Raw genomic sequence first — 57,671 nt, forward strand, 5'->3', positions numbered from 1 at the left:
TGAACCCGCTGGTGTCTGGAGAAACCACATATCTTGAATGGGAAGATGATGAGGAATTAATCAGGCAGCTTTATGGACTGAGTCGCTAAATATTATCCCGATATTATCATGAAAGAAGGGCTTTATATGAGGGTTTGATGCCGATAATCGGGATGCACGATTTTGCGGGATAAGTTCTGTGGGAGGTCGGCTGACCCAATAAGGGTCAGCCGACCTCCCGATTAGCGGCCTTCATCGATACAAATGCTATGATCATAGGATTGATATTATAGGAACTATTAAATAAGTTTGATGTAAAAAAGATAGAAAGAGGCAAAGGAAAAATAATTAATTTATGTTGAAACATTTTGCGCTGTTTGGTGTATTAAACTATATACGGGAAATAATTGATTTTCTGAAAGGCAGCGATTGCCAATGCAAGTTTTGGAAGGAAAGATTATAAAGCAATGTAAGCAAAATAATCGTGAAGGATATAATGCGCTCTTTCAGAAATACGAGGGCTATATTTATACGATTTGCTATCATTATACACATTCGAAGGAGGATGCTCTTGATTTGCTTCAGGAGGTATTTATTGGAATCTACAAGGGGATGGCCAATTTTGAAGAAGGAAAGCCGCTTTTACCGTGGATTAAGAGGATTACGGTGAATACTTGTCTTAATTATTTGCGAGGGAAAAAAATTACTACAGTTTCTTTAGAACAGTCAGTCAATTGCGAGAACACTATGATGGAAACTGCGCTGGCCGATTCGGTTAATATCGAAAATACAGTCATGCTAGCTCAGACAAGAGAGGTATTGGAAGAGGCAATTGCCGCACTGCCGCCAAATATGAAAATGGCTGTTATATTGCGTCATATAAACGGAATGAGCTATGAAGAAATCAGCAAGGCTATGTCAGTTCCCATCGGTACAATAAAAACCTACTTATATCGCGGCAGAAGTATTCTTAGTGAAAAATTGCAGAAATATGGTGTATGGGAGGTGTAAGTAAGGATGAACTGTATTAGTGCAAGTCAACTGCAGGCGTATTTAGAGGGAACGTTACATCTTCTGGAAAAAAAAGTTATTGAAGAACACCTAAAAACCTGCAATGGTTGCAAAAGAGAACTTTTGGAGTTAAAACTTTTGCTATATGAGTTAGATGAAATAAAAAAAGCTAACCCCCCAATACCGGCGGAAATTGCAAAAGTTAGAGAAAAAGTACTTTTTGAGCTGTTTGCGGGCGATCAGGACACAATGAACCTGACTGAAATACTAAACTTGCAGAAAAAAAATTTTGCCAATGCCAGTACTTTTATAAAATTTATCCCCGGGGTAAAAAAAGGTCAAAGCTATCTAAAACAAGGGTTAAATAAAGCACCATCAGCCGTACTTGCTCTATCTTGCAGTGCGTTAAAAGGCGGTTTAAGAAAGCTGCAAACGAGGTTTTCTATATGATGATTGGGGCGATAAGTCTTATTATGCTGTTGGCTATGCTGCTTATTGCTCCAATAAAATACTGTATTATCGGACAAAGGCAGGAAAGGTCTTATGGCGAAATCAAAGTAAGCTGGCTTTGGGTTGTAGAGGTATGTTACAGCTATGACAGCCAAGCGGGTTTTAACAACTATATAAAGCTGCTATGTAAGAAGATTAGTTTTCTCAGACGCAAAAATAAAGCTGCTGCGGCCCCAAAAAAAAACTTTGATTTTAAATATTTATTGGATAAGGCATTTCTAAAAAAAGCCATCAAGTTTTTCAAAGATCTGGTAGACCACATAAAACCGCAAACTTTTGTGCTTACTGGTAAAATAGGGCTGGATAATCCGTTTAATACGGCTATGGCTATAGGTATGCTATCCCAGATAAATATGCCTGGTGTGACTATCGAACCAATCTTTGATGAGGAGATACTCGAAGGAAAACTGGAAATTAGAGGGGAAGTGGTAAGCGGTATAGTTCTTATCATGTTTATTAAATTCCTGATAACTCAACCTGTCAGAAATATAGTAATAAAGTTAATTAAAAACAAGGGGGAAAAGAGTTATGTCCACTAATTCTGAAAATTTTGTTAAGGAAAACCTCAATGCTATCTTCGCAAACTTTGAAAAGTTTATTTCAACTAAGACAGTTGTCGGCGAGCCTGTCAAAATCGGTGATACTACCTTGGTGCCGCTGATTGATGTGTGTTTCGGCGCCGGTACAGGCGGCGGGGATGGTACTGATGAAAAAGGCTGTAAAGGAATTGGCGGCGGTGGCGGTGGCGGCGCAAAAATATCTCCGGCTGCTGTATTGGTGATTAGAGGCGACAAAGTAGACATGCTGCCGGTTAAAAAAGGTGGCAGCTTTGAAAAATTGATTGATATGGTTCCTGAGATAGTCACGAAGTTTAACTGTGGTAACAATGCGGAAAGGAAAAACGATAGTATGGAAGAATAGCTTTTCTGCTTTATTTTTATAAATGAAAGGAAAGGTCGCACTTTTTGAGTACTGATGTACCAAGGGGTGCGATCTTCTTCAATCTTGGTCAATCGAAAGGACGGTTACAGGGAGAATCAAAGGGATGGTTATTGTGAGTTATTCCCGATTGCATCATTGAAACCGTCCCTTCGAGTCTTCAGGTATGTTGGCTATTGCTATATCGGTAGAGTTAAGCGGTTGTCGAGTAAAAAGATAGGTCTATTGTAGACAAATACGGTTATTGGTAGTAGAATAAGCATATAATAAGCATATATTACTGCTATAAGAGGTGTTTTGCATGATGAATATAAAGCCATCTGCTGCAATACGGAAAAATTATAATGAGATATCTGAGCTGTGCAAGCGTTCAGGAGAACCAGTTTACTTGACTAAAAACGGCGAGGGAGATCTCGTGGTCATGAATATTGAAGCGTTTGCGAGAAGAGAGAGCATGTTACGGCTAAGAGAAGACTTGATTGCCGCAGAGGAAGGTAGGTTGAAGGGAAAATCTGGTTATTCTATCGACAATGTAGCTGCTTTGATGAAAGCGGCTGTCCAGGAGGTCCTGGATGGACAACGAAAGTAATCAATATACAGTTATCGTTTCCGAAGGTGCGGCGCAAATGCTAGTGGCGCATGCCCGCTTTTTGGCACAGGTCAGCGAGAAGGCAGCTTTGCGACTTATTGAAGATTTTCAGGCGCAGGTAAAGACGTTGGAGCAGTTCCCGGAACGGAACCCCATGCTTATCGATCAGTCGATTCCGGCAGGAAAATATCGAAAACTTCTGTTGGAAAAAAGATATCTCATAATCTATCAGATTAAAGAGACTACCGTATACCTAGATGCAGTGGTAGATACCCGTCAGGATTATGGTTGGTTATTATAGTTGTAAGAATTGTAATCGTATTTCGAATTTAGTGTAAAATAGAAAAAATGGCAGGTATTTAACTACTTTTGGAGAAACATAAAATTTAAAATAATATAAATAGCGTGAATTTACGGTTTGGAAACTCTTTTTATTGCAGAATAAAATGACTGGTAGGAGGTCGGTATTCCGCTGGTTCTTATAGGAGTGTTGATAGAGGGAAGGGATTATCGGTGAATGTAATGTGTTCAGGTCCCAAGGAATGCAGCTTGTCTGTAGAGAGATGGGAAGAAATAATACAATGTAGACAAAAATATCTTCAAAATCCTGCTGCAACTCTGCGTAATTCTTCCTATATTAAACCGGAAGTAGCTGAATCTTGGATCAGGTGTCGTAATATGAAGGTAAACCCAACTTCTGCGACGATCACACTGCTTAAAAGTCCACAGGAACTTGAAAAAATTTTAACTGAAAGTCATTCGCTAATAGAAATTACTAAGCCTCTCATTAATACCTTCAAGGATATTGTAATTACTTCTGGGTATGTTCTGCAACTTTACGATAAGAGTGGGGTAACTTTATTGCAAGAAGGTGAATGGTCAATATTCCCTTCTGTTGTAAATCCTGATACCAGAAAATACGTAGTCTGGTCAGAAGAGACCATAGGCACTTCAGCTCATAGTTTAAGTATGCGTTATAAACATCCCATACAGCTGTGGGGACCGGAACATTATCATGAAGCTTTTCAAAATAGTATAGCTTCTGCTGCGCCCATCTTGGATCAAAAAGGAGAAGTTCTTGCATCCTTGGTTTTGATCCAACCATTGATGGAAATACTCCCCAAAAATAAGTGTGACCATTTACATAATTTATTTTCGCATACTCTTGGTTTGATAACTGCGATCGCTGTAGCTGTTGAGACTCAGGTCAAGCTAAAAAAAAGTTATGATAACCTTGAAATGGTTAATAAGCATCTGGAAGTAGTAAATAATCAGCTAACAGTCGCTAATAGCACGTTGGAAGGCACATTGGCCTCTGTTGACGAAGGTATAATTACTATTGATAGAACAGGTAAAATTCTTAATATTAATAATGAAGGCAAACGGATATTAAAACTAAGATTGGATGAACGGAAAAATATAAATATCTGTAACTTTCTGGGAAATAAATCACAACTAATGACTTTGGTCGAAAGTGGAAATAATGTAGTAAATATCGAGGAAACAATATGTACTGATAGGGGTGAAGAGACATATTTGGTAAATATATGGCCGGTATTAAACCAAAAATCTTCCACCATAGAAGGTGCCGTTCTAAGACTTAATTATGCTGAAAAAGTCAATGCACTAGTAACTAGTCGATTTGGGGCGACGGCCAGTTATAGCTTTAAAAATATTGTTGGTGCAAGTAATGTAATAAAAAAAACAATAGAACTTGGACGACGTTTTGCCGAGTCACCAGAAAATGTTTTAATAATTGGTGAAAGCGGTACAGGTAAAGAGCTTTTTGCTCAATCTATCCATAATGCCCGTTGTCCAGAAGGACCGTTTATGGCTGTAAATTGCGCAGCTATACCAAGAGAACTCATTGAAAGTGAATTGTTTGGGTATGAACGTGGTAGTTTTACTGGCGCTGAGCGTGGCGGTAGACCAGGAAAAATCGAATTAGCTAATGGAGGCACACTTTTCCTTGATGAGATTGGAGATATGCCATTTGAGCTTCAAGCTGTTCTTTTAAGGACTTTGGAAGACAGACAAGTCATGCGAGTAGGAGGTCAACGCTATAAAAAAGTCAATTTTAAGCTTATTGCCGCGACCCACAAAGACTTATACAAAAGAGTGCAGGAAAATTTGTTTCGCGAAGACCTTTATTTTCGCCTGTCAGTCTTAACAATAAATCTTCCGCCTTTACGCGAACGAGTTGAAGATATCGGTATTTTGAGCCAGTTTTTTATTGAGCGATATTGTAAAAAAATTGGACGTAGAGCCCCGAAGATAAGCCCTGTTGTACAAAAAATATTCACTGAATATCCTTGGCCCGGCAATATACGTCAATTGCAAAATACCTTAATTTATGCGGTTAGCACTACTCCTGGGGAAGTAATCACAATTGATAACTTACCTGCCAATATCATACAGGCAAGTAATCCTTTAAAATTTATTCAAAAAACAGATGCCCATGAAATGGAAGCTAAAGTAATGCAAATGAAAGATTACGAAAAATCAGCAATGGAATATGCCCTTCTACACGCAAATAGTAATATTGCTCAAGCGTCAGAACTATTAGGAATTAGCAAATCTAAATTTTATAAAAAAATTAAAGAATATCATATAAAAATAAAATAATTCATTTGTTTAGCTGCTCATAAAATGGTTAGTCTGTAGCTGCCTGATTGTCGTGTAAAACTCGAAGTCAACAAGGAACCAAACAGTCTCTTTCTTTTAGAAGGGGGCTGTTTTTTTATTTTATTGGCTTCAGTTAGTCGAGTGCATAAATTTTGCATTCTACAATAAACTAGCGCTATGTGTGTGGAAACGGAAGGCATACTTTATATGGCTTTTGTCTTTATCATGCAAGTCTTTATAATGGAAAAAAATCTAAAAAGTACATATTCTTTGTAAAAAATACAAACCGAAAGATCAGTTTAGCATCTATACCACTAAACTATTATTTCTTATTTGGCTAATTGTTACACAAAAATTGGTAGCAAACTTACTATTGAAATGTATTGCTTTACTACCAATTTATAGTTAGTTTGTCAGATAGTGAACCTATTCAGGCTGAATTCGCGGGTTTCAACTTTGGGTTTCGTTAAGAAATAAAACGACTAAAAGTGGGATAGAAAATGGACGGTATGATTTGCTTATTTTAAACATTTATTACATTAATAATTTTGTTGGCATGGTATTTGCACATATAGTATGTTTGTACAGGATAACACACTACTGAAAGGAGAGGTGGAACATGCTATATGTAACATAAGCAATTTATCGTATATTGGTATATGGCTATACACTAATTTATCAAGGAGGGGAAAATATGGCTGTTGTCAATACTGATGTTTATAAAGAAGAATATCAATGGCAAGAAGGTGAGTATACAGTAACCCGTAATACACAATGGTCTGCTCCTGGTTGCCATAATGGATGCGGAGTTCTTTTCTATACAAAAAACGGTAAAGTTGAAAAGATTGAGGGAGATCCTAATAACCCATATAATAATGGTCGGTTGTGTATGCGTTGCTTAAATTTGAAAGAAGCGCTTTATCATAAGGACCGTCTGAAATGGCCACTCAAACGAAAAGGCGCCCGTGGTGAAAATAAATGGGAGCGTATTTCGTGGGATGAGGCATTTGATTATGTTGCCGAAAATGTATGTAAAATTCAAAAAGAATATGGGCCAGAAGCAATAATAGGAATGGAGGGTACTGGACGCAATGTTATCTGGGAAGTACCTTATTTGACTTATGGCGCATTTGGGAGTCCCAATTTTACGTTAGGCTTTTTAAGTGGTGATTCTTGCTATTTGCCTCGTACGGCAGCAAACTATGTTCAAAATGGTGGCTTCAATATTGTCGACTGCTCTCAGACACACCCGCTTCGTTATCAAAATCCCGAATGGAAGGTTCCAGGATGTATCGTCGTTTGGGGAAATAATCCGATCATAAGTAATGGAGATAATTTCCTTGGTCACTGGATTGTTGACTGCATGAGGCTGGGTACTAAACTTATTGTAGTTGATCCTAGTTTAACTTGGCTTGCCTCTAGAGCGGATGTATGGCTGCGGGTTAGACCGGGAACAGATGCAGCGCTTGCCATGGCAATGATCAATATAATTATTCAAGAAAAACTGTATGATAAAGAATTTGTGGAAAAATGGACATTTGGCTTTGAAGAGTTGGCTGAAAGGGTTAAAGATTGGACATCGGAAAAAGTAGCGGAAATTACCTGGATTCCCCAAGACTTAATCGTACAGGCAGCTCGTTTGTATGCTACTACTAAACCTGCAGCTATTCAGTGGGGACTGGCTGTCGACCAAGCTGTTACAGGAATTTCTTGTGCACATGCAATTTCCGACTTGCGTGCCCTAACCGGTAATATTGATGTGCCTGGCGGCGACATTATGGTTCATAATGCCTATCATTTGGATAGACATTATAATTGCGGTATTGAGCATCTTGCACCAGGAATGGAAGAAAAGCGTCTTGGTTTTGATAGATCGCCTATGCATCAGAATCATATGGATGCTTCCGCACACGGCGATTCCGTGTTGGAAGCAATGGAATCCGGAAAACCTTATCCTGTCAAAATGCTCTGGCTGCAGAGTACAAATCCCATTTCGTGCATGGCATCTGAAGCGCCAAGAGTTTATGATGCTATGAAAAAGATGGATTTCAACGTTGTGGTGGATGTTTTTATGACTCCAACAGCAGTTGCCGCGGCTGATTTGGTTTTACCTTGTTCAATGAGTTGCGAACGCAATGGGGTACGTTCGTGGTGGACTCCTATCCGAGCTATTTCTAAGATTACTCAGTACGAAGAGTGCAAGACAGACATTGAAATAATTCTTGGAGTAGGTAAACGTCTCAATCCCAAAGCCTTCCCTTGGGAAACTGAAGAAGATATGATCAATTGGTATATGCAAACTGATGGTAAATGCGATTTTAGTTTTGCTGACCTAAAAAATAAGGTTTATGACTTTGATCCTTACTGTTATACATATAAAAAATACGAAAAGGGTCTTCTAAGAGAAGATGGTCAGCCAGGGTTTGAAACAACTACAGGAAAATTTGAATTTAAAATATCGCTATTTGAAATGTGGGATCTGGATGCTCTACCTTGGTATAAAGAACCTCCTGAAAGTCCGGTATCAACCCCTGAAGCATTTAAAGAGTACCCCTTGGTTCTTACTACCGGACACCGTTCCTGGGAGTTTTTCCATTCAGAACACCGCCAGCTTCCGACAATGCGTGAATTTCACCCTAATCCTTTAGTAGATATTCATCCTGAAACTGCGGCTCAGTTAGGAGTTAAAGAAGGCGACTGGGTCTGGATTGAAAATATGCGTGGCCGGTGTAAACAAATTGTAAAGTACAATGAGACACTCCATCCAAAAGTAGTTCGTGCCGAACACGCTTGGTGGTTCCCGGAAAAAGACCCCGCCGAACCAAGCTTATTTGGAGTATTTGATTCCAATATTAACAACCTTACTCAACAGTGCATCAATGGTCCGACAGGTTATGGGTCTCCATACAAAAATACTATTTGTAAAATTTATAAAGTCACTAAAGATAACGAACAGGTATTGCCGACAAAAATTATAACAGAACAGGGAGGTTTTGGATATGTCCGGAACGTGCAAAAATGATGCAAAAACTCGCAAGGGATTATTAATTGACTACGAGTTTTGTACTGGCTGCCATAGTTGTGAAGTTGCGTGTAAACAAGAACTGAACCTTCCCCATGGTCAGTTTGGGATCAAGCTTTGTCAAGACGGCCCACGAAAAATAAACGCAAATAAATGGGAATACAATTACATTCCTGTACCGACCTCACTTTGCAATTTATGCGAAGAACGGGTGGCCGCCGGTAAACTGCCCACCTGTGTTCATCATTGTCAGGCTGGTGTCATGTCATATGGAACAATAGAAGAACTGTCTGAACAAATGGCTAATAAAAGTAAGATGGTTATGTTTACCCCTGTTTAAAAAAATCGTTTTTTGATAATAAAAGCAGGCCTTGCTCATTCAAGGAGGGGGCCTGCTTAATTAAAAATTTTAATAAGTATTATCGAGATTATGTATTTTAATTACAAAATGTTTTTAATTTTAATGAAGGAGAATTGATCATATGTGTTTTAGACCATCAGGTGTTGTTAGACCAGTAAGATGCCCCAAATGCGGTACATTTAATTCGCCAAACAATAAATCGTGTAAAAAATGTGGATATAAACCAGAAGAAACCCAAAAAGATTCTGCGGATAATTCCGCAAAGACATCGATATAATGGGTTTTACTACTTAATAAACAGTAGTATTATTCATATGAATCAAAACCTGCGGGAATTGGTCACACAAGTTTAATCTGAGTCAACTTAGTTGGCGGCCTCCGGTGAAGAACTGACGTCCAGTGCACATCAATCGGCTGCTGCTGTTATGGTTTGCAATATTGTGATTGCGGCAAATACCATCTGAATTTGCTCCAAAACCCTTCATGCCTTAGATCTTACCCTTTGCGTAATACATGAACTGATGGACCTGCTGGAAAGCTGTGATGATTCTGATGGCTTTGTTGGTGGGGCTATTGAAGAAAACCTTGGTTTTATAAAAGAAGCAATAACCGGGTTTACAGCCAACAATCGCGTTGGTTGTAACCCGGTTTGCTATTTGGGATGGCCGCCAGATGTTTTGCTCCTAAGGCCAACGACAAACTACAGCCAAGTATATCTGTTTACAGTGTAACACAAAAAGAAGCAATCCCCTATGAGGTAGTCCGGGATTTTGATGCCATAGATGATGGAGACCCGACAGTACCGCCGCAGTTTAGTATTCATGGTTGCCTTCATACTAATTTGAAAAAACTATACTTGAACTTCGCTGGAAGAAATGTTAGAATCAAGTTTACTGATTCATGAATCGTTATATGTATAAGGAAGGGTTACACATGGCAACAATTAAAGAGGTCGCTGAGCTTGCGAAAGTGTCGGTAGGAACGGTATCCAATGTCCTGAATGGTAAAACTGAAAATATAGAGCTAACTGAGCGGGTGGAAAAGGCAATAAAGGCGTTGGGATACCGGCCTGACGCAAAAGCGCGCAGTTTAAAAAATACCAAGACCAATATTGTCGGGGTAATCATCCCCAATTTGGAACATCCGAGATTGGTATCGATGCTGCAGGCAATTGAGAAGAGTTTGCGAAACAAAGGATACAGTATCATTCTCAAACTCAGTGAAAGTAATCCGATTCTGGAACAACAAAGTATCGAATTTTTTCTGGAACAAAAAATAGATGGCATTATCGTTAGCTCCTGCATGGAAGAAAAGCACGACTACGAAAAACTGCTGGCGGAAAACATGCCGATCGTATTTCTGGACAACGAAATTGTCTCGGAACAAGAATTCGACTTGGTGACAATCGACTACCGTGATGCCTTTGCCAAAAGCCTGGCGAGGCTGAAAGAACTGGGTTACAGGCAGGCCGGTCTGATACTGGAAAGAGAACTGGAGACCAAAGATGGCTTGGTGCAATTATTTCAAGAACATCTGTTGGGCACAGATAACGTCAAAATTGTCGATTTTCATCAGGAAGGCGGATTCAAAGCCGCATACGAGCTGCTTTTCCATAATAGTGATTTGCGGGCATTTGTGACCAGCAACTATTTGCTGGCGAAAGGAGCGAGAAAAGCAGCGAAAATACTGGATAAAAAGGATGTAGCCATTGTTGCGTTCAAAGAGGAAAACTGGATAGAGGACGAAACTAGTTTTGTTGGTACAATTGCAGTATCCGGCAGTAAGATCGGGGAAGCTGTTGTCGAAAAGTTAATCGATGCGATGGAGCGGCCGGCCCTGCATGAAGCGATCACGACGAAACTGGAAGCCCGGTATGTTGAAACACAGCCTCTGGTTTTGGAGCGGGACGGCGTGATTCCTTCAGGCCGGACGGAAACGATTACCATGTGCATGTTTGATTCTCCCGCTGCCCATGCGCTAAAGATGTTGACTAAAATATATGAAAAGAGGGCCGGAATAAAAGTACAATTCCGGTTTATGGAATATTTTGATTTGGAAAACGAGCTTTATACGATGCTGCAACAGCAGAACCAGGCAATAGACGGGTTTATGATGGATTTAACCTGGGTTGAGGATTTTGTTGAGACAAACAGTGTGGCGAGAATCGACAATCTTATTTCGCCGCAAATACAATATTTCGATGATTTGATCCATGGATTGACTAATGAATATGGTGTATATAACAACCGGTTGTATGGACTGCCGTTCATGCCGGGAGCGCAGATTTTATTCTATAAGAACGATTTGTTTGAAGATCATACCTTAAAGAGGCAGTTCAAGCGGCAGTACAACATGGAATTACTGCCGCCGACAACCTGGGCTGAATTTAATCTAATCGCTGAATTCTTTACGCAGGAGTATAATGAAAAGTCACCAGTCAAATACGGAGTATCCCTGGCAAAGGGAAAATCCATTTATAGTGTGATTGACTTCCTGAACCGGCTGTGGGCTTATGACAGCAATGTATTCGAAAATGGCAAAGTTGTCATAAATAATGAGAAATCCCTGGCAGCGCTGAAAAGCTATACCAAGAGCTTTAAGTATGCCTGCCCGGCCAAAATCAACAATTCCTGGGATGATGTGGTGGCTGACTTCAAAACGGGTGAAGTGGCGATGGCAGTTTTGTATGATTCTCATGCCGTTGCGTTGAATGATTATTCGGCTTCCGGCATCGCCGGTAATGTCGGCTATAGCTTAATACCCGGCAAGGCCCCTGTCTTGGGCGGCTGGAGTCTGGCTCTCAATAAACACAGCGAGAAAAAGCAAAAAGCGCTGGAGTACATTCTGTGGGCGTGCGGCAGCAATAGCGCCATTCCCTACTCGCTTCTCGGCGGGACGACGGCTCGCGAGCCCTTCTATCACAGAGGAGAGCTTGACAGTCTGTACCCGTGGAAGGCGCTGGTGCTGGAAAGTTATCAGGTCAGCAAAAAAAGGTATGTACCGCTGGGTTTGAACATCAAGCATAAGAACAAACGGATCTACGATGAAATCATAGGCGGAGAGCTGTATCAATTATTGTCAGGCAAGCAAGACGAGGAAACCACCCTGACACAAATGGAAACAAGGCTGATCGCTTTAATTACTAAATAGCAAACTCCGGGCAGATGCCGCATTGTCACCACAATGGAGGCATCTTTTTTTGTGTGGTTAGCAGATTTATATGTTCCGCGGTAAAGAATTTGCAGACTCAGGTAGGTGGTGCATGGACAACGCTCCAGCGCTAGCGCTTGACTTCCGCTTTTGCCAACACACCACCTACCTGCAAAACTTTAATGCGTTGTATATAGGATATTGACAGAAAATTTTTTCCTAAAACTCTTGAAATATTGGGAAAATTAGTTTATTATATAGATAATGAAACGATTCATGAAACATTATTTTAAGACCTTGGAATTATTTATGCTCTCGCAGGATAAAAAGTGAGAGGAGGATAGTCCGGTTAAGTCGTTGACTTGTAAAATGTAATGACGAAAGGAGCAGGTGTGTAAAATGATCGATTTGGAGCTCAATATTGACCCGGTACTGCCTAAAAGGAAAGATTTTCACATCGGTTGTATCGGTGCCGGTTTTATCATGCGGGATTGCCATTTGGTATCCTACCGGCAGGCAGGCTTTCAACCGCATGCCATTACGTCGCTGGATCTTGCCGAAAGCAAAATGGTTGCGGAAAAGTTCGGCATACCCAAGGTGTATAATTCCTGGCAGCAGTTAATTGCCGACCAAGACGTAGAGGTGCTGGATATTGCCATACCGCCGGACAAACAGTTGGCAGTCATCAAAGAAGTGGTGAAGCACCGGCATATAAAAGGCGTGCTTTGTCAGAAACCGCTGGCCATGAATAGTAGAGAAGCCGTTGAAATCGTCAGATTGTGTGACAATGCCGGAATAAAAATCGGCGTAAACTCCAATATGCGCTATGACCAATCTATGCGGGCGTTAAAAACCATTCTGAGCCGGAATTACCTTGGCGAAGTTGTTCTTGCTACCATTGAAATGCGGGCTATACCGCACTGGCAGGACTTTTTGAAAAAATATGACCGGATTGAAATTTTAAACATGGGGATCCATCATGTTGACATCTTCCGCTATCTGTTCGGTGATCCCGAAAAAATCACGGCAGTTACCAGAAAAGATCCGCGGACCCAATTTACTCACATTGACGGGATCAGCCAGTATACCTTCCGTTATCAGAATGATCTGATGGCGACAAGCCTGGACGATGTTTGGGCTTGGCCCGGTGAAGGAGCCGAAAAGGATATCTATATTAAGTGGCGGGTGGAAGGAACCGAGGGAATGGCCCAAGGCAGCATCGGCTGGCCTTCCTATCCGGAAAGAACGCCAAGCACACTGGAGTTTACGACAAAACAGGCGCCCAATCAATGGTTTCGGCCCAAATGGAATTCCGTCTGGTTTCCGGATGCCTTTAAGGGCACGATGGCCCAGCTATTATGCGCCATCGAAGAAGACCGCGAGCCGGAAATCAGCGGGCGAGATAATTTAAAGACTATGGCGGCGATCGACGCCTGTTATTTATCCATTCAGGAAGGCCGGACTGTCCGGTTTTCCGAGACATTCAAGGAGGTAGAGTAAAATGATAGCGGTTGGTATTTTTAATGGGTACTTCCCTTATACTCTGGAGGAATCAATCAAAAAGATCAAAAGCCTGGGTTTTAACTGCGTTCAATTGGACCTTTCTTTTAAGGGGATGGATTTGAGCTCTGATGCGCTCAATAAGGAAAAATGCCATGTCATTCGTGATGCCTTCCGTGACGCCAATTTGCCGATTGTAGCGATTTCAGGCTATACCAACATCATTCATCCCAATCCGGCTAAAAGACAGCAAAATCTCAACTATTTAAAAACACTGTTAAAGTTTGCCAGAGACCTGGGGACGCCGTATGTAATCAGTGAGACCGGCACATATAACCAGGAAAGCGACTGGGTGTATGACCCCAAGAACGGCACGGAGGAGGCATTTGCGGAAGTAAGCGCCACCATTAAAGAACTGGCGCAATACGCTTATGACAACGGTGCGGAGTTTCTGGTCGAAAACTATGTCAATAACGTGATCGGCTCGGTTGAGCAGGTGCTCAGGCTGTTTGCCGAAGTTAACCACCCCGGGCTGGGACTGTTAATGGACCCGACCAACTATTTTTCTGATCACAATATTGGCAAAGTCGACGGAGAACTAAACCGCATCTTCAACGCTCTGGGGGATAAGATCAAAATCGCCCATGCCAAGGACTGCAAAAAAGCCGAGGACGTCGGCGAAAAACATGCCAACATTGACGCCTCGGAGTCTCACACTTTCCGCGGCGCGGGCGCAGTTGAACTGCCGGCTCCCGGACTTGGCATACTGAACTATGATTTGTATTTAAAACGCTTGTCCGCGTTGCATTCCAATATCCCCATTATCATTGAACACCTGGATGAATCGGACGTACCACGGGCCAAAGCTTTTCTGGACGCCAAGCTGAAGAAAGTGGGCTGCTGAATTAGCTGATTCGCCTAAGCCGGGTATGTTAATTGCTGTCCGGCGAAATGGAAATGATGTATATTCTTCTCAAAATGATTAACCCAATTAATTTTTAATTGGGAAATATTTTTCCCACATTATGAAACGTTTCATGAAACAAATAAATGAATGTTTTGAAGAATAGTGAAGGAGCGAATAAAATGATTGATTTTGACAATAAGAAGCAAGTGGCAAAGGCAATACAGTACACCAATGTAAATCCCAACCTTACCAAAGAAGGCTTGCTAAAGCACCTGGAAACTTGTGTAAAATATGATTTTGATGCGGCCATGATTGCTCCCTGCTATGTTTCTTTAGCAAAAGAGGTATTAAAAGGGACGGGTATAAAGGTGGCAACCACGTTGAATTTTCCCCAGGCAAACGATACGCTGGAAATGAAATTAGCGGCCCTGAAGGCCTTGGTTAAAGTAGAACCGGATCAATTCGATTTTCCGCCTAATCCGGGTTTGTTAATCGGCGGTAGGGAAAAAGAATATTTTGAGGAAATGAAACAAATTGTTGAAGTTTCGCATGCGGCCGGTATTGTGGTTAAGTCCATGCTAGAATTCGGCTTCCTGAATGAAAAACAAAAAGTAAGAGCGGCTCAACTTGCCTGTGAAGCAGGCATTGACTGGGTAAAGCAATCCAGCGGCTGGGGTGTTGGCGGTTGTGCGGCAACGGTTGAGGATGTAAAAATTTTGAAAGAAAATATTCAACTGCCCTGCAGGGTAAAAGTATCCGGCAAAGTAAATACCCTGGAAAAAATGCAAGCCATGTTTGCAGCCGGCGCAGAACTGGTCGGCACAAGTTCAGGTCCGGCCATTTGCGACGGGTTGGCCGGCGATCCGAACGCTTATTAATCAACAGGCACTGCCTTTGCGGCAGATGCCAAATTGAAGGGGGAAAGCGGTATGAATACGGTTTGCATTATTGGCAGCTACGCCAAAGCGCTGGTTATGACGGTCGACCGGATTCCTCTGGTCGGAGAAACTTTGCTTGGCTATGATTATCGTGAAACCTATGGCGGCAAGGGTTCCGACATGGCGGTGCAGGCAGCGCGCCTAAGGGCGACGGTAAATTACATTGGTGTTGTCGGCGAGGATAATTTCGGCACGGAATTTATCCGGTTGATGAAAGCGGAGGGGGTAACGACTGACGGCATCAGGGTGACAACGGAAAAACCAACCGGTGTTGGTTTCATTGTCAAGGATAAACAGGCACAAAACGTGATTGTTGTGGATAAAGGCGCAAATGAACTTTTCGGCCCGGACGATATCGATAAGCATAGCGCCTTAATGGAAGCGGCCGATATAGTGCTTGCCCAGTTGGAGATCCCTGTTGATACGGCCTTGTATGCTTTAAAAAGAGCAAAAAAAATGGGCAAGACAACGGTTTTAAATCCTGCACCGGCGATTGATTTGAGCAGATATGATTTAAGTTTTGTTGATATGATCACGCCCAACGAAACGGAAGCACGGGTGGCCATCGGGGAACGCCCGGAAGTGGCGATGACACACCGGGAAGTGGCGGAAATACTCTTAAAAACAGGCTGCGGTAAAGTGATTATGACACTTGGCGGCAACGGCGTGGATATTCATAGCAGTGAAGCAAGCAGGCATGTAGATTGCTATAAAATTGACGTTGTTGACAGTAATGGCGCCGGGGATTCGTTCAACGCGGCGTTATGCGTCGGGTTGGCGGCGAGGAAAAATTTAACAGACGCTGTGGCGTACGCCAATGCGGTTGCAGGACTTTGCTGCACCAAATGGGAAACGGTGCCGTCTTATCATACGGCGGCAGAAGTAGAGTCCTTCATAAAAAAACAATCATAATGATACGAAAGGGGTTTTGATTTATGAAACCGAACCAAATTTTACATCCTGAATTGGCAAAAGCACTTGCGACTTGCGGACACACGGATATTATTATGGTAACGGATGCGGGGTTTCCTATTCCGGCAGGCGCCAATCGTATAGACCTTGGGTTTTATGCCGGTCATCCGGATGTCTGTGATATTTTGCAAGTGCTTCGTCAGGAAATTTTCGTTGAAGAAGTGCATTTTGCGGCAGAGGTTAAGACACATTTTCCGTCTTTATATAAAAAAGTGCAGGAAATTTATACAGGGTCGGGCGCGGTTTTTAGAGGAACAACCCATGAAGAACTCTGCGAAAACTACGCAAAGCGGGCCAAGGTCATTATCCGTTCCGGTTCCTTAAGCGCCTGGGGAAATTTTGCGTTAGTTGCAAGCACCGATCCCTTTGCCTGGTTTACCGAGCCAGATGTGAAGATATTACCGGCCTATGTCGAACGCCGCAAGCGAATTGAAAATAATGAGGTGCCGGAAATCTAAATGAATTTCCTTGTCGTATGGTTATTTCCGCATTTCCTGGCTTCGGTCGACGGTGCAAATACCTTTTTTGCGAAAGGATTTTCCGGTACGCAGGGTTTCCTGGACAAACAAATTACCGGCCAAACTGTCGTCGATGGGTTGTCCCATGACGGAAGCCAGGGATAACCGCAAGATACGGACAGCCGCCAGATTGCACTGCGTCAGCAGATAATCCTGATTGACGGTCAGAATGCCATCCTGTACCGACCCCAGGATGGCATTCAACTGCTCGGTCCGTTCCTTAGACGGCATCAACGCGATGGCTTCCACCCGATACACGCCGCCAATTTTCCGCAGGGCATGAAGTAAAGCTGCTTCTCGCTCCTGTTCCAGATAGGGACACTCGAGAAATACATTACCCTGCTCGACTTCCAGCGAAACAATATTGATCTGCCGTTTGGCCAGACACTGGGTAATATCATGAATAAGGCCTACCCGATTCATACAGGGCAGCCGCAAACGCATAGAAAGTCCCTCCCTCGATTCAGGCTGTAACCGCAGATTCCCCTGTGGGGGGAACCTGCGGCCCAACCCGGTTTGGGAGGAAATTAAAAGCGCATGGCAGGTCTTTCAACCTACACATGCGCTTGCCCTATCGCTTGCTTCTATCTGTAATCAGGCGCTTTTGATCAAAAATCCGTTGACCGCCTGTTACCTTATGCAGATATTGCGCGCAGCCGCACAGCTCCGCCCCCGGACATACACTTTTCTAACCGGCTGGCCATGCTTGTATCCCAAGCGGCAACACGGTATAATAATAGTGTCGTCGTGGACAGTTAACTGTTACGTGTAGGTGCCTAACCACCTGCTCGTGCCTGAAAGTGTTACCAGCACTTTCAGGACACGGCGACTTTTAATTTCCACCTATTTCTAATTATAGCTCTTTATACCGGAAATGCAAGTAAAATGAATAAAACGTATGTTTGGATTATTCCACTCTTATTTTTATAGTACGCCAGGTGGTTTTGCTTTGACGGTTACGTTAAAAGAAGCAAAGGGACGTTCGAAACCACTGAAAAAGTCAATAAATAAACAATCCTCCCTCTATTATTATGAGTTGCTTGGACATAGTTGAGGATCTGGTCTCTAGGTAGTTAGACCAGATCCTCAACTTACTGTTTATGGCTTAATAAAGTCCTGTACAATATAGATATTGCCGCTTTTATCATAGGCAACGCCAATGCCCACTTTGGTGTAGGACGAGTTTAAGATATTGGCGCGGTGTCCTGAACTGTTCATAAAAGCAGTTTCTGCTTTTTCAATACTTTGGTTGACGGCAATGTTTTCGCCAGCGGCGCTATAGGATATTCCGGCTTGCTTTAAACGATCAAAAGGAGATTGCCCTTCGGGATTGTAATGGGAGAAATAGTTACGGTTGATCATGTCTTGGGCATAATTTCGCGCTAGTGTGGTTACGCGGGAGTCTGCTTGTAAAGCAGGCAAGCCATTGGCTTTACGATCAGCATTTAATAGGTCCACAGCTTGTTGTTCGAGTGCCGTTACGTTGTTAGAATTGGAATTAGTGGTAGTGGTAGTTGTAGTTGTTGAACCAGTGCCAGTAGGGTCTTGAGAAGGGGTGTTATTATTTCCATTCGTAGGTTTGTTGCCACTCTTAACCGCTTTAACGGAAGCAATAATCCATGAATTATTTTTGCCTCTAGCTTGCAGGGTTACTTTATACGTAGTACCGTTATGAATTACGCTGACAACGGCTGTTGTCGAGTTTTTGCTGGTTAAAGCAAATTTGTCAGAGGCTGCATTGAATCCGAGGCGACTTGCTGCCGCTTTAACAACCTCGACGGGATCTTGGTTTCTGCTGGTATCGGTTTGGTTGCTATTGTAATACCCGTTGTTCACTTGTGCATAGGCCGGTGTTGCCAGGGGAACGGCCATGGCGTACAACCCGAAAATTGTTCCTACTAATCCCCCAACTGCTTTGCTTATAGGCTTCCTCAAATAGCTTCCTCCCTTTCATTATTAACGATTATGCCGTAAAGTTATTATTGTTATGGCATGGGTATATATTATACTGTGAATTTTAAAAATAGATTAAAATTTATCATGAAATAATTAGCATTAATTTTTAAAAATATCAATATTGTGCTAATTTTAATCAATATCATTTATGAAATAATTTGTATTCTATATTATAATAAATATATAGATCCGCCGCTTCAGATCGAGATTCATATACAGATGCTTTAATTACCTAGACTTGGGTTTAGGTTTTTTTGTTGCAAGGATCTGATGCTTTTGTACAAAACAGGCAAATACAAATAACGGGGATATTTCAGCAACGAGGAGTTATAGGATTTCAAAAAGAAAACAAATTTATAAAGGGTGGCTATGAGTTGAATCAAAAATATATTTATCTATTAGCATTGGCACATTTATCTAACGATATTACTATTGGAGCATTACCGGCGATTTTGCCTTTTTTTGTTTCGCAGTATGGAATGGATTATAGTTCGGTAGCAGGGCTCATGTTTGCTTCCTGTTTTTTATCGTCAGTCGTACAACCGGCATTTGGCTGGCTGGCAGACCGTAAATCACGGTCATGGTATATGTCATTGGGAGTTTTGCTGTCTGGGGTAACGATGGGAATGGCAGGGTTGTTTAGTGATTATTGGACTATTTTTACTGTGATAACGCTTAGCGGAATCGGCAGTGCGATTTTCCACCCGGAAGCAGCACGTATGGTCAACAAGGTTTCCGGGAATAAAAGAGGAACGGCATTAAGTATTTTTTCCGTTGGCGGTAATAGCGGGTTTGCTGTTGGTCCGATGATTGCGGTAGCTTCGATTACGGCTTTGGGGATGAGCGGCACGACAGTACTGTGTTTTGTAGGCTTGATCATGGCTATGATTTTAATGGCGCTTGTTCCCAAAATGAAAGCAGAAATTGCTCAGGCATCAGTTTCAGAACATATAGCAGCTACAAAAAACGGCGGGGAAGAGAAAGCCGGCAAGAATGACTGGAAGGCCTTTGCGCGTCTGACTTTGTTAATCGTGTGCAGTTCCATTGTTATTTGTGGGTTAAGGAGTTTCATTCCTTTATATTGGGTAGATGTTTTGGGGCTTTCAGAAGCAGCGGCCGGTTCGGCGTTAACGTTGCTCTTTACGCTTGGGGTTGTGACTACCTTAATCGGCGGAATGATGGCCGACAAGTTTGGCTATTTAACAATTGTTCGGATGAGTTATGTGCTTCTGGCGCCGATGGTTGCACTTTTATCGCAAACCACTAATGCGGCAATCGGGTATTTATTAATGGTGCCGATCGGGCTCGCCATGTTTTCGCCATTTAGCTCAGTGGTTGTTTTGGGTCAATCTTATTTAGCACGCAGCATCGGTTTTGCTTCCGGTGTCACGCTGGGGCTTTCCTTTAGCGTAGGCGGCGTGATTGTTCCTCTGATTGGCCGGTTTGCCGACAGTCATGGATTAACAGCCACGATGGAACTTCTGACAATGGTTGCAGTGCTGGCCGCACTATGCTCGTTCGTCTTGCCCAAACCGGAAAAATGTTAGAATAGGTTCACTAGCAGAATAGAAAAAGCGGTTGTTTGCCAACAAGGTAAGCAACCGCCTTTTTCTATATAATTAATTCATGAGTTGTAAAGATCCATTGGGCAACGGGTGGTTTTTATTTAGATTTTGTTGTCTTTAAAATTGTGGCTGCGTTGTGCCTGCCGCCTAATAGTCATTTCAATTCGTTCAACTGGCAGCATACGCATGATCACTACGCAAACAATGCATTCCACACTTAGATAACTTGCGTTAAAGAGAAGGGAATATAGATAGGGCGATACTCCTGACGGCGCATAGCTGGCAAAAAACACGATGCCGGAAATGTAATGGAATATAAAGCGGCCTATAATAGCAACGACGGTTCCCACCAGATACCGGTCTTTGAAATAGCCTGCTAGGCCTAAAGCCATAAACGGTAACGGATAATCAAACAGCACTTGTACCGGGTGCAAAATATAGGGATCCTGGATCAGATTAATTACACCAAATAAAAAGCCGGTGAGAAATCCGGCTTCCGGGCCGTAAAAAAACGCTATTAGCAGTATGGGGATCATACCGCCAAGAGTTATGCTGCCTCCCTGCGGCATATGGTATAGTTTTAACGTGTGCAGGATGACGGCCAGGGCAAGTGCAAGTCCAATATGAGCCATCATTCTGGCGTTGAAGGTGACCTTCTTCATCCGCAGCAACGCTATGACTAATAATATGACTCCCCCCAGAGTCAATAGTGTAGTTGGGTTGGCTGCAATCATTGATAGGTTGTCCACCAGGTTACCTTTCATACTCTAACCTCCATTTGAAAATGTAAGCCGCAGCCCTTGGTAGGACTGCGGCTTTTCTCTATTGCTCAAAGTCACTTCCCTACGCTGGCATTATCCAGATCAGGTTAAGGGTTAATGAAATACGGATTCCATCTCTCAGCCCGCAGGCACCCCTAGCACATTATGGTATTTTATTCCACTATAACACTGTTTTGTTTACTCGACAAGTAATTTATAAGTTTTGTAAGTATTGTTCTTATTGATCATGCCATTGCAAATAAACTCCTAATAAGCCTTGCTCTACTGACACCGATACTTCCCGGCAACCGCTTACCGGTTGATTACTAATTGCATAGGGCAAGTCGCGTTTAAGTGTGGCTTTTTCTAAAGGCCAGCGCACACCGCCAATGGTAACACCTAAACAACAGGTTGACAGGGAAATCAAGGATACAATGTCAGGCATTATAGCAGCGTTTATCCTCACGGCATCTTGTCCTGATAAGAAAAACAAGACTTCAGATTCATCGGCGGCAATGCCTTTAAAGCCAGGAGATTCCCAACCGGCTAAGGATTGGATGTTGCTGAAGGCGTGGTCAAACCGCCCTCCCCATACACCGGAGACAATCACGGTAGCCGTGCTGAATATTTCTTTCGTTCGAAGCAAAGCAAGCTGAAGATCGGTATAATCTTTATCCACAGGGTAAACTTCAACCGGAACGCCCAGACTCTTCCCCCAATCCCAGGCTTCCGGACTGGCGCTGTCGCCATCACCAATGATCCGTTCCGGTGCTATAGCGGTTTGCCGGCAGATCTGGATGCCACTGTCAATACACCATACAGGTAACCCTTTTGCTATTTTCACAAACCATTTATTTGCCGGCGGTCTGCCACCGGCAGTCATCAGCAGCGTTGCCGCGGGCAGAAGGTTCGCAAATAAAAGCGTAACTTGCGGCAGCGTTAAACTATGTCCCATATTGTACACCTAACCAATTTTCAAGATTAGTTGTTTACTTCCCTCTTTTGGCTATATTATCCTTCCTACACCTGGCAGCATGCAAAAAGAAAACTAAAATTTTCCTATAACACTTTTCGTTATTGTGATTACATCATATGATTTTTTATTTTTAAGCAGGATTTTAACGTATTATGCAGAATAATTGCAAAAACTCAATATAGCAAACCGCTTGAAAAGGCGGGACGCAAAGCCATGGGTCTAAAGATTACATCTATGATTGCCAGGTTGCAGCCTAAAGTAAGCTGAACTGGCAATTTTTTATTGGATACAATTGTGAAATGCAAACAAAATATCATTGCGTGTATAATGGGGAAGCTATCGCGACAGGCATTACTATTTTTTATGGAGTGATGGTGACGTTGGAGTCTGCAAGACAACGCATTTTATTGGTCGACGACACAAGATTAAGCAATCAAATAATGCAAGATATACTGGGAAATGATTATGATATTTTTGTTTCTACCTCGGGTAAAGAAGCCTTAGTATTGGCTGCTTCAGAGAATGTAGACCTCATATTGCTGGATGTTGAAATGCCGGGAATGAATGGTTACGAGGTATGCAGACGGTTAAAACAGAATCCCTATACGAAAAATATACCGGTCATTTTCGTTTCGTCCGCTGATGACGTTCAGCATGAAACAGAGGGGCTTGAAATCGGAGCTATCGACTATATTATAAAACCTTCCAATCCGGCAATTATTAGGGCACGGGTTAAAAACCATCTAGAACTAAAAAAGTATCGGGATATACTGGAGCGAATATCGCTAATCGATGGCTTAACCGGCATACCTAACCGGCGTCATTTTGATCAGACACTGGATAAAGAGTGGCGGCGTGCAATACGTCATGGCGATGTTTTATCATTGGCTTTAATTGACATAGATTTTTTTAAAAAATATAACGATCATTACGGACATCTTGCCGGTGACGAATGTTTAAAGAAAGTAGGCAGCATGCTGAACGAATCGTTGAAAAGGGCCAGCGATTTGGGGGCGCGTTATGGCGGGGAAGAGTTTGTTATCCTTCTTCCTTCAACGGCGAAAGAAGGAGCGCTAACCGTCACGGAAAGAATTCGTAATAATGTAGAGGAGTTAGGAATTCCTCATGAGAAGTCCGAAGTGGCCAATCATATTACGGTGAGTATCGGCGTGGCGGCCATGAAGCCGGAATGCAGTAAGGTTCCTTCGGATTTGATTCGGCAAGCTGATTTGGCTTTATATCAGGCAAAAAATGCAGGACGAAACAGAGTCTGCAGCGCACCGGATTGATCGCAAAAATAAATTCTCCGATACAATTGCAAGAGTGGCAAAACACCCCATAGGCGCTAATAAGCTTAACCTATGGGGTGTTTATTTCTATGTCAATTTGCTATTCATGGATCAGAGGCAAATTTGTCCGTATAAGCCTCATGAAGGTTTTGAATTAAGACTTACATCATTGGACTTGTTTATGGTGATGCCCCCGATGAGGGAATGCTGTTTTTACATGACTCATATCTTGCTTAAATATATTTTGATCAATACCTAAGCTAGTGGCAACTTCAGACCAAGTGTTGTTGATCTTTTTCAGCCCTAAAACATCAGCAATTGGCTTATTGGTGTTTTTGGCAAGTTCATTGGCTACTGCGATATCACGAGGATGATATCCCTGTTGGAGAAATTTCATAGAGGTTTGTTTCGCTATACTTAATTTAGTTTCCATATTTGTTGCCGCGATATCCCAGCGGGTGGATTTCATTGCCTCCCGGGTTATTCCCAGTGCTTGCGCGACATCTTTCCAGCTATTGGTGGCGGTTTTGGCCTGCATAACTTCCTGGAGTGATTTGCCGCCAGCCTTGGCCAGGAAAGAAGCCCTGTACAAATCCCGATAATGAACTCCGCTTTGCGTGTATTTAAGTACATCCTCTTTGCTGACCCTAAAGACGTCAGATAGTTTTTGGGCAGCCTGATCGGGGTCAACATGAGACTGTTGAATCCCAGGGCGGTTTAAAGGCTGTCCTTTATTTTCATCTGCTTGAACAATAAAAGGGCTTACCATACCGCTGATAAAAATTGTTCCGGCTACTATAGAAGCAAGCAATCCTTTATTCATGCTCATACCTCCCTTGTAAATTTAACCCAATTTTATAGCTGAATTGTGACAAAAAAATGACAGCGTATAAATTAAAAATCAATTACAAGGGTAGTAGTTTTCTTGCTCCACAGTTTCAACTTCGAGCCAAGCGGGAATGAAACCGCTGTTGATTGCAATATTCCAAGAATGCAGATTGGAAAGACTCGTTCCGTAAAATGGCAGCTTGCCTCTGTTGATTATTTCATTTTTTAGCAGGGTAACAAGATATGTCCCGACTCCACGGCCACGGTAATTTTTTTCGACATCGATGCCGATTTGCCACATTATCGGTGTATCCGCGGAGGCGCCCGCCATGCCTATGATTTTTGAACCGTCATAGGCGGCAACGGCGAGCACGTCCGGCCGTTCCGGAATAAATCTAGCACAAAGGGCGTTGGGAAACTGTCCGGCTTTATACAAGGGAAGGATTTCATGCTGCTCAAACCATTTTAGATGACAAGACAAGCCTGTTTTTTTTACTTGCCCAATCGGCAAAAACATATGATGGGTTTGCCATAAATGCTTACCGTACTTTCGCAGTTCCTGATCGATTTCATTCAGACAGATAAATCATCCTGCCAAAATGCTTTTTCCCACGATATTTCCGGGAAAATAAATCGTAATCAAGACGACGACCACGGTATCAAGATAAGTGAAATTAATATTGTCATCCTGCCTGGTAAGATTGATATAGGTACATAGTAAAATAAAGACACTGCACCAAATATAAATTAACCATTCATGCTGCTGGTAAGTCTTTATTCTGTTAAAGGAAACCAAGGCCCCCAAAGATATTGCCACAAAAATAATACGCGCCAAAACTGCCTGATAAAACCGGGGGCTTATCCCAAAAAAAATGTAATCGTTGCGTATAAATAGCAGACAAAAACAAATAGCAGCCATAATCGCTATTTTTGTATGCAGCAGATCTTCCTTCAAATAGAATTGTTCCACAGCACTGTCAGATGCATTCGAGAATATAGACATAGCATAGTCCCCACTCATTCTTGTTACTAAGTCTTATTGACGATTTACTTCAGTATACAGTGCTAAAATACCTGCTTTTTTATGATAAATTCCAGAACTGGCTACTATTTACAGTCTTAATCCGAGGTTTGCAGTCTCCGGAGTGACAACTCATATTCGTTCGAATGGAAGCATCTAATTATTTGCCTATCTTACAACTCATAAATTTCATCACAGAAAAGACCGTGCTTAAAATAAAACGGGTAGAGAATAATTCTCTGCCCATTTTATTTATTTGTCATACCAAATGAACACTATATAAACCTTAATCTACGGATATTTCAAGAGGGCGGTCATCGCTAATAGAAGAATTGAATAATAAGCAGTTACAGGGGCTTGGCAACAAGCCACTGCTGTTTTTGCTGACCTTTAGGAAGCATATGAGCATCAAACCACATATAGAAAAACTTTTCGACCGGATTTACAACATAGCCATCCTGACTGTGATCGGCCGTGTCATAAGAATCTGCCAGAATTAAAACATCGTCGGCGACCGTAGCGGTTCCCATGGTATCATAGCCGACGATGACCCGCCAATGTCCTCCCCAATCTATATTTTCAACCATTATCGGGGTATTGTCTTGTAAGTTGGTGATAACAAAGTTTTTGAAATCCGCTACGCTTGTAAAGGTGGCACCGTCACTGGTGGCAGCAGTCAGACTGGACTTTACATTCCAGCCAATGGTTTTAAAAAAACGAACCATCCCTTTGGTATCTGTGCCTACTGCCGGTTTTGTTCTCATAATTTTGGCGATAGCTAATTCATGCCAGCTGGTATTGCCAAAATGTGCAAGAACCGTTAAGGCGGCCGCAGGGCCACAAGTGATTTCCGTTGTTTGCTGATAGGTTTTATAGTGGGGTAAAATCGTTAACGTATCGGTTGATTCTAAATTATAAAAGTCCGGAGCAGTATAGTAGGGCGATTGTTTAACATTGCCTAAACCATGATAAGCAGAGGCACCTTCCTTGACCGTGTCATAATCGGCAGGGTAAGGAATCACCTGGCTTGCAGCGATATTTTCGGCAGTTTCAGGGGATGTCGCAAATCCTATGTTTACAGCACCAAATGTAATACTTATAACAAAAAACAAAATTACTAAGCCAATCTTTGTCTTTTCTTTCACAGTATCGTTTCTTTTGTTTTTATTCACCACTTATATACGCCTCCGGAAAAATTTTATTATCCCCTATATTATACCATAACCTGGGGGATAATTAATTTGAAAAGCTCTATGAGTAAAGCAGATGGTCAAAAGATGATATATTTAAGAAAATATTAATAAATTCGCTAAGTTTTACGATATAATAACAAAGAATAATTTGCCAAATCATTATGCAACAGGGCCTGCCAGTATGTAAAATTAAAATATCAGGAAAGAGGTGTTTTCCTGTGCCAGTAAGTGCTAACACTTCTCTTAATTCATATATCGTCAACATGCTGTATTCTAATAGTGGGATAAAGCGTAGCAGTAATGCGCGAAATTCCTTTTATCCGGATTATAACAACGTAAGCCTGCTTAGACTCAATGCTAATGCCGCTGCCGCGAGCTTTCGGGCCCAGCAAGCCGGGTACAAAAATCAAATTGCGGGGTTTACGAGTGCTGTAACTGATTTAAAAACGAGTGCACAAGAATTTGCCGCTAACAATAACGTGTTTACCAGAAAATATATAACAGATTACGGCGATACGATAACCGGCAATGCCAACAATAAGGCCAAACCTGCTACCTATGACATAAGTATTCAGAAACTGGCCTTAGCGCAGCGCAACGTCGGCAAAAGCCTGGATGCCAATGCGGTTGGCAGTGTGGGAAGCGGGCTCTATTTCTTCGGGATAACGGTTGGCAATAATCAGGAAAAACAAGTAGCAGTCAATATTTCCAGTACGGATACCAATAAGCAAGCCTTAACCAAGATTGCCGATGCGGTAAACCATACGAACAGCGGCGTTCAGGCCGAAGTCAAGCTGGCGAATAATAAAGCGTATCTGAGTATGGAAGGTCAAACCGGCGCGGCGGGCAGTTTCACCTTGCGGGATATTGCCAACAATTTAGTATCGGGCTTAGCTTTGATGAATAACGTGCAAAGTGCGCAAGACGCCGTATATACTATTGACGGGGAAAGCAGGCAAGCGGCAAGCAACACGGTTAAACTGGATAACGGGAATGTCAGTTTAACCTTCAAAACGGTCACAAACGGGACGGACAAGGTAACGGTTGGCTTCGATTATAGTAAAACTGTGAATGCAGTACGGAATTTGCTGGCAAGTTACAATGAAATTAACTACAATATGCAAAATGCGGACAATGTAACTAAACGGGGCGATAAGCTGCTGGCAAATGTTCAAAATCAGTTTAGCGGTATGCGCCGGGAGGAATTGCAAAAGATTGGGCTTACTTTGGATCGCGAAACAGGCAGCATTAGTTTGGATGCGGATACATTAACCCAGGCTCTTGCAACCAACCCCAGTATAGTAGAACGACTGCTGGCGGGCAGTAGTGGTTTGGCAACAGCCGCCGGCAAAGCCGCACAAACAGCCCTTGATGTTCCGGTGACGGCCTATTTTAAGGCTCCTAACATTAATGATTATTTAGATTACGGTTCTAATTTCCTAAGGGGAAGCGCCAACCAACATTATAATTACTCGCAGGGATTATTTCTTGATATGATGATATAGGTTAAGTACCGGGCAGGCAAGGTCTGCCCGGTGCTTTGAGGATTACATAAACCAAGTTACTTTATAAGACTGCCATAAGAAAATGGTAATTTATAAAGTAACTATTTTTTTGGTATGGTTCTTGCAATAATTATAGGCATAGGATTGAAAAATTTTAAAACAGGGAGGATACAACAATTGAGAGAGGCGGTTCTTAATCGTTTTTTGCGTTATGTGCGTGTTGACACACGTTCTGAATTGGGGAGTGATACTTACCCTAGTACGCTTAAGCAGCTAAATTTGGCAAAAATGCTGCGTGATGAATTGCTTGAACTAGGTGTTCCGCAAGTTGAATTGGACCAAAATGGTTATATCATCGCGAAGATTCCCGGCAATTTTGCAACTAATGCGCCAGCAATTGGTTTTTTGGCCCATTACGATACATCGCCGGATCTATCCGGCGAAAATGTCTGCCCCAAAATCGTAGAAAACTATGATGGTAAAGATATTGCTCTTGACGAAGCCGGCAACTATATTTTGTCACCGGCAGAATTTCCTGAACTTGTAGATTACCAGGGACAGACATTGATAACTACCGATGGCACTACCTTATTAGGTGCTGACGATAAGGCCGGTATTGCTGAAATAATAACTGCTATCGAATATTTTCTGCAACATCCCGAAATCAAGCATGGGCCGTTATGCATAGGGTTCACACCTGACGAGGAAGTTTCCGGAGGCACCAAGTACTTCGATATTGCTCGGTTCGGTGCTGAACTTGCTTACACTATTGATGGGGAAGGCCTTGGTTCAATTAATTTTGAAAACTTTAACGCCGCCAGTGCAACTATCGTCATTAAAGGCTGCAATATTCATCCTGGTTCTGCCAAACATAAAATGATTAATGCATCACTGCTCGGAATCGAATTCAATGAAATGCTGCCGTTATTTGACCGGCCAATGTTCACCGATAGTTATGAAGGGTTTTATCACCTCACCGATTTCCGGGGAAATGTAGAGGAGGCAGTACTTAATTACCTCATTCGCGAGCATGACCGGAAAATATTTGAACAACGTAAAGTTATCGTACAACAGGCCGTAAATTTTTTGAAATTGAAATACCCGAAAACCAAAATTGATTGTGAGATCACTGATAGCTACTACAATATGCGTGAAAAAATTGAGCCGGTTGCCCATATTATCGCAATAGCGGAACAGGCAATGCGGGATATTGGCGTTACTCCCGTGATATTCCCCATTCGTGGCGGTACAGATGGTGCTCGCTTATCATTTAATGGCTTGCCATGCCCGAATTTATTTACCGGTGGTCATAATGCTCACGGACGTTATGAATATATTCCGTTGGAATCAATGGAAAAAGCCGTACAAACCATTGTTCGCTTAATCGAGTTGTTTGCAACTCCCCAAAATGCCTTAAAATAAAGCTATCAACATATGATGGAAATGCTTTTTTCTTCTGATTACAATTGAGTTTCATAACGACATTTATCAATGCTGAATAAAAGAATTAAGGGCTTTCGCTGTTTTCCGAAAAACCAGCGGAAGCTCTTAGTTTTGTTCAATAATTTTTTACGGCATTATACTGTAAACTCGTAATAGGTTCATAAATAGGTTATATATCTAACCTATTTAACCTATTTACCAATACGTAATCCAATATTTAACGGATTATACACAAATTCATTACGTGTGATACCGAATTATTCCCATCTATGGTTGGTTTTGTATATGCTAATTTCTCCAGCGCGCATTGGCACACTTTTTGCATTTTAGATGCTGCAGTATATACTAAATCAAGGAGGAATATTATGTCTGAAGATCAAAACAATGTTGGTTCATCCGAACCGCCAATGTCCCCCCACAAAGAATATCAGGAAATTAACGCGTATGTCGTTTGCTGGGATTATTTTATGCTGCGATCTTTGCTTTAGCAATAGGTTATCTTTGTCTGAAAATAGGGCAGACAGTTGACGCTTTTGCGCCGGTTTCCATCATGGCGATGGGAATGGCTGTCATGCTGAAGCGCAAAAACGCTTTTCCTGAAAACGTACATATTCAGGCTATTGCCAGTGCCGGTACCAACGGAATTGGCGGCGCCATGTTTATCCTGCCGGCTTTTTACATTCTCGGCAATAACACGCTCGGTTATTTTCAATTAGCGGTGCCGGTTATTCTGGGTGGTCTTCTTGGCGTTTTGATTGCCGCCGTATTTCGTCGCTATTTTTGCGAAGAAATGCACCATGCCTATCCTTTTCCCGCCGGGCGGGCAGCTGCCGAAGTTCTAAGTTCAGGCGAAGGCAGCAAGGCGAAACTCATGTTATTTAGTGGAACAATTGCTCTAATTTACGACTTTATTCTCAATAGCCTTGGCTGGTGGCAGGAAGTAATTGCCAGTACCGCTTTTAGCTGGGGCCAGCAACTTGCAGCGAAAACTAAACTTACTTTCAGCCTGGACAGTGAAACAGCACTACTCGGTATTGGGTATTTTACAGGGTTGCGCTATGCCGCTATTATTGCTGCCGGTTCCTTTTTTTCCTGGTTCATTTGTATTCCCGTCATATATTATCTGGCTGGCGACCACCACATGCAATATAGTAGGCCAAGACCTCAGCAAAGAGTATGTTGACGAATTAATTGAATTCCAAGACCGTTCTTTACTTATAAACAGCAGCAAATTTGAATATTTCGGTGAACCGGCCGGAATATATTATGAAATTCAAGAAGTAACCCGCATTCGTCATTTGGAACAAAGCCTTTCCAAGAAATTGCGTAATAAAGGTTTGGTGACACGTTATACCTTTGACAGTATTCAAGCAAAATCAACGAAAATGCAGGAATGTCTCCAACTTTCCCAACGTTTGGCTTTATCCAATCTTACCATACTTATTATGGGAGAAAGCGGGACCGGTAAGGAGTTGCTTGCTCACGCCATCCACGCTGCTTCTCCCCGGTCTATTTATCCATTTGTTGCTATCAATTGTGCATCTGTTCCGGAAAATTTATTGGAAAGCGAGCTATTCGGCTATGAAGCAGGTTCATTTACCGGTGCTGTTAAGGAGGGAAAACCCGGTTTATTTGAACAGGCTAATAACGGCACTATTTTTTTAGATGAAATTGGCGATATGCCATTGCCACTGCAAGTACGTTTGCTAAGAGTACTTCAGGAACGCCAAATTATGAGGGTAGGTTCACAAAGTATTATTAATATAAACATTCGCATAGTTGCTGCAACCAATAAAGACCTGTTTGCTGAAGTACAAAAAGGATTATTTCGCCAAGATTTGTTTTACCGGTTAAATGTTCTTCCCATCATCATTCCGCCGTTGAGGGAACGCCAGGAAGATATCCTGCATTTATTTTATTTTTTTATGAAGTAACATAATAAAAAAGTGATTCTTACCCAAGAGGCAGAAAACCTGCTTATGAAATATCAATGGCCGGGCAATATCAGAGAATTGGCCAACGCAGTGGCGTATATTTCATTTATGGCAACAGATGTTGTCAATGTATCTGATCTGCCTGCTTATATATTAAATACCGATGTGGATTTTAGTATGGAATTCTGTTATATTTCTACTGTATGCGATACGGAAAAGGCATTTCAAGTAATGTCTCATCTTTCCCGGCACAACCCTGCCGGCATCGGCAGAAAATTCCTTGAAACAGAATGCGTTCAGAACGGGATTAGCATTACAGAAAGTGAAATCAGACGATTGCTCTCTATTTTCACTAAACTAGGCTGGGCCAATTCACATGTAGGAAGAAGCGGCAGTCATCTTACTATAAAAGGACAAGCTGTGTTAGATTGGATGAAACGCTATAAAGACATATTAATAAAGAACAAGAAGATAACCTGCTAGATTGCGTAAAGTAAATCACCTGGAACCTGTTCTACTGCTTGTCAATACTATACGGGCACATGTTTATGGGATAAAGGTGACATTATCACAAATTAAACATATTTTCAAAATTTTTGAATTGACAAAATACATAAAGAACTATATACTATATATAAGAGAGTGGTATACCAGTATACCTTAAAGGTGGTTGATAGTTATTGACCAAATTTATGATATTTTTTCAGGAGGGTAAATAGCTATGATGAGACATAATTTTGATGAACTGGTTGACCGTAGAGGCACTGAATGTAAGAAATGGGATACTTATGCCGAAGATGTACTGCCCATGTGGATTGCCGATACCGACTTCAAATGTCCGCAACCTGTTATTGATGCCATGGTGAAAAGAGCACAGCATGGTATTTACGGCTATCCCGTAAATGTTAAGACATTTGAGCAAGCTATTATTAACTGGCAGAAAAAAAGATTTGGCTGGGATGTTGATATCAATTGGGTGGAATATACACCGGCTGTAATACCGGCTATTGTCTATGCCATGCAGGCTTTTACCCACCCGGGCGATAATATTGTAGTCCAGATGCCTGCCTATCATCCATTTCATGCAATTATTCCTAATAACGGCAGGCACATTCTCGGCAATAATCTTATTCTCAAAGAAGACGGCAGTTATGAAATTGACTTTGAAAATTTGGAGGAATTGCTGAGCCAACAAAGAACGACCATGTTCTTATTATGCAGCCCGCATAATCCCACAGGCAAATGTTTTACAAGAGAGGAATTGACCAGAATATCCGATCTTTGTTTGCAACACAATGTATTTGTGGTTTCGGATGAGATTCATTCTGATATTGTTTATAACGGAAATAAGCACATCCCTTTTGGCAGCCTTTCGCAAGCAGCAGCTGACAATTGTGTGGTTTGCGTTAATCCCAGCAAGACCTTTAATATTGCCGGGGTAAGAACAGGTGCGGCCATTATTCCTAACCGGCATAACCATGATCTTTTTTATAAACCGCTTGAAAATCTCAAAGCTTATGGTAGAACCGTATTCGGAACTTTGCCGATTGAAACCGCTTATAATGAGTGTGAGTATTATGCGGACCAACTGCTGGAATACCTTGAGGGCAATCTTGCATACCTAAAAAAATTCATTTCCGAGAGAATTCCCCAAATTAAAGTGGGTAATCCGCAAGCCACCTATCTTATTTGGCTTAATTGCCAAGAACTGAACATGGCGCCTAAGGATTTGCAAAAATTCTTCTTAGAACAAGCTAAAGTAGCTATGAATGAAGGCTCTACTTTCGGTCCTGGCGGCACCGGCTTTATGAGAATGAACATTGCCTGCCCACGTGTCAGATTGGTAGAAGCACTTAATAGAATGGAAGCAGCAATAAATAAACTGTAAAGGAGATCGAAAATGAAACAAGTTGTAAATACCAATAAAGCTCCTGGGGCAATTGGTCCATATTCCCAGGCAATTAAGGCTAACGGATTTATTTTTGTATCCGGTCAGTTGCCAGTAGTTCCTACTACCGGACAATTTGCCGAAGACGGTATTATTGCTCAAACAAAACAATCCCTAGAAAACGTAAAAGCTATTTTGGCGGCAGCCGGCTGTACCCTTGATGACGTTGTAAAAACGACTGTTTTGATCAAAGATATGAACGACTTTGCTGCAATGAATAACGTGTATGCCGGATATTTTAGCAAAGATTGTCCAGCACGGGCCTGCTTTGAAGTAGCACGTTTACCCAAAGATGCTTTAGTTGAAATTGAAGTAATCGCAATTTGTGGCAATTAATTTCACAGCCAAATCATTACATGTTTGTAAACTGGCCGGTACTTTAGGGAATTTGAATTGACAAAAAATAAAGAAAAATATAAACTGAAACTATAATAAGTATATCATGGAATTCCAAAGAGGGTTACTATGTCAATATTGCATTCGCATCAACCAATTGAAAAGATTATAGATAAATCATCTGACGCTCTTTATGTACAAATCGTGGAACGCATCAGGCAATGGATACGTACCGGTCAATTGAAAGAAGGCGATCAACTTCCTTCGGAAAGAGAATTGGCAGAGATATTTGATGTCAGCCGGGTGCCTGTTCGCGAAGCTCTTAAAATCTTAGAATTCTTGGGAGCTGTTCAGCATGTAAAAGGTAAAGGCGTATTTGTTCAAAAAATTGATGTGAATCAGGTGATTGGTAGTATTGATTTTCTCATGTCCGATCCGGTTCATACCTTATTTGATTTGTTTGAAGCACGCGAAACCATAGAGGTTCAGGCAACCCATCTTGCTGCATTAAGACGTACTGACGAGGATATTATGACCATAAAGGCTGCCATTGTTGAAATGGAGCAGAATATTGAGATGGGGCTTGATGTTTCGGAAGCATCAGGTAAGTTTCACGCTGCCGTTATTGCCGCAGCCCATAATGTAGTGATTAGCAAAATATATGGATTGTTGGCCGATTTGCTAAGTTATTCCCGCCACCAATCCTTGAAGAATCCCGAACGCCATGAAATTGCATTAGGCTATCATAAACAGATTTTGCAAAATATTGTTGCCGGTGATGCCGAGGCGGCGGTAGCTGTTGCCAAAGAACATTTATCACGTGCCAAAGAGGTAATAGCAAAAGGTTGATTACCATTATTATTGGTATACCAGTATACCAAATAAAGGATAGTGTTGTATGCACGAACAAAATATTTCACAAATATGTGTAGATTTTGCCACAAATCTTACATTAGATAGTGTACCAATTGATGTAAAGGAACAGGCACAAAAGTGTTTACTGGACTGGCTGGGGTGTGCTATACGCGGCTCAGTCATGCCGCAGGCCGATTGCATAAAAGAATATGCTGCCGCTATGGGCGGCAACCAGCATGCCAGTATTATTGGCAGTCAAACGGCAAATTCGGCTTTTCATGCTGCTCTTTGCAATGGTTATTTTAGCCATATTTTAGAAATCGACGATGTAGATAAGAAATCAATTACGCATCCTGGGGCAGTGGTAATCCCAGCAGCACTGAGCATTGGCGACTGGCAGGGGTGTACTGGGGCGGAATTGCTTACAGCCATTATTGCCGGCTATGAAGTTATGTTACGAGTAGGAGCAGCGGTTACTCCTGCTCATTACGAAATTTGGCATACAACCGCGACTGCCGGCGTATTTGGCTCGGCAGTCGCCGCCGGTCGTATGCTTAAACTGGATGCAAAAGCAATGACCTGGGCTTTTGGCAATGCTGGATCCATGGCAGCAGGACTGTGGGAGTTTTTACAGGATGGGGCAATGAGCAAATATCTGCACGCCGGTAAGGCTGCGGCTGCCGGTGTTTTGGTTTCGTGCATGGCAAAACATGGCTTTACGGGGGCAACGCGTATTTTGGAAGGCAGGCAGGGATTTTTTGCCGGCTATGCCCGTCAAGCTGTTAATATGGATGTTTTTGCGGATTTTGGCGCTAACTATCACACAGCAGGAATTTCATTTAAACCGTATCCCTGTTGCCGGCATACACACTCGGCAATTGATTGTGCGATAAAGCTCAATAACAAGCTGAAGTTTTCTATGGAAAGCATTAAGCACATTGTTATTGATACCTATCATGCTGCTATCCAGGTTGCCGGCAATGAAAACCCGGCCGATTCACGGCAAGCGCAGTTTAGCATTAAGTATTGTGTAGTGTGTGCCTTACTTGCAGGGAAAATTAACCTGGATTCTTTTGCGGAAACTGCGATATTTGATCAGGCAGTGAGAAGGCTGATGAATATTACAACGGTAGTAGTAGATGAAACAATTAATAACGCGACGCCAGTAGCATGGCCGGCTAGAATTTCGCTAGAATTGACTGATGGCCAGATAATGAGTGAGTATGTGGAATATCCCAAAGGTGATCCGGAGAATGCACTTACTTGGCCGGAAATAAAGGATAAATTTTCTTTTTTGGTAGACGGGATATTAGATAACAGCAGTATTTCCGAAGTAATCAACATGTGCGAAGAACTTGAGACGCTAAAGAAATGCAGTGATATTTTACGGAAGGTGAATTTGAATGCAAAATTTTAACATTACGTATGACGAAATACTCATGCTGCTGCATAAGGCATGTACCAGCATATCCGCAGATGCCCTTGCATTGATGAACAAGGCGGTAACAACAGAAACAAATCAGGGAGCGAAGGCACTGCTTGCGTCAATGATTGAGAATGTCAGTCAAGCAGGTAAATTGGACAAACCAGTGTGTCAGTCTCCGGGCTTTCCAACCGTATACATTCGTTTTGGTGATAATGTGCAATTGGCTGATTTAACTGCTTTTTTGCCGAAAGCTGTAATTGAGTGTACCAAGAATGGCTATATTCGTCCCAGCATTGTGCATCCGCTTACCCGGCATAATTCAGGGGATAGCTCAGGTATCGGTGTTCCTAACATGGAATATCGCTATTGTCCGGGACAGGAATATATGGAAGTTATTATGAGCGCCAAAGGCTGTGGGGCTGAATTGGCCAACCAGGCTAAAATTTTGACGCCGGCTACGCTGGGAACTAATTATGTCGGCTTGAAGAAACTGGTATTGGATACCGTTGTTAAAGGTGGCGGATTCCCTTGCCCCCCATCAGCTATCGGCATCGGCATCGGCGGCCAAATGGATGTTTCCGCCAAACTGAGCAGGGAAGCAATCAGTACCAGGGATTGGCGCGATACCCATCCGGATCCGTTAATTGCCGGTTTGGAGCAAGAGCTTTTGCAAAATATCAATGAACTGGGATTGGGGCCAGCCGGTATCGGCGGCGATACTACCTGTTTAGCTGTTAAAATTGGTTATGCCGCTACCCATACGGCTATTTGCCCGGTTACGATTAATTTCCATTGCTGGGTTGCCCGTAGATTTGGCGTGCGTTTCTATCCCAATGGCCGCAGAGAATATCTTTTCCAGGAGGAAATGTAATGACTACACATCATTTGGCAGTACCGATCAATGATTCACAGGTAGATAATTTAAAAATAGGCGATACCGTATATTTGACAGGGAAGATCTATACTGCGAGGGACATGGCGCATTTTGAAATTAAAAAATTATTGTCTGAGGCTAAGCCTTTGCCGGTTGACTTAGCCGGTCAAGTTATCTTTCATGCCGGACCGGTTATGCGTAAGGTTGACGGTCAATGGGAAATTGTCGTTGTGGGGCCGACGACCAGCATCCGCATGGAACCCTATGCGCAGATGGTGGGGGAACTGGGCGTAAAACTTATTATCGGCAAGGGCGGCATGGCCCAGGACAGTCAAAAAACATTTCAGCAATGTTCGCAGACTTATTTGCAGGCCGCGCCCGGCTGTGCGGTTCAAATCGGCAGTGGGGTAAAAAAAGTTGTCAGTGTCCGCTGGCTGGAAAATGGTATGCCGGAGGCCATGTGGGAACTGGAAGTTGAGAAATTCGGACCGTTTATTGTCACTATGGACAATAAAGGAAACAGCCGCTATGATGCGGTGAAAGAGGCTGCTAACCGTAAAATTATAGAATTTTATGGTCAATAAAGGAAAGGAGTACTAAGCAGTAACCATTTTTTAAAATACACATTAACTAGGGAGGGCTATCTATGGAAATTTTCGGCATGAAAGTTGAGAAGGGGCAGAAAACCTTTGGTAATGTAAAGGTGGGTGAATTGGCAAATTTTACGGATATCAGTATTCCGGTACTGGTAGCCCGTGGTTCGCACGACGGGCCAACGTTATGGATGACCGGTGCTGTCCACGGCGACGAGCTAAATGGTTTATGGGGAATGCGAAAATTTTTCTGGGATTTGGATACCTCTAAACTGCATGGTAATGTAGTGCTAACACCGTTGCTGAATACAATGGCCTTCGTGGATCGCAACAAGATTAGTCAGGTGGATTACTTGGATTTAGACCAACAATTTCCGGGAAATCCTGGCGGCAGTTATACCGAAAGGATTGCTCATATTGTATTTGGGGAAATGAAAAAATGGGCTAATTATGTAATTGATTTTCATACCATGGGGCACGTATTCAGTGCTACTCCCTACACTGTTTCCAAAATCGTTCCCGGTGCTAAGGCAGAAACCGTCCAGGCAGCGTTTAAGCTGGCACGGGCTTTTGGGGTTTATCCCAATTGCCATTTGAACCTGGCCAAGGCAGGCGGCGAACTGCCCGGTACGACGAGCGGTTCGATTGATATTCTTTGCATGCAGAACAATATCCCCTGCTTTATGGCGGAGATGGGTGCCGGCGGGCGCTGGGATGAAAAGGTGATTCAAACTATTTTGGCAGGAATTCAAAATGCTATGACGCATATCGGGCTGCTTACAGGCGAATTTAAGAAGCCTGACAAACAGTTGATTATTACAGGCCGCCGTTTTCTCAGAAGCAATCGGGGCGGCTTGGTGAGAATGGCGGTTGAACCCGGGCAATTCGTGAAAAAAGGTGAGAAGCTGGCCTCAATTTACGATTTCTGGGAAGAGCGTGAGCAATTGGTTGCCGACAAGAATATGTTTATGATTGCCACCCGTTTCGAGCCAGTCGTTTCTACTGGTGACAGAATGGGGTTTGTCGGTTATGAATGGCAGGAGATGGACTGGGATACAGACTAATAAAACAGTTTACCTGTAGGGTAAGATATAAAGCCGGAAAACAGCATGTACCGCCTCTCTGGATGTACCACTATTTTCCGGCCTTACTCTATAGTAATTAACTGGCTGCTCGACCGTAAGCAGATACGATTTGCAAGGCTTAGCGGGAACTCCTCTTAAAATTTATTTGCGGGTAGACTGATACGAGATTTGCACCATATTATTCATTTTTAGAGGGAGGAATAGATGTGGAGAAAAAAACTGAATTTGTTAGTTTTTGGGGCGATACGGTCGATTGCAAAGAATTGTTTATCGGCATAATTTCCAGTGTTTTTGTCAGCTATGCGGCTTTTTACGGCGGAAAAGTATATCTTAGCACCCACTTTGCCAGTATGGGAAAAAACTTGATTGCCGGTTATAGTTTGTTTTTAGGGCTGGTTGCCGCTGTTGTGGTAGCGGTAATTATCGCAAGATTCTTTAAACCCAAGAGAATATTTCATGAAGACGAATGTCATTTCGACCAAGAAAAATTTATCCAAGAATATGATCTTGATCTTGAACAGGAAGCTTTGCATTTAAAAAATTCGGCGCCGGAAATTATTGAGGAATTGAAACAGTTAGGCTTGTATTCTATTTTTGCGGAAAAGGAAAAATGAGAGGAGGCTATAGTCAATGGTAGAATCAGTAATTTTTCATGATATATTGTGGGGGCTTGCCGCGGCTTTGATGGGCGGTATTATGTTTTCGTTTGTCGGCTTAATATCGGGAACTTCGGAAACGGCCAGTATTGCCCCTGTCACCTTGCTTGTAGTTTTATTGGGATTTCCTCCGGTGGCGGTTTTCTGTTTCCTGATAGCAGCCGTTATCGCCAAACACATTACCCATTCTGTTCCTACCGCTTTGTTGGGGGTGCCCGGCGATACGATGGCCGTGCCTTTGCTTGAACATGCAACGGCTATGCGCAATATTGGGGCGCCGCATATCTCTTTGCAAAAAATGATTTCCGGCGGGGTGTTGGCTGCTTTTCTGTCGGTTCCCATTTCTGTCGGTTTTGCTTCTTTGCTGGCGCCTTATGCCGATATAGTAAAATCCTGGGCAGGGCTTTTGTTTACCGTAATGGCTGTATTCATTGCCTATACCTCCAAGGGGAAATGGACGAGTGTAGTTATTTTGATTCCGTTATCTTTTTTATTCGTCGGTTTGAACAAAATTGCTGTTGCTGCCAATGGCAGCGGTGTCACCATGTGTTTCTTCCTGGGAATTGCTACCGGGCCAATGTTTTTGGACCTGATTACCGTCATGTCACCGGCGGCAAAAGCAACTTTGGTGACAAAAACACCCCGTGAGTTTCGCTTGGCGCCTGATTTGAAAAACTGGAACGGATTTTTCCCTAATCCGTTAAAAATACTCACAATGAAACAAAAATGGTATACCCTGTTAATATGCTTGGCCTCAGCTCCCTTATTTACCTTTAGTACGGTGGGGATAACGGTAACAACGGGGGAAATCATCAGTTCACGGGTCAAAGGTTTTTATGAGCGTTTGACGACTTGTCTAGCGGTTATGAATGCGAGTACAGAAAGCACTTATTTGGCCGAGATACTGATCCCCTTAATTGCATTTGGTCTGCCGATGACGCCGATTTCCATGGGCGTGGCTTTTCCTCTTTTCAATGCTCCGCCTATTTTTACCATTAAGCCGGAAATGCACAACCTTCACACCATCATGACGACAAGCGAGTTTTTGTGGTATGGGCTGTTGTCGGTAGCGGTTGCCGCCTTTATTTCCTATCCGTTAACGATGAATTATGCGCATCGGGCCAGTGTTTGGATCATGAAACATGTCAGCCAGGAGTCAATTATCGCCATGTTTGCCGGTTTGGTTGTTGTAGCTTCCTGCTATGAAGCCGGTTTTGTAGGTTTGGCGATTACTGTGACCGTAGCGGTTGTCGGCGGTTGTCTCAACAAGTTTTTTGGTGTGAACATGGGTGTACAATTTATGGCTATTTATGCCTCAACCTGGATCATGGCTAAGCTATTCGGTCTGAACTGACAGTCAGCAAGTTAATTGGGAGTGTTTCTGACGAATTAACATGAGGGAAGTAATTTGGTGATTAAAATAATAATAGTCGCGGGCAAGAACAAGAATCATTTTACTCGCGACTATTATAGTCTTTTTGCAGTATTCTAAAGTGAGGTGTCGGATAATTGGATATTAGAGAAGAAGCATTAAAAGTGCGGCAGCAACAACAAGGGATTTTGGCGGTTGCTCCCAAGGTGCCTCTCAAAAATATGAAGGATTTGAGTATTTTATATACACCGGGAGTGGCCGAGCCGTGTAAGGATATTAAGGTTAACAAAAAATTATCGCTAGAGTTGACTTGCCGTGGCAATATGGTTGCGATTGTTACCGATGGCACGCGCGTTTTAGGACTTGGTGACATAGGACCGGAAGCGGCTTTGCCGGTTATGGAAGGCAAAGCCGTACTCTTTAAAGTATTTGGGGATGTCGATGCGGTGCCCATTTGTTTGGATACTAAGGACCCTGATAAAATAATTGAAATGGTAAAACTGTTGCAGCCAACTTTTGCGGGTATTAACCTTGAGGATATTTCTTCTCCCAAGTGCTATGAGATTGAAGAAGCGCTGAAAAAGGAACTGGATATTCCTGTGTTTCATGATGACCAGCATGGTACGGCGATTGCCGCTTTAGCAGGTGTGATTGGCGCACTTCGGTTCACTAAGAAAAATATTAAAACAGCTAAAATCGTAATTAATGGTGCCGGTGCCGCCGGCACGGCAATTGGCAGACTTTTAGTAAAGGCCGAAGCGCAGCATGTTATTATGGTTGATGTAAATGGCGCTCTTTATGAGGGCATGCCAGGCTTAAATCTGATTCAACAAGAGTTAGCTAAGGAAACTAATAAAGATAAACGGCAAGGAAGCTTAGCTGAGATTGCCAAGGATGCCGATGTGCTTATCGGTGTATCCGGCCCGCATCTTTTTACGAAAGAAATTATGGGTAGTATGGCTAAAGACGCTATTGTTTTTGCTCTGGCCAATCCAGTGCCGGAGACCGGTTACGATGCTGCCAAAGCTGCGGGGGTAAAGGTGGCTGGGACTGGTCGTTCCGACTCACCTAATCAGGTTAACAACGTAATGGTATTTCCTGGCGTCTTTCGTGGTGCATTAGACGCCAGAGCTTGCCAGATTAATGAAGAGATGAAATTGGCTGCGGCCTTCGCTATTGCCGAGTTGATACCGATACAGGAATTAAGAGAAGACTATATAATTCCCGATCCATTTGATTCCCGGGTAGCGCCGGCGGTTGCGGCCGCTGTTGCCAAGGCGGCAATGGAAACCGGTATGGCAGGAATTCGTGTGGACCCTGAGGAATTACGCAGAAAGACATTGGCAAGAGTAAAAAAATTCCGGGATCTTTAGAGAAAAAGTCTATGGATAAAGGGGTGGCTTTGATGGGATACCGTATTGAAAAAGACTCAATGGGTGAGGTAAAAGTACCTGCAGACAAACTATGGGGTGCCCAAACACAGCGCAGTTATGAAAATTTTCGTATAGGTACGGAAAAGATGCCCTATGAGCTGGTGGAAGTATTCGGCATATTAAAACGTGCTGCTGCTGCTGTAAACAAAGAGCTTGGAATACTGGACGCAACAAAAGCGGCTGCGATCATTGCCGCTTGCGATGAATTGCTGGCGGGAAAGCTGGCAGGTAATTTTCCTTTAGTTGTTTGGCAGACAGGCAGTGGGACTCAGTTCAATATGAACATTAACGAAGTGCTGGCACACCGTGCTACCCAAATTTTAGCTGAACAGGGAGAGAAAGGTACTGTTCATCCGAATGACCATGTAAACCGGTCGCAAAGTTCTAATGACATTTTCCCTACGGCTTTGCATGTGGTAGGCGTAACTTTAATTCGTAAGCAACTGTTTCCGGCGTTGCAAGCCTTGCTGCAAACCTTCGAACACAAGTCACAGGAGTTAAAAAATATTGTAAAAATCGGACGGACTCATCTTATGGATGCTACGCCGCTTACGCTAGGACAGGAAATGAGCGGTTGGGCCCGCATGCTGCAGCGGAGTCAGGAAATGCTTACGATCGGTATCGACTTTTTATGCGACTTAGCGATGGGGGGAACAGCCGTCGGCACAGGAATTAATTCCCATCCGGATTTCGCTGTAAAAATTGCCGCTGAAATCAGTAAACTTACCGGGGAGAATTTCCGTACTGCACCGAATAAGTTCCACTCGCTTTCCAGCAAAGATGAAATTGTGGCCGTGCATGGCATGCTGAAAGCACTGGCGGCTGATCTTATGAAAATAGCTAACGACGTGCGCTGGTTGGCTAGCGGTCCGCGCTGCGGCATTGGCGAACTTACGATCCCGGAAAATGAACCAGGTAGTTCTATTATGCCGTCAAAGGTAAATCCTACGCAAGCCGAAGCATTGACGATGGTGGTTACGCAGGTTTTTGGCAATGATACAACGGTAGCCTTTGCGGCAAGTCAGGGAAATTTCCAGCTTAATGTGTTTATGCCGGTTATTGCCTATAATCTAATTCAGACTATCCGGCTATTGAGTGACAGCATGAATTCTTTCAACAATAATTGTGCTGTAGGTATTCAGCCCAACCTGAAAAATATTGATTTCTATCTGCATCAATCACTCATCTTGATTACAGGTCTGGTACCCCTTATTGGTTATGATAAAGCGGCTGAAATTGCCAAAAAAGCTGCGCATGAGGGTATTACCTTAAGAGAAGCTGCTTTAGCAACCGGCTATGTAAATGAAGCTGACTACGATTATTATATGGACCCGGCAAGACTGGTGGCACCGCAAGCTTAAACCAAGATATAAATTATTTTTCTGATGTGAGAGACGACAGCTATCTAGCAGACAATGTTTAGTCTAATAGCAATTGTTATAACAAAAACGGACTGCCCTAGAAAATGGGGGTAGTCCGTTTTTGATCAGTAGGTGAAAAGGTGTAGTAAGGTTACAGCCGGAGTCTTACAGTTTATATGCCGGATTTTACTTTTTTCTATAAAAAGAAAAATTTGGCAGGATTATTACTCTGGTACAGAGAAATAAATAATATCGAAAGGTATACTGGTATACCATTAGATGCATAAATATTTTATGAGATGTGGAAACATCTCAGCCTAGAACTATTTTATAACGATTAGCTTGTTTTAAGGGTAAAAAATGCATGCGTATTTTTAACAAAATAGTGATGGGGGTTTTGGTACATGAAGTTACAGGTAAAATTCTTATTATTTTCAGTAGTTTGCGGCCTGGTCCTAATGGCAGTATCGCTTATCGGCTATCTTTATTCCGAGCAACAGGTAAGTAAGAATATTGAGAGTGAAATGACTAATGTAGTAAGTGCTGAGGTAAACCAAATGGACGGCTGGGTGATGTCCAAAGCAAGAACGGCCGAGGCAGTTGGCTGGGCGATTAGTAAGGGGCTGAGCGATCAGGAAATTACTACCGCCTTGCTTTCCGGGTATAAAGAGGACAAAGAAATATCGGCACTTTATGTTGGTCTTGAGAACGGAAAATTTTTGACTGGATCCGGGCAAAAAGTGCAAGCAAATTTTGATCCGCGCCAGCGGGACTGGTACAAAAAGGCAAAAGAACAAAACAGTCTGGCTTTTACGGATGTCTATATTAACGCCACTACAGGCCAGTCGGTCGTATCTGCCGCAGCACCAATTAAGAATCATGATGGCAGTCTAAGAGGGATTATCGGATTAAGTATCCCTATTGATACTTTATACCAAAAGGTGAAAGAAATTAATTTGCATGGCCATGGATATGGATTATTTATGGACCAAAATGGTACGATTCTGACGCATCCTACGAATACGGACTTAATCGGTAAAAAATTATCCGAAGTTGACATGTATAAGCAAATTTCTGATTCAGTGACAAAACAACCGGCAGGAACCGTGCATTATAAAGAAAATGGCGATCAATATATTATGATTTTTAATTGTATTCCGTCTACTAAATGGATTTTGGCCATTGCCGTGCCGGAGAAAGAAGCCTATGAGGGATTAGTCAGTTTCAAGTATCAATATATGATTATTGTGTTGATTGGGATTATGGCGATTCTGGGTATCGGTTTTTATTTCTCACGTAATCTAGCTAAAAAGATGATTATTCTTACCGAAAGTGCGGCAAAAATAGCGAATGGTGATTTAACCCAAAAAGAGATTTCTGTGCATTCGCAGGATGAAGTCGGACAATTGGCGAAAACATTTTACAGTATGCAAGGAAGTTTACATAATCTTATTTGTCAAATGAGTCAAACATCGGAACAACTTGCCTCATCGTCAGAGCAAATCAGTGGCAGTATTGATCAAATGAATCAAGTAACTACGCATATTGCAAGTTCTGTCACTGATGTGGCTTCAGGGGCAAGTGAGCAAGCGGCTGTAACGAATGATACCGCTGCTGTGGTTGAACGGATGTCCGCAGGCATTCAACAGGTGGCTGCCAATACCAATCAATTGGCGCTCCATTCGGGCCAGGTTGCCGACAAGGCCCAAAATGGCGGTCAAGCAGTTACAGAAGCTGTTACCCAGATGGAAAATATTGAAAATACCGTTAATACTTCAGCTAAAGTAGTGGCCGAGTTGGGTGAGCGTTCTAAGGAAATCGGTCAAATTGTGGACACCATTTCCAATATTGCCGGGCAGACTAATCTTTTAGCCCTTAATGCCGCGATAGAAGCGGCCCGTGCCGGCGAGCAGGGACGCGGGTTTGCCGTGGTAGCCGATGAAGTACGGAATCTGGCGGAGCAGTCTCATGAAGCAGCCAAGAGAATCGCTACCCTGATTGGGGAAATACAGGGAGATACAGATAGAGCTGTTGTTGCTATGAGTGACGGTACCCGGGAAGTTAAAACCGGCACGGAAGTGGTTAACACAGTTGGAGCTACATTCCGGGAAATTACAGAATTGGTGACTCAGGTATCAGACCAAGTTAAAGAAATTTCGGCAGCTCTCCAACAATTGGCTACTGGCAGTCAACAGATTGTGGATTCAGTGAAAAAAGTCGATGAGCTCAGTAAGCAGTCGACGGATAGATCACAAAGCGTGCTGGCAGCAACGGAAGAACAACTGTCGTCTATGGAAGAAGTTGCAACTTCCAGCAGGGCATTAGCAACTTTAGCTAACAAATTACAAGCAATGGTAGACAAGTTTCAGATCTAACGGGTGTCCCTTGATTAACAGGTACTCTTGGTCAACTTTAAAAACAATTTAGGTGTGCGCCGTGGTACTGTTAGCCATTCCCAATAATGTAAGCCGCAATCCTCGTAGGATTGCGGCTTTTACTGACAGATGGTATCTTATCCCAATATGACATCGTTGATATTTATGACAAGTAATTAATATTTCAACTATAATTTAAATTTGATTACCTCTGATTGTAAATCCTGGGATAATTTAGAAAGAGACTGACTGGATGCGGCAACCTCCTCCATAGAAGCCAGTTGCTCTTGCGCAGCAGCTGAAACACCCTGGGCCTCCGCCGCTGATTTCTTACCCAGACGATCCACTTTTTCTACTGAATCAACAACGAACGCATTATTGGCGAAGTTTTTTCATCTTTGAGAGCATTATACTTCATGGCTATTTCCTGATCCGGATGGAAGATAGCCAAGCCATCTGCTTGCAGTACATAGGCATAACCAGTTTGGCCAACCTTGATGTTAAGTACTTTCTTAGTTAATTCCTCCATACTCATTGGCCCAAATAAAACACCGACAACTACACCGTTTGATTTAACCGGAACAGCTACGGTGGCAATCAATTTTCCCGTTTGTCTTGAAGTTGCAGGATCGGCTATAAAACTTTCGCCTTGCATGGCGTGTTTGAAAAAGAGCTTGTCCGCCACACTGACCTTAAAACCGGTCGCTGAGCATGACATTCCATATCTATCGGCATAAACAATTCCCTCATATGCTTTGTTGGTATTCTGCGCAGCGGCAAGCACCGGCATAATTTCTTGCAGGCTGCCTCCTTGCATCACAGGGTTGCTGGCAAGCATTGTTAATTCCAGCTTGCGTGACTTCAGCCACTCATTCATATCCTGGGCGGAGTTTACCGCCTCTTTTTGCATACTGGTGGTAATCTCTTCAGTAATAATGCTTCGGGCCCGCCAGTAATTCAGTCCACCTAAAATACTCATTGCCACCAAGAAGATAAGTAGCACAATCACTGTCAATTTCGTCTGTATACTTTTCATCAATATCCTCCGATCTCTTTATATGAAGATTTATCTACGGATTGCTCCATTAAACACAGTATCTCTGTTTTAATTTAATACCGTGTATTGAAAAAGTGATGCAATAAAACCTCTACAAATCAATTTCTTTCCCGATAGCATTTATTCGCCATCACGATACCGCATGGTATTACGCTGTACCGGAAAAACATCCCGTTTTTGAAGAACATTCTCATAATGCTGACGAATTAATCGGCTTTTTTAGCAGCGATCCGAACGATCCTTATAATCTTGGCGCTGAAATCGAAGTCAGCATTAACGGCGAAAAGCATCTCATTACCCGTTCATCCTTAATTTTTATACCTGCCAATATGAAACATATGCCAATGAATATCATAAAGGTATTGCTGTGAGATGCTTGGTTCCGTTCTTTTTTATATGTATTAACAGGGAACTGGTCTTGATAGTACTGGGCTGATCCTTCAGGTCTGTTATTTTATTTCTCCCAGATTCGAGTATTTCTTGTTCACTCATTTTGAAAAAATTACAAGAGGCTGGATTGGCGGCAACAACTCTGCCATCAGGTTGCGTAATTAATACTGGAAAATGATGCAAAATTAATGCCAACCATACTGTAAAACTAAGTGAGTGCAAAATAGTTATTTAAGTTACGATAAATGAACTTTATCAAATTGTGACCTTAATTAAACAAAGTCCTTGGTGTTATTGCTGTTGCTACAGTGTACCACCAAGGACTTTTCCTATAAGTTTAGCGTTATTCGATTCTATGTTTTTGCCTAATTTCGCGTTGCCGCAATTAAGGCAGTGTAAAAATCAGTAAATTAAAAAAGCGAGATCACTTCACACATTTTTACATAGGTTTACACATTTTTCCGGTAGTGACTATTGGTTAATCCAGATACGTAAAGCCTTATTATTATGGCCCGCCGGCGTTCTGCCATACAATATGATATTTACTTTGAAAACCTGGCATGAATCATGCGTAAACCTATAAACGAAACAAAGTAAGGCATAACTACGGAGATTGTACAGGCGAGAAAATTCCGTAGTGTACTTTAATGAGAATGGGGGGAGTCATACCAAGAAGCGTTGCTAAAAGATTAAAAAGCATAATTAGGAGGGTATTATGAAAAAAAACAAAAAACTTAAAAAATGGCTGGCAATTGTACCACTGGCACTCATGTCCATAACCATGGCCGGAATTCCGGTAGTAGACAATCCTGTTCATGCTGCCGCTGCCACGGCTTCCTTCAGTGATGTTCCTGCCGATCATTGGGCCTATGATGCGGTAGGAAAATTAGTTAAGGCAGGCCTTGTTGACGGCTATACGGATAAAACCTTCAAAGGCGACAGAACCATGACCCGTTATGAATTTGCCTTTATTGTTGCTAAGGCTATGGACAAGTTTGAGAGTGCTGACGAAGCCAATAAAATGCTGATCGATAAACTGTCTGCCGAGTTTGCCGGCGAACTTAACCGCCTGGGCGCCCGGGTGGCCAAGGTGGAAAGCAAGACTAATACCTGGGTGAGTGGGGAAACCCGCTTCCGCTATATGGGCAATGACCCGAAGGCACCCGAATCACACAAGCTGCGGGGATCAGACAAGTTTGACTTCCGGCAGCGCGTCAAATTTCAGGGAACCATTAATGAGGATATTTCCTGGGTAGCACGGGTTCAGGCCACCGGTAAAGCGGGAAATTACAGTAAGGATAATAATGACGGAACTACTGCTTCCTTTGATTTGTTTGCCGTAACCGCGAAAAATGTTTTTGGCATCGATAAGGTCCGCATCGGCCGCTTTCCCTATGATGATTTTACCCACGGACTATTTGGCAAGGTGGTAGGTGTTGATGGTATCCGTGTGGATGAGGGCTTGGGCAACTTAACGTTTACCGGTTCGGTAAATAATGTTAAAGGAAATAAGAATATAGCTAACGGTATTGGTGATAGTGGCGACGCCAAAACGGTAACTACTGCGCAGTTATCCGGTAAATTCAGTCCGAAATTTGGCTGGAAAGCAGGTTATTATTGGTCTGACGGTGAAGGCAGCAATGAGACGATGAATGTCAGTGCCGGCAAGACATTTGCCAGTTCCAAAGGTTGGGCAGTGGGTATTGATACCAAAATCGGCGATAATCTGTTGTTGATCGGTGATTATGTATCAACTAATTTGAGTGATGCGGTCAACCTATCTGATTCACCTAAAGGCTGGGCCGTGGAACTGACTAACGCCACCAAACAGCCGCCGATATTCTATGGGGCAAAAATGCTTGTAGATTACAAGAAACCAGGTGACTTCGGCTGGTCGGTATCCTATCGCAGCATTGATGCCGGCGCAATTCCCGCCGGGGCCGGCGGTTTTGACGCACAGGCCATAAGCTATGGTTCAGACAAGTATTCAACATTAACCAAAGGCTCCGACAACATCAAAGGCTTATTCGTAGCTTTATCCACTACGATTAAAAAGAACGTTGTGTGGACGATTGAGGGACAAGACCTGAAATTTAAGAACAGAAAGCTTACCGACGCGACTTCCGACGACCTTGGCAAAACATATATGACGAAGATCGAGTTTTTCTATTAAGGTTGGAATTAATTGCTAAGTCTACTTTATTGGGAAGAATATTTAATTTATCAATAACACAGCTTTGCATATTGTTACACAGCTTTACACTTTTGCCTGATTATAATTGCTGTTTTTCGATGGTAAACATTGTGCATAGCCCTAGCGGATGTTGGAACTTAGTATCCGTTTTGATGTATAACAAAGTTATTTAAGAAGTTTGGCATAGATCATGCAATGTATTTGAAAGAGTCTGCCTTGTAAGTAACAGTAATAAGGGAGGTACAAGCATTGCAAGGATAGTAACTTTATTTTTTTGTCTTAAAAGATACTTGAGCGGAGGTAAATACATGGAAAAAGATCCTAACAAGCAGAAAGGCATTTCTCGTAGAGGTTTCCTAAAAAGCGGTGCATTGGCTGTTGTCGGTTCCAGCTTTCTGTTATCAGCTTGCGGTAAAGGCAAAAATGAAAAACAGGAAGACGCCAATGCCGGCAAAAAAACGGCTGCCAATCAGGAACCAAGTTTCCTAAAGGCGCCGGCGCCAATTAAAGACAGTGATATTAAAGAAACCGTTGAGGCCGATGTAGTCGTTGTCGGTGCGGGTATGGCGGGGCTTTGTGCAGCTATTTCGGCAGCGCAGGAAGGCGCCAAGGTCGTAGTGATTGAAAAAACACAAAGTGTTAACTTCCGCAGCTACGATTATGGTGCCATCAACGCCAAGGTACAAAAAGAAGTCGATATTGAGATAAATCCATTGGATGTAACCCGGGAAATTATGAAATTTGCCAGCTATAAGGCCGATCAAAAGGTAGTTCAGCAATTTGTTGATAATAGCGGCAAAGTAAATGATTGGCTTCTTGACCTTGCGCTGCAAGTCGGTTGTAAAATAAAACATATTCACAAGAAGGAAGAATTAGTTGCGCCGGTATCCACATTGCCGACATTCCCAACTTTGACATTTGTGCTTGAACCGCCGGAAGAAGCGATCAGCAAAATTCAACAAGGCATCTATGGCGGCAGGGCAACTATTGCCGTGGCGTACACTTTGCTGACCAATGCTGAAAAAGCAGGTGTTACGATTCGTTATAAAACACCTGCAGAGCAATTGGTCCGGCAAGATAACAAGGGCAGAGTTACCGGTGTTATCGGTAAAGCGGAAGATGGTAAGTATATCAAATTTAATGCCAAAAAAGGTGTCATCCTGTGTGCCGGTGACTACGGGCATGATGAAGAAATGTTAAAATATTATGTTCCCACATCAGATAGTATTACGAAAATTTCCTACCCGGGCAAATATAATACGGGTGACGGCCAAAAAATGGGAATGTGGATTGGTGCTGCCATTGATGAAGGTCCGCATTGTGCCATGTACTTTGATAAAGCATTTGTTGCCGACCCGAAAGTAAATCCGGACTCGCTGGTTCGCCAGCCATGGTTGGGAGTTAACATGAAAGGCGAGCGTTACGGGAACGAGGATTTGCCGTTTAGCTATTTGTCAAATCAAGTTCGTCAACAGCCCGGCAAAAGCAAATGGAATATTTGGGATTCTAAATGGCCGGAAGAAGGTCCTAAATTCAGGCAAACGGCTTGTAAAGAAATGTTGACAATAGAGCATCATAATCCAAAAGTTATTGAGGAGTATATTGCCAAAGGGCTTGTAAAGAAAGCCGATACAATTGAGCAGTTAGCGGAACTTACAAACCTGCCGGCGGAACCCTTGAAAAAGACAATTGCCCGTTATAATGAATTAGCCAAAAAAGGTGTAGACGAAGATTTTGGCAAACCAAGTCTGTTCATGACGACAATCGAGAAACCTCCTTTCTATGCAGCCAATATTGGTACTTCGATGTTAGTAACCCTTGGCGGTTTGCAAATCAACGACAACATGCAAGTACTGGATACGGAAAAGAATGTAATTCCCGGACTTTATGCGGCCGGTAATAATTCAGGCTGTTTCTATGGGGCCGATTATCCTAACTTTATTCCGGGAAACAGCCATGGCCGTGCTTATACATTCGGCTATTTATCCGGTAAAAATGCTAGCAAATTAGGTTAAGGTGTAAATAAAAATTAAATATTAGGCTAGTTTAAAAATAGTTCAGATTAAAGTATATCTGGACTATTTTTTATGTTATTCATAAATTGTTCATAATTAATTCATATTGACTTTATTGATAATAAGATTGTGAAAAAATATAATATAAAGTGAATTTATAAAAAATATTTCTGGTAATACATACAGGCAAATTGCACTGTTAAAGGCTAATGGGGTAAATTAGTATGCTAATCCGACATCGATTGATTTTATCAAATCTGATTATGTTTATTATTCCGTTTGTAGTTATTTTATTTGTTGCAGGCGGCGCTTATTTAATCTTTACCGAATCTAATCGCTATGCCTTTAATAACCCTGATGAAGATAAGAAAAAAGTTCACCTAGTGGAATACGATATAAGAGAGTATTCTTACGCCATGTTAAATGCTGAGAGTGAGGAATTATTTTCTTATTTACAAAAAGAATTACAGGAAAAGATTTTGTTAAAAGGATATCATTTGTTGATTATGTGCGACGGTCAATATGTTTTATCCAATTTAACTGATGACGATTGGTATGCCTTAGGAGAGGAAAAATCACCGGTCGTATTCTCGGAAAACTCGGCGGTTATGATCTTGCGGGCAAGTAATATTGTCAAATATATGTTTCAAAAGGATGAAAAACAATTCCATTTGATTGCCATACAAACACGGGACGTAAGCAGTATTGAAAAAAAATTAAACTATTTTTTCCGCAGTTATTTATGTTGTGTTATTTTAGTTGGTTTATTTATTATTTGGTTTGTTAATATGATGTTATCGTCAAGTTTAGCTAAAAAAATCAATAAACCATTAGAACTGCTCCGGCAGGGAGCAAGAGAAATTAAGAACGGCAACCTTGATTTTGATATAAAATATGCTGGTAATGATGAATTTAGTCAAGTTTGCGGTGATTTTGACGAGATGAGAAAGCGTTTAAAATACTCGGAAGAGGTACAGGCAAAATACGAAGATGACCGTAAAATTTTGATTGCGGGAATTTCCCATGATATTCGCACACCGCTGACCGTTATCAAGGGTTATATCGAAGGCTTGCGCGACGGGGTTGCCAATACGGAAGAAAAAAGAAAACGATATATCGATATGATCTACAATCGAGCCTGTGATATGGATATTTTGGTAGATAAATTATTTTTATTTTCTAAATTAAATATGGGAAATTTTCCGTTTAATTTTAAGATACTTGATTTCGCCGCTTATATTGCGGAGTTTTATCACAGGGTGAAAAATGAGTTTGCGGAAAAAGGTGTTGACATCAGCTATTATCAACTTTGTCGTAATCATCTTAAGGTAAAAATCGATAGTGAGGAATTCAAACGGGTATTAATGAATATTATCGATAATTGCTTTAAACATAGAGTACGAGACAGAGTAGACGTAAAAATGATTCTGTTTTTAGAAGATAATGAGGTAGTACTGAAAATTTCGGATGACGGCGGTGGGGTGAGCGAGTCGGAAATTAATCAGGTTTTCACCAGCTTCTATCGCGGTGATCCGGCGAGAAGTAATTCTTGTGAGGGCAGCGGCTTGGGACTAGCTATTTCGCAGCAAATTATTCTTGCCCATGGCGGAAGTATCTATGCGGTAAATGATAATGGCTTCCATATATTTATTAAGTTACCGTTAGCATGAATAAGTAAAGAGAAGGAAATGATGTGCAAAAATGGAGCGTGTTCTTATTATTGAAGATAATAATGATATCGCGGAACTTGAAAAAGACTATTTAAATGTAAATAATTTTGATGTCGTTATTACTAATGATGGTGAAGTTGGTCTTAACCGGGCGGTAAATGAAAACTTCGATTTAATTATTCTTGATCTAATGCTGCCTAAAAAGTCTGGTTTTGAAATTTGTAAAGAGATACGCAAGGTAAAAGAAATTCCTATTTTAATGGTTACAGCTAAAAAAGAAGATATCGATAAAATTCGTGGTTTGGGCATCGGTGCCGACGATTATATTGTAAAACCGTTCAGTCCCAACGAACTGGTTGCCAGGGTAAAAGCGCATTTAACCAGATATCAAAGGTTAACAAAAAACAATACTTCAGGAATGAAGCAAAAAATTATTATTGGCGAGCTTGCTATTTTTCCTGAGGAATTGCGGGTTTTTATCGGTGATAACGAAATAAAATTACCGCACAAAGAGTTTGAATTGTTATACTTTTTGGCGGCAAACCCTAATAAAGTTTTTTCAAAAGAGTTTTTATTTGATGAACTTTGGCATATGGAAGCAATTGGCGATGTGTCTACGGTTACCGTGCATATAAAAAGGCTGCGTGAGAAAATAGAGAAAGATACCAGCAATCCTAAATATATCGAAACTGTTTGGGGGGCTGGCTATCGGTTTAAAAAATAGTTTTGAACTGTAAAACGAGTTCCGGGGATGAGGGGATAAAATGAGCAAGATAAGTATACCAGCATCTAACATACTAGCACGTAACCGGCGGTTTTTTATTGAAAATGGCAAGTTAATCAATAACGAAATTAAAGACCAAATACCGAAAATTTATGATTCCTGGGCGAGAAGCAGAGCATTTGGCGTAAACGCCGGGCAAACTTCGCTGCCTTTGCCTTTGCAGCGAATAGCGACACCGTTTGACGTCTATTGTATAGATATAAACAGTCAAATGACTGAGCATATGAGAAAGATCGCCAGTGACAGCAAAATCGTTAGGCTTATTTTAGATGAAGACTTGATGGTTCTTTCCATGGACGGTAATGGGGAATTAGTAAGGATCCTCAATTCCATAAACATTTGTGTTGGAGCGAGCTTTGCGGAGCAGGTAATCGGCACCAATGCCGCCGCATTAACTATGTATAGCAAGCAAAATTCCTGTGTGATCGGGGAGCAGCATTATATCGAAGCTTTGCAAAATTATGTATCCTGTGCCGTAGTAAGCAAGCAAGAAAAAGAAACCTTATATTACCTGGTGTTTATTACACCTAAAGAAAATTTTCATCCAAGTATGCTGGGATTTCTTTACTATTACGAACGTTCACATTACCTAAATTTTGCTTATGAGCAAAAAAAGATGGAATGCAGTATATCGGAAAACGTTATAAAAGAAGTAAATAAAGGGTTACTTTACGTCGATCCACGGGACATCATCCTATATGTATCTGACTGGCTGGCCGGTTTTATCGGGTTAACACAGAAAAATGTTATCGGGGATAAACTTGATCGCCTTTTTCCGGAAATAAAGGAAGCTGTCGAGGCCGTACGCAACGGAAAAGACAATTGTTTGCAAGAGATATACATAGGAAGTTGCCCTAAAAAAGATCATTTTTATGTTGACATTCGTGCTGCTTGTAAAAATGGGTATGCGGCTAAGGCCGTAATGGTTACTTTTATGCCCAAACAGCTTACCAAGCATAAAGCTGCAGAAAATGCAGGGTTTAAGGCACGGTATACTTTTGCTGATCTTGCCGGTTGCAGCGAGGATTTTCAGGAAGCTGTATATTTGGCGCAAGCGGCGGCCAACAGTTGCAGCAGTGTCCTGATTGAGGGCGAAACCGGAACCGGAAAGGAACTTTTTGCGCACGCTATTCATAATACAAGCAAACGGAAGAACGGTCCTTTTATTAGCATCAATTGTGCCGCCATACCCCGGGAGCTTATTGGCAGCGAATTATTTGGCTATATGGAAGGAGCGTTTACCGGTGCACGCAGGGGAGGCGCCGTTGGCAAATTTGAAATGGCTCATAAAGGAACCATTTTTCTGGATGAAATCAGTGAAATGCCCTATGATTTACAGGCCGTGCTTTTGCGGGTTTTGGAAGAGAGAAAGGTAACCAGGCTGGGGGGAAGGCAGAGCATACCCGTTGATGTCAGGATCATTGCCGCAACGAACCGGGATCTTCAGGCGTTAGCCAACAAGGAAGAATTCCGCATGGACCTTTATTATCGGCTGAATGTTATTAATATTGAAATACCTCCGCTAAGAAAGCGCCTTGATGATATTCCTTTGCTGGTAGATCACATCCTTAAACAGTGCAGTTATACGATTGGCAAGAATGTGCTGGGGGTAACCCCTGAAGTTATGAATTTATTTAAAAGTTTCAATTGGCCGGGCAATGTCCGGGAATTGCGTAATGTTGTTGAAAGCGGAATAAATTTCTGCACTTCATCCCTAATTACGCTTAGAGACTTGCCCAAAAAGTTTGTTGAGAAATATTCTGCCGACCCATTAGTAGTACATAATGAGTCGCAGGAGCAAGAATATGACCATTATGAAAAACAGTTACTTTGGAAACTCATGAAAGAGTATCGGGGAAATAAAAGTTCGGTTGCCCACAAACTGGGAATTTCGCGGCCTACTTTATACAACAAATTAAAAAAATATAAGATCATTTCGCGGTAACAGCCTGTTAGCCGTCAGAGCAACAAGGACTAATTTTGCGACTTTGTTGTAAAAGTAAAATGACACAACTTTACATGGCTTTACAGCACTTTACAATAGTTTGGCGTGTAAATTACAGGTAATGGCCTAATTTTCCAGGAAAATTGCTGATAACGTAAGCAATAGCGGTATACGTAAAAAATGCCCCAATAATTGGCATGAATCGTGCAGTGTGTATTTACAACCAGTCAAAAACTCTTTTGATTTACAAGCTCAGCTAACAGAAAGACACTGGTCTTGAAGAAACAGGTTATGGGGGAGGAGGGCCGTATTTTATTAAAAATTTCATTCAGGAAAGGATATCGGTAGAGTATGGAAAACAAGACGCAAACAAGTATTAAAGAAATCGTAATGCAAAAAAAAGTGATTTATGTGATAATATTATTAGTACTGATTGCAGCCGGCGGCATGATTGCGATGGCAAAGGCTAGTGATAAGCCGGAATTTTGCACTTCATGCCATAATATGCAATCTTATTATGATTCATGGCATGACGGCAATTTGCTGGCTAAAAAGCACGCTGATGCCGGTGTAAATTGCCATGACTGCCATCAACCTTCTCTGACCCAGCAGATGGATGAAGGGTTAAAATACGTTACGGATAATTTTGATGATCCAATGCCAAAACGGCAATTTTCCAATGAGTTTTGCACCAAATGTCATAACATGGAAGACGTGAAAGCAAAAACTCTTTTTGATGATAAAAACGGCAAAGTCAATCCTCATGACGCTCATGTTGGTCAGCAAAACTGTTATGAATGCCATAGCATGCACCGGGAATCAAAGTTATCCTGTACAGAATGCCACACGCCGCAGTGGCTGAATAAGCTGCCCGATTATTGGAAAAAGACCAATTAGCGAAGAAATGGGGGACTGGTATGTTTAATTTCAGTGTGCCTGAGTTAGGATTGATTCTGGTAATAGCCTTAATTGTATTTGGGCCGGGGAAACTGCCTGATGTGGGCAAAGCTCTTGGTAAAGGTATTCAAGAGGTTAGGCGGTCGGTAACTGAGGTAAATAATGCTGACGCAGAAAAAAAAGAACCGATGGCAATTGAAGGCAAAACTGGAGAAAGCAAAAAATAATGACCTTTTTGCCAGGTTTAACGCTAGGTTAGTGATTTACACCTCCGGATAAAGTTATTATCCGGAGGTGTAAAATATTGTCGTCTGAGTAGAATCTCCAGTATGTTGCTATAGCTGCAAAAAAAAGGAAGTGAATCATTGAATTTTTTTAAGTCTTTCAAATCCATGCAGACTGGCTTTGGATTATTGCTGCTGATAAGTTTGGTTGCATCTTTTATTGACCTGTCTAATTCCGCTTTCTCTTATTATCATTTTAGTTTTTACGCCTTAGTCTTATTGTTTGTACTAAATTTGGCCATCTACATAGTGAATAAGATCAAAAAAATCAGGCAATTATTGAAAACTCGCGCTGATTCCAGGGCGAGTTTATACCGCGGACTAGGCCAGCATATCAGCTTGTTGGCCGTTCATGCGGGCATTGCGTTACTTTTTATCGGCAACATAGTAGATGTAAGCTTAGGCTATAATATGCGCCTTGAGATGAACCCGGGAGAAACAATTACACTGCCGGCATCAGATATTCTGGTAAAATTGGAAGATTTTTCAATTGATTATTATAACGACGGGAGTCCTTCTCAGTATACTTCTAAAATCTTAGTAACCGGCAAGGATAATAAAGAAGAACATTACACTATAACCGTCAATCATCCCTTTGAAATGTCTGGCGCAAAAATGTATCAAGAAGG

54 protein-coding genes, 1 pseudogene and 2 riboswitches (1 of these 57 running past the window's edge) are annotated in these 57,671 nt (G+C 42.1%); of the genes and pseudogenes, 45 read left to right on the forward strand and 10 right to left on the reverse strand.

Annotated elements, in window-relative coordinates:
• Nucleotides 1-414 precede the first annotated feature (414 nt).
• The 17 genes and pseudogenes from BLR65_RS20435 to rbsD all read left to right on the forward strand — a co-directional run bounded on the left by BLR65_RS20435 (nt 415) and on the right by rbsD (nt 16,961).
• Nucleotides 415-990, forward strand: coding sequence for an RNA polymerase sigma factor (locus BLR65_RS20435; protein ID WP_093796034.1), 576 nt, complete (start codon nt 415-417; stop codon nt 988-990).
• A 6-nt stretch (nt 991-996) separates the two neighbouring features.
• Nucleotides 997-1,089, forward strand: a pseudogene (locus tag BLR65_RS31855) (hypothetical protein); the annotation flags it as partial.
• Nucleotides 1,090-1,113: 24 nt separating this feature from the next.
• A complete protein-coding gene (locus BLR65_RS20440; RefSeq protein ID WP_245692949.1) occupies nt 1,114-1,440 on the forward strand; it encodes a hypothetical protein in 327 nt (108 codons plus the stop codon).
• A complete protein-coding gene (locus BLR65_RS20445) occupies nt 1,437-2,039 on the forward strand; it encodes a hypothetical protein (RefSeq protein WP_093796036.1) in 603 nt (200 codons plus the stop codon). The genes BLR65_RS20440 and BLR65_RS20445 overlap by 4 nt, the downstream gene beginning before the upstream one ends.
• Nucleotides 2,029-2,421 carry a GerW family sporulation protein gene (locus BLR65_RS20450; protein WP_093796037.1) on the forward strand — a complete coding sequence of 131 codons (393 nt, stop codon included), beginning with the start codon at nt 2,029-2,031 and terminating at the stop codon, nt 2,419-2,421. The genes BLR65_RS20445 and BLR65_RS20450 overlap by 11 nt, the downstream gene beginning before the upstream one ends.
• Before the next feature lie 319 nt (nt 2,422-2,740).
• Nucleotides 2,741-3,028: a type II toxin-antitoxin system Phd/YefM family antitoxin gene (locus BLR65_RS20455; RefSeq protein ID WP_093796038.1), complete on the forward strand. Its 288-nt coding sequence runs from the start codon at nt 2,741-2,743 to the stop codon at nt 3,026-3,028.
• Entirely contained in the window at nt 3,012-3,329 is a 318-nt protein-coding gene (locus BLR65_RS20460; protein ID WP_093796039.1) for a type II toxin-antitoxin system RelE/ParE family toxin, read from the forward strand. The genes BLR65_RS20455 and BLR65_RS20460 overlap by 17 nt, the downstream gene beginning before the upstream one ends.
• A gap of 221 nt (nt 3,330-3,550) precedes the next feature.
• Nucleotides 3,551-5,653, forward strand: a complete 2,103-nt coding sequence (locus BLR65_RS20465) for a sigma-54 interaction domain-containing protein (RefSeq protein WP_093796080.1) — start codon at nt 3,551-3,553, stop codon at nt 5,651-5,653.
• 694 nt (nt 5,654-6,347) lie between these two features.
• Complete coding sequence (locus BLR65_RS20470; RefSeq protein WP_093796040.1) at nt 6,348-8,675, forward strand: molybdopterin-dependent oxidoreductase; 2,328 nt, start codon at nt 6,348-6,350, stop codon at nt 8,673-8,675.
• Nucleotides 8,653-9,015, forward strand: a complete 363-nt coding sequence (locus BLR65_RS20475) for a 4Fe-4S dicluster domain-containing protein (protein ID WP_093796041.1) — start codon at nt 8,653-8,655, stop codon at nt 9,013-9,015. The genes BLR65_RS20470 and BLR65_RS20475 overlap by 23 nt, the downstream gene beginning before the upstream one ends.
• 542 nt (nt 9,016-9,557) lie before the next feature.
• Entirely contained in the window at nt 9,558-9,767 is a 210-nt protein-coding gene (locus BLR65_RS29190; RefSeq protein ID WP_143122623.1) for a hypothetical protein, read from the forward strand.
• A gap of 202 nt (nt 9,768-9,969) precedes the next feature.
• Complete coding sequence (locus tag BLR65_RS20485) at nt 9,970-12,186, forward strand: extracellular solute-binding protein (RefSeq protein ID WP_169716840.1); 2,217 nt, start codon at nt 9,970-9,972, stop codon at nt 12,184-12,186.
• Between the two features lie 399 nt (nt 12,187-12,585).
• Nucleotides 12,586-13,686: a Gfo/Idh/MocA family protein gene (locus BLR65_RS20490; RefSeq protein ID WP_093796044.1), complete on the forward strand. Its 1,101-nt coding sequence runs from the start codon at nt 12,586-12,588 to the stop codon at nt 13,684-13,686.
• 1 nt (nt 13,687) lies between these two features.
• Nucleotides 13,688-14,590, forward strand: coding sequence for a sugar phosphate isomerase/epimerase family protein (locus BLR65_RS20495; protein WP_093796045.1), 903 nt, complete (start codon nt 13,688-13,690; stop codon nt 14,588-14,590).
• A 182-nt stretch (nt 14,591-14,772) separates the two neighbouring features.
• Entirely contained in the window at nt 14,773-15,471 is a 699-nt protein-coding gene (gene deoC / locus BLR65_RS20500; protein ID WP_093796046.1) for a deoxyribose-phosphate aldolase, read from the forward strand.
• A gap of 51 nt (nt 15,472-15,522) precedes the next feature.
• On the forward strand, nt 15,523-16,443 hold the full coding sequence (locus BLR65_RS20505) for a ribokinase (protein ID WP_093796047.1): 921 nt from the start codon (nt 15,523-15,525) through the stop codon (nt 16,441-16,443).
• 23 nt (nt 16,444-16,466) lie between these two features.
• A complete protein-coding gene (gene rbsD, locus BLR65_RS20510; protein ID WP_093796048.1) occupies nt 16,467-16,961 on the forward strand; it encodes a D-ribose pyranase in 495 nt (164 codons plus the stop codon).
• A 21-nt stretch (nt 16,962-16,982) separates the two neighbouring features.
• Here rbsD and BLR65_RS20515 read toward each other — a convergent pair whose 3' ends face one another.
• Entirely contained in the window at nt 16,983-17,465 is a 483-nt protein-coding gene (locus tag BLR65_RS20515; protein ID WP_093796049.1) for a PAS domain-containing protein, read from the reverse strand.
• A gap of 654 nt (nt 17,466-18,119) precedes the next feature.
• Nucleotides 18,120-18,956, reverse strand: coding sequence for a CAP domain-containing protein (locus tag BLR65_RS20520; RefSeq protein ID WP_245692950.1), 837 nt, complete (start codon nt 18,954-18,956; stop codon nt 18,120-18,122).
• A 395-nt stretch (nt 18,957-19,351) separates the two neighbouring features.
• Here BLR65_RS20520 and BLR65_RS20525 point away from each other — a divergent pair, with 395 nt between their 5' ends.
• Nucleotides 19,352-20,524: an MFS transporter gene (locus BLR65_RS20525; protein ID WP_093796050.1), complete on the forward strand. Its 1,173-nt coding sequence runs from the start codon at nt 19,352-19,354 to the stop codon at nt 20,522-20,524.
• A 119-nt stretch (nt 20,525-20,643) separates the two neighbouring features.
• Here the strand turns inward: BLR65_RS20525 and thiT are convergent, their stop codons facing one another.
• Together thiT and BLR65_RS20535 are read right to left on the reverse strand one after the other, a co-directional pair.
• Nucleotides 20,644-21,306 (reverse strand): energy-coupled thiamine transporter ThiT, encoded by a 663-nt coding sequence (thiT, locus tag BLR65_RS20530; RefSeq protein WP_093796051.1) that lies wholly within the window; start codon nt 21,304-21,306, stop codon nt 20,644-20,646.
• Between the two features lie 59 nt (nt 21,307-21,365).
• A riboswitch (TPP riboswitch) is annotated at nt 21,366-21,470 on the reverse strand.
• 71 nt (nt 21,471-21,541) lie between these two features.
• Nucleotides 21,542-22,258, reverse strand: a complete 717-nt coding sequence (locus tag BLR65_RS20535) for a thiamine diphosphokinase (protein ID WP_093796052.1) — start codon at nt 22,256-22,258, stop codon at nt 21,542-21,544.
• A 191-nt stretch (nt 22,259-22,449) separates the two neighbouring features.
• Nucleotides 22,450-22,533: riboswitch (cyclic di-GMP riboswitch) on the forward strand.
• Between the two features lie 45 nt (nt 22,534-22,578).
• Here BLR65_RS20535 and BLR65_RS20540 point away from each other — a divergent pair.
• On the forward strand, nt 22,579-23,568 hold the full coding sequence (locus BLR65_RS20540; protein WP_211285128.1) for a diguanylate cyclase: 990 nt from the start codon (nt 22,579-22,581) through the stop codon (nt 23,566-23,568).
• 166 nt (nt 23,569-23,734) lie between these two features.
• Here the strand turns inward: BLR65_RS20540 and BLR65_RS20545 are convergent, their stop codons facing one another.
• The 4 genes from BLR65_RS20545 to BLR65_RS20560 form a co-directional block, all read right to left on the reverse strand.
• Nucleotides 23,735-24,391 carry a hypothetical protein gene (locus BLR65_RS20545; protein WP_093796053.1) on the reverse strand — a complete coding sequence of 219 codons (657 nt, stop codon included), beginning with the start codon at nt 24,389-24,391 and terminating at the stop codon, nt 23,735-23,737.
• Nucleotides 24,392-24,469: 78 nt separating this feature from the next.
• Nucleotides 24,470-24,907, reverse strand: a complete 438-nt coding sequence (locus BLR65_RS20550; protein WP_176772779.1) for a GNAT family N-acetyltransferase — start codon at nt 24,905-24,907, stop codon at nt 24,470-24,472.
• 75 nt (nt 24,908-24,982) lie between these two features.
• Entirely contained in the window at nt 24,983-25,399 is a 417-nt protein-coding gene (locus BLR65_RS20555; protein ID WP_093796055.1) for a hypothetical protein, read from the reverse strand.
• Between the two features lie 365 nt (nt 25,400-25,764).
• Nucleotides 25,765-26,592, reverse strand: coding sequence for a C39 family peptidase (locus BLR65_RS20560; RefSeq protein ID WP_245692951.1), 828 nt, complete (start codon nt 26,590-26,592; stop codon nt 25,765-25,767).
• Nucleotides 26,593-26,828: 236 nt separating this feature from the next.
• On the opposite strand from BLR65_RS20560, the gene fliD reads away from it, so the two are divergent.
• The 18 genes from fliD (at nt 26,829) to BLR65_RS31030 (ending at nt 45,806) form a co-directional block, all read left to right on the forward strand.
• Nucleotides 26,829-28,115: a flagellar filament capping protein FliD gene (fliD, locus tag BLR65_RS20565; RefSeq protein ID WP_169716839.1), complete on the forward strand. Its 1,287-nt coding sequence runs from the start codon at nt 26,829-26,831 to the stop codon at nt 28,113-28,115.
• Between the two features lie 177 nt (nt 28,116-28,292).
• Nucleotides 28,293-29,537 (forward strand): peptidase T, encoded by a 1,245-nt coding sequence (pepT, locus tag BLR65_RS20570; RefSeq protein WP_176772780.1) that lies wholly within the window; start codon nt 28,293-28,295, stop codon nt 29,535-29,537.
• Between the two features lie 386 nt (nt 29,538-29,923).
• A complete protein-coding gene (locus tag BLR65_RS31495; RefSeq protein ID WP_281241561.1) occupies nt 29,924-30,046 on the forward strand; it encodes a hypothetical protein in 123 nt (40 codons plus the stop codon).
• Nucleotides 30,010-30,741 carry an OPT/YSL family transporter gene (locus BLR65_RS20575; RefSeq protein WP_245692952.1) on the forward strand — a complete coding sequence of 244 codons (732 nt, stop codon included), beginning with the start codon at nt 30,010-30,012 and terminating at the stop codon, nt 30,739-30,741. Before BLR65_RS31495 ends, BLR65_RS20575 begins: the two co-directional genes overlap by 37 nt.
• Nucleotides 30,742-30,898: 157 nt before the next feature.
• Nucleotides 30,899-31,492, forward strand: a complete 594-nt coding sequence (locus BLR65_RS31020; RefSeq protein ID WP_281241562.1) for a sigma-54 interaction domain-containing protein — start codon at nt 30,899-30,901, stop codon at nt 31,490-31,492.
• A 12-nt stretch (nt 31,493-31,504) separates the two neighbouring features.
• Nucleotides 31,505-31,975, forward strand: a complete 471-nt coding sequence (locus tag BLR65_RS31025; RefSeq protein WP_444875445.1) for an AAA-type ATPase lid domain-containing protein — start codon at nt 31,505-31,507, stop codon at nt 31,973-31,975.
• A gap of 238 nt (nt 31,976-32,213) precedes the next feature.
• Entirely contained in the window at nt 32,214-33,380 is a 1,167-nt protein-coding gene (locus BLR65_RS20585; protein WP_093796058.1) for a MalY/PatB family protein, read from the forward strand.
• Nucleotides 33,381-33,392: 12 nt separating this feature from the next.
• Nucleotides 33,393-33,776: a RidA family protein gene (locus BLR65_RS20590; RefSeq protein ID WP_093796059.1), complete on the forward strand. Its 384-nt coding sequence runs from the start codon at nt 33,393-33,395 to the stop codon at nt 33,774-33,776.
• Between the two features lie 129 nt (nt 33,777-33,905).
• Nucleotides 33,906-34,625, forward strand: coding sequence for a FadR/GntR family transcriptional regulator (locus BLR65_RS20595; RefSeq protein WP_093796060.1), 720 nt, complete (start codon nt 33,906-33,908; stop codon nt 34,623-34,625).
• Between the two features lie 49 nt (nt 34,626-34,674).
• Nucleotides 34,675-36,048, forward strand: coding sequence for an MmgE/PrpD family protein (locus BLR65_RS20600; protein WP_093796061.1), 1,374 nt, complete (start codon nt 34,675-34,677; stop codon nt 36,046-36,048).
• Complete coding sequence (locus BLR65_RS20605) at nt 36,035-36,928, forward strand: fumarate hydratase (protein WP_093796062.1); 894 nt, start codon at nt 36,035-36,037, stop codon at nt 36,926-36,928. Before BLR65_RS20600 ends, BLR65_RS20605 begins: the two co-directional genes overlap by 14 nt.
• Nucleotides 36,928-37,515, forward strand: coding sequence for a FumA C-terminus/TtdB family hydratase beta subunit (locus tag BLR65_RS20610; protein WP_093796063.1), 588 nt, complete (start codon nt 36,928-36,930; stop codon nt 37,513-37,515). The genes BLR65_RS20605 and BLR65_RS20610 overlap by 1 nt, the downstream gene beginning before the upstream one ends.
• A gap of 62 nt (nt 37,516-37,577) precedes the next feature.
• On the forward strand, nt 37,578-38,588 hold the full coding sequence (locus BLR65_RS20615; protein ID WP_093796064.1) for a M14 family metallopeptidase: 1,011 nt from the start codon (nt 37,578-37,580) through the stop codon (nt 38,586-38,588).
• Between the two features lie 227 nt (nt 38,589-38,815).
• Nucleotides 38,816-39,223: a hypothetical protein gene (locus BLR65_RS20620; RefSeq protein WP_093796065.1), complete on the forward strand. Its 408-nt coding sequence runs from the start codon at nt 38,816-38,818 to the stop codon at nt 39,221-39,223.
• A 16-nt stretch (nt 39,224-39,239) separates the two neighbouring features.
• On the forward strand, nt 39,240-40,619 hold the full coding sequence (locus BLR65_RS20625) for a tripartite tricarboxylate transporter permease (protein ID WP_093796066.1): 1,380 nt from the start codon (nt 39,240-39,242) through the stop codon (nt 40,617-40,619).
• A 155-nt stretch (nt 40,620-40,774) separates the two neighbouring features.
• Entirely contained in the window at nt 40,775-42,010 is a 1,236-nt protein-coding gene (locus BLR65_RS20630) for an NAD(P)-dependent malic enzyme (protein WP_093796067.1), read from the forward strand.
• Between the two features lie 32 nt (nt 42,011-42,042).
• Nucleotides 42,043-43,431 (forward strand): class II fumarate hydratase, encoded by a 1,389-nt coding sequence (gene fumC / locus BLR65_RS20635; RefSeq protein ID WP_093796084.1) that lies wholly within the window; start codon nt 42,043-42,045, stop codon nt 43,429-43,431.
• Nucleotides 43,432-43,835: 404 nt separating this feature from the next.
• The gene (locus tag BLR65_RS31030) at nt 43,836-45,806 is read left to right on the forward strand and encodes a methyl-accepting chemotaxis protein (RefSeq protein WP_093796068.1); all 1,971 of its coding nucleotides are present in this window, start codon (nt 43,836-43,838) and stop codon (nt 45,804-45,806) included.
• 188 nt (nt 45,807-45,994) lie between these two features.
• Here BLR65_RS31030 and BLR65_RS29960 read toward each other — a convergent pair whose 3' ends face one another.
• Both BLR65_RS29960 and BLR65_RS20645 read right to left on the reverse strand, forming a co-directional pair.
• Nucleotides 45,995-46,153: a hypothetical protein gene (locus BLR65_RS29960; protein ID WP_169716838.1), complete on the reverse strand. Its 159-nt coding sequence runs from the start codon at nt 46,151-46,153 to the stop codon at nt 45,995-45,997.
• 5 nt (nt 46,154-46,158) lie between these two features.
• Nucleotides 46,159-46,842 (reverse strand): cache domain-containing protein, encoded by a 684-nt coding sequence (locus BLR65_RS20645; protein WP_093796069.1) that lies wholly within the window; start codon nt 46,840-46,842, stop codon nt 46,159-46,161.
• A gap of 1,126 nt (nt 46,843-47,968) precedes the next feature.
• On the opposite strand from BLR65_RS20645, the gene BLR65_RS20650 reads away from it, so the two are divergent.
• The 8 genes from BLR65_RS20650 to BLR65_RS20685 all read left to right on the forward strand — a co-directional run.
• Nucleotides 47,969-49,426, forward strand: a complete 1,458-nt coding sequence (locus tag BLR65_RS20650) for an S-layer homology domain-containing protein (protein WP_093796070.1) — start codon at nt 47,969-47,971, stop codon at nt 49,424-49,426.
• Nucleotides 49,427-49,755: 329 nt separating this feature from the next.
• Nucleotides 49,756-51,462, forward strand: a complete 1,707-nt coding sequence (locus tag BLR65_RS20655; protein WP_093796071.1) for an FAD-dependent oxidoreductase — start codon at nt 49,756-49,758, stop codon at nt 51,460-51,462.
• 224 nt (nt 51,463-51,686) lie between these two features.
• Complete coding sequence (locus BLR65_RS20660) at nt 51,687-53,132, forward strand: sensor histidine kinase (protein ID WP_093796072.1); 1,446 nt, start codon at nt 51,687-51,689, stop codon at nt 53,130-53,132.
• Between the two features lie 31 nt (nt 53,133-53,163).
• Nucleotides 53,164-53,856 (forward strand): response regulator transcription factor, encoded by a 693-nt coding sequence (locus tag BLR65_RS20665; protein WP_093796073.1) that lies wholly within the window; start codon nt 53,164-53,166, stop codon nt 53,854-53,856.
• Between the two features lie 40 nt (nt 53,857-53,896).
• Complete coding sequence (locus BLR65_RS20670; protein ID WP_093796074.1) at nt 53,897-55,861, forward strand: sigma-54 interaction domain-containing protein; 1,965 nt, start codon at nt 53,897-53,899, stop codon at nt 55,859-55,861.
• Nucleotides 55,862-56,212: 351 nt separating this feature from the next.
• Complete coding sequence (locus BLR65_RS20675; RefSeq protein WP_245692954.1) at nt 56,213-56,758, forward strand: cytochrome c3 family protein; 546 nt, start codon at nt 56,213-56,215, stop codon at nt 56,756-56,758.
• A 20-nt stretch (nt 56,759-56,778) separates the two neighbouring features.
• The gene (locus BLR65_RS20680; protein ID WP_093796075.1) at nt 56,779-56,985 is read left to right on the forward strand and encodes a Sec-independent protein translocase subunit TatA/TatB; all 207 of its coding nucleotides are present in this window, start codon (nt 56,779-56,781) and stop codon (nt 56,983-56,985) included.
• Nucleotides 56,986-57,123: 138 nt separating this feature from the next.
• Nucleotides 57,124-57,671: the 5' portion of a cytochrome c biogenesis ResB family protein gene (locus BLR65_RS20685; RefSeq protein WP_093796076.1), read on the forward strand. The gene runs 439 nt beyond the window's last position; only the first 548 of its 987 coding nucleotides appear in the window; its start codon is at nt 57,124-57,126; its stop codon lies off the right edge, out of view.

It is taken from the genome of Sporomusa acidovorans (assembly GCF_900101845.1).
Classification (GTDB): domain Bacteria; phylum Bacillota; class Negativicutes; order Sporomusales; family Sporomusaceae; genus Sporomusa; species Sporomusa acidovorans.

Coding starts and splice junctions, on each gene's coding strand:
- BLR65_RS20670 (WP_093796074.1), top strand. CDS start 53,897: ATGAGCAAGATAAGTATACCAGCATCTAACATACTAGCACGTAACCGG.
- BLR65_RS20485 (WP_169716840.1), top strand. CDS start 9,970: ATGGCAACAATTAAAGAGGTCGCTGAGCTTGCGAAAGTGTCGGTAGGA.
- BLR65_RS20465 (WP_093796080.1), top strand. CDS start 3,551: ATGTGTTCAGGTCCCAAGGAATGCAGCTTGTCTGTAGAGAGATGGGAA.
- BLR65_RS20475 (WP_093796041.1), top strand. CDS start 8,653: ATGTCCGGAACGTGCAAAAATGATGCAAAAACTCGCAAGGGATTATTA.
- deoC (WP_093796046.1), top strand. CDS start 14,773: ATGATTGATTTTGACAATAAGAAGCAAGTGGCAAAGGCAATACAGTAC.
- BLR65_RS20505 (WP_093796047.1), top strand. CDS start 15,523: ATGAATACGGTTTGCATTATTGGCAGCTACGCCAAAGCGCTGGTTATG.
- BLR65_RS20555 (WP_093796055.1), bottom strand. CDS start 25,399: ATGTCTATATTCTCGAATGCATCTGACAGTGCTGTGGAACAATTCTAT.
- BLR65_RS20595 (WP_093796060.1), top strand. CDS start 33,906: ATGTCAATATTGCATTCGCATCAACCAATTGAAAAGATTATAGATAAA.
- BLR65_RS20490 (WP_093796044.1), top strand. CDS start 12,586: ATGATCGATTTGGAGCTCAATATTGACCCGGTACTGCCTAAAAGGAAA.
- BLR65_RS20625 (WP_093796066.1), top strand. CDS start 39,240: ATGGTAGAATCAGTAATTTTTCATGATATATTGTGGGGGCTTGCCGCG.
- BLR65_RS20665 (WP_093796073.1), top strand. CDS start 53,164: ATGGAGCGTGTTCTTATTATTGAAGATAATAATGATATCGCGGAACTT.
- BLR65_RS20470 (WP_093796040.1), top strand. CDS start 6,348: ATGGCTGTTGTCAATACTGATGTTTATAAAGAAGAATATCAATGGCAA.
- rbsD (WP_093796048.1), top strand. CDS start 16,467: ATGAAACCGAACCAAATTTTACATCCTGAATTGGCAAAAGCACTTGCG.
- BLR65_RS20495 (WP_093796045.1), top strand. CDS start 13,688: ATGATAGCGGTTGGTATTTTTAATGGGTACTTCCCTTATACTCTGGAG.
- BLR65_RS20540 (WP_211285128.1), top strand. CDS start 22,579: ATGCAAACAAAATATCATTGCGTGTATAATGGGGAAGCTATCGCGACA.
- BLR65_RS29190 (WP_143122623.1), top strand. CDS start 9,558: ATGGACCTGCTGGAAAGCTGTGATGATTCTGATGGCTTTGTTGGTGGG.
- BLR65_RS20585 (WP_093796058.1), top strand. CDS start 32,214: ATGATGAGACATAATTTTGATGAACTGGTTGACCGTAGAGGCACTGAA.
- BLR65_RS20515 (WP_093796049.1), bottom strand. CDS start 17,465: ATGCGTTTGCGGCTGCCCTGTATGAATCGGGTAGGCCTTATTCATGAT.
- BLR65_RS20450 (WP_093796037.1), top strand. CDS start 2,029: ATGTCCACTAATTCTGAAAATTTTGTTAAGGAAAACCTCAATGCTATC.
- BLR65_RS20535 (WP_093796052.1), bottom strand. CDS start 22,258: ATGGGACATAGTTTAACGCTGCCGCAAGTTACGCTTTTATTTGCGAAC.
- BLR65_RS31030 (WP_093796068.1), top strand. CDS start 43,836: ATGAAGTTACAGGTAAAATTCTTATTATTTTCAGTAGTTTGCGGCCTG.
- BLR65_RS20645 (WP_093796069.1), bottom strand. CDS start 46,842: ATGAAAAGTATACAGACGAAATTGACAGTGATTGTGCTACTTATCTTC.
- BLR65_RS20675 (WP_245692954.1), top strand. CDS start 56,213: ATGGAAAACAAGACGCAAACAAGTATTAAAGAAATCGTAATGCAAAAA.
- thiT (WP_093796051.1), bottom strand. CDS start 21,306: ATGAAAGGTAACCTGGTGGACAACCTATCAATGATTGCAGCCAACCCA.
- BLR65_RS20660 (WP_093796072.1), top strand. CDS start 51,687: ATGCTAATCCGACATCGATTGATTTTATCAAATCTGATTATGTTTATT.
- fumC (WP_093796084.1), top strand. CDS start 42,043: ATGGGATACCGTATTGAAAAAGACTCAATGGGTGAGGTAAAAGTACCT.
- BLR65_RS20545 (WP_093796053.1), bottom strand. CDS start 24,391: ATGAATAAAGGATTGCTTGCTTCTATAGTAGCCGGAACAATTTTTATC.
- BLR65_RS20445 (WP_093796036.1), top strand. CDS start 1,437: ATGATGATTGGGGCGATAAGTCTTATTATGCTGTTGGCTATGCTGCTT.
- BLR65_RS20605 (WP_093796062.1), top strand. CDS start 36,035: ATGCAAAATTTTAACATTACGTATGACGAAATACTCATGCTGCTGCAT.
- BLR65_RS20600 (WP_093796061.1), top strand. CDS start 34,675: ATGCACGAACAAAATATTTCACAAATATGTGTAGATTTTGCCACAAAT.
- BLR65_RS20650 (WP_093796070.1), top strand. CDS start 47,969: ATGAAAAAAAACAAAAAACTTAAAAAATGGCTGGCAATTGTACCACTG.
- BLR65_RS20655 (WP_093796071.1), top strand. CDS start 49,756: ATGGAAAAAGATCCTAACAAGCAGAAAGGCATTTCTCGTAGAGGTTTC.
- BLR65_RS31495 (WP_281241561.1), top strand. CDS start 29,924: ATGTCTGAAGATCAAAACAATGTTGGTTCATCCGAACCGCCAATGTCC.
- BLR65_RS20590 (WP_093796059.1), top strand. CDS start 33,393: ATGAAACAAGTTGTAAATACCAATAAAGCTCCTGGGGCAATTGGTCCA.
- BLR65_RS20610 (WP_093796063.1), top strand. CDS start 36,928: ATGACTACACATCATTTGGCAGTACCGATCAATGATTCACAGGTAGAT.
- BLR65_RS20460 (WP_093796039.1), top strand. CDS start 3,012: ATGGACAACGAAAGTAATCAATATACAGTTATCGTTTCCGAAGGTGCG.
- BLR65_RS20615 (WP_093796064.1), top strand. CDS start 37,578: ATGGAAATTTTCGGCATGAAAGTTGAGAAGGGGCAGAAAACCTTTGGT.
- BLR65_RS20455 (WP_093796038.1), top strand. CDS start 2,741: ATGATGAATATAAAGCCATCTGCTGCAATACGGAAAAATTATAATGAG.
- BLR65_RS20680 (WP_093796075.1), top strand. CDS start 56,779: ATGTTTAATTTCAGTGTGCCTGAGTTAGGATTGATTCTGGTAATAGCC.
- BLR65_RS20435 (WP_093796034.1), top strand. CDS start 415: ATGCAAGTTTTGGAAGGAAAGATTATAAAGCAATGTAAGCAAAATAAT.